40 protein-coding genes and 1 tRNA gene are annotated in these 41201 nt (G+C 65.2%); 18 read left to right on the top strand and 23 right to left on the bottom strand.

Features of this window, described 5'->3' with window-relative positions; genetic code table 11:
• Nucleotides 1-169: 169 nt before the first annotated feature.
• The 3 genes from rplS to VMI09_03545 all read right to left on the bottom strand — a co-directional run bounded on the left by rplS (nt 170) and on the right by VMI09_03545 (nt 2451).
• On the bottom strand, nt 170-511 hold the full coding sequence (gene rplS / locus VMI09_03555; protein ID HTQ23745.1) for a 50S ribosomal protein L19: 342 nt from the start codon (nt 509-511) through the stop codon (nt 170-172).
• A 631-nt stretch (nt 512-1142) separates the two neighbouring features.
• Nucleotides 1143-1511 (bottom strand): hypothetical protein, encoded by a 369-nt coding sequence (locus tag VMI09_03550; GenBank protein HTQ23744.1) that lies wholly within the window; start codon nt 1509-1511, stop codon nt 1143-1145.
• A gap of 364 nt (nt 1512-1875) precedes the next feature.
• A complete protein-coding gene (locus VMI09_03545) occupies nt 1876-2451 on the bottom strand; it encodes a hypothetical protein (GenBank protein HTQ23743.1) in 576 nt (191 codons plus the stop codon).
• 484 nt (nt 2452-2935) lie between these two features.
• Between VMI09_03545 and VMI09_03540 the strand changes: the two genes are divergently transcribed.
• The 3 genes from VMI09_03540 to VMI09_03530 are packed head-to-tail and all read left to right on the top strand — an operon-like array spanning nt 2936 to nt 3924.
• Complete coding sequence (locus VMI09_03540; protein HTQ23742.1) at nt 2936-3508, top strand: hypothetical protein; 573 nt, start codon at nt 2936-2938, stop codon at nt 3506-3508.
• A gap of 5 nt (nt 3509-3513) precedes the next feature.
• Entirely contained in the window at nt 3514-3735 is a 222-nt protein-coding gene (locus VMI09_03535) for a hypothetical protein (GenBank protein ID HTQ23741.1), read from the top strand.
• 21 nt (nt 3736-3756) lie between these two features.
• The gene (locus VMI09_03530; GenBank protein HTQ23740.1) at nt 3757-3924 is read left to right on the top strand and encodes a hypothetical protein; all 168 of its coding nucleotides are present in this window, start codon (nt 3757-3759) and stop codon (nt 3922-3924) included.
• A 93-nt stretch (nt 3925-4017) separates the two neighbouring features.
• Here VMI09_03530 and VMI09_03525 read toward each other — a convergent pair whose 3' ends face one another.
• The 14 genes from VMI09_03525 to VMI09_03460 all read right to left on the bottom strand — a co-directional run bounded on the left by VMI09_03525 (nt 4018) and on the right by VMI09_03460 (nt 18409).
• The gene (locus VMI09_03525) at nt 4018-4575 is read right to left on the bottom strand and encodes an RNA methyltransferase (GenBank protein ID HTQ23739.1); all 558 of its coding nucleotides are present in this window, start codon (nt 4573-4575) and stop codon (nt 4018-4020) included.
• A gap of 20 nt (nt 4576-4595) precedes the next feature.
• The gene (gene trmD, locus VMI09_03520; protein ID HTQ23738.1) at nt 4596-5282 is read right to left on the bottom strand and encodes a tRNA (guanosine(37)-N1)-methyltransferase TrmD; all 687 of its coding nucleotides are present in this window, start codon (nt 5280-5282) and stop codon (nt 4596-4598) included.
• Nucleotides 5283-5295: 13 nt separating this feature from the next.
• A complete protein-coding gene (gene rimM / locus VMI09_03515; protein HTQ23737.1) occupies nt 5296-5904 on the bottom strand; it encodes a ribosome maturation factor RimM in 609 nt (202 codons plus the stop codon).
• Between the two features lie 29 nt (nt 5905-5933).
• A complete protein-coding gene (locus VMI09_03510) occupies nt 5934-6170 on the bottom strand; it encodes a KH domain-containing protein (protein HTQ23736.1) in 237 nt (78 codons plus the stop codon).
• Between the two features lie 23 nt (nt 6171-6193).
• Complete coding sequence (gene rpsP, locus VMI09_03505) at nt 6194-6439, bottom strand: 30S ribosomal protein S16 (GenBank protein ID HTQ23735.1); 246 nt, start codon at nt 6437-6439, stop codon at nt 6194-6196.
• Between the two features lie 28 nt (nt 6440-6467).
• Nucleotides 6468-7805 (bottom strand): signal recognition particle protein, encoded by a 1338-nt coding sequence (gene ffh, locus VMI09_03500; protein ID HTQ23734.1) that lies wholly within the window; start codon nt 7803-7805, stop codon nt 6468-6470.
• A gap of 312 nt (nt 7806-8117) precedes the next feature.
• Nucleotides 8118-10652, bottom strand: a complete 2535-nt coding sequence (locus VMI09_03495) for a DUF2330 domain-containing protein (GenBank protein ID HTQ23733.1) — start codon at nt 10650-10652, stop codon at nt 8118-8120.
• Nucleotides 10653-10790: 138 nt separating this feature from the next.
• Complete coding sequence (locus VMI09_03490; GenBank protein ID HTQ23732.1) at nt 10791-12881, bottom strand: YCF48-related protein; 2091 nt, start codon at nt 12879-12881, stop codon at nt 10791-10793.
• 93 nt (nt 12882-12974) lie between these two features.
• Nucleotides 12975-13838 (bottom strand): sigma-70 family RNA polymerase sigma factor, encoded by an 864-nt coding sequence (locus VMI09_03485; GenBank protein HTQ23731.1) that lies wholly within the window; start codon nt 13836-13838, stop codon nt 12975-12977.
• Between the two features lie 119 nt (nt 13839-13957).
• Complete coding sequence (locus VMI09_03480; protein HTQ23730.1) at nt 13958-15190, bottom strand: YifB family Mg chelatase-like AAA ATPase; 1233 nt, start codon at nt 15188-15190, stop codon at nt 13958-13960.
• Nucleotides 15175-15489, bottom strand: coding sequence for a magnesium chelatase domain-containing protein (locus VMI09_03475; protein HTQ23729.1), 315 nt, complete (start codon nt 15487-15489; stop codon nt 15175-15177). The genes VMI09_03480 and VMI09_03475 overlap by 16 nt, the downstream gene beginning before the upstream one ends.
• 219 nt (nt 15490-15708) lie before the next feature.
• Entirely contained in the window at nt 15709-16917 is a 1209-nt protein-coding gene (locus tag VMI09_03470) for a CoA transferase (protein HTQ23728.1), read from the bottom strand.
• Between the two features lie 2 nt (nt 16918-16919).
• Nucleotides 16920-18137, bottom strand: coding sequence for a CoA transferase (locus VMI09_03465; protein HTQ23727.1), 1218 nt, complete (start codon nt 18135-18137; stop codon nt 16920-16922).
• Nucleotides 18134-18409: a hypothetical protein gene (locus VMI09_03460; protein HTQ23726.1), complete on the bottom strand. Its 276-nt coding sequence runs from the start codon at nt 18407-18409 to the stop codon at nt 18134-18136. The genes VMI09_03465 and VMI09_03460 overlap by 4 nt, the downstream gene beginning before the upstream one ends.
• A 276-nt stretch (nt 18410-18685) precedes the next feature.
• Between VMI09_03460 and VMI09_03455 the strand changes: the two genes are divergently transcribed.
• The 4 genes from VMI09_03455 to VMI09_03440 all read left to right on the top strand — a co-directional run bounded on the left by VMI09_03455 (nt 18686) and on the right by VMI09_03440 (nt 24410).
• The gene (locus VMI09_03455; GenBank protein ID HTQ23725.1) at nt 18686-19423 is read left to right on the top strand and encodes a Yip1 family protein; all 738 of its coding nucleotides are present in this window, start codon (nt 18686-18688) and stop codon (nt 19421-19423) included.
• A 444-nt stretch (nt 19424-19867) separates the two neighbouring features.
• Nucleotides 19868-22789: an isoleucine--tRNA ligase gene (gene ileS / locus VMI09_03450; protein ID HTQ23724.1), complete on the top strand. Its 2922-nt coding sequence runs from the start codon at nt 19868-19870 to the stop codon at nt 22787-22789.
• Nucleotides 22786-23331 carry a signal peptidase II gene (gene lspA / locus VMI09_03445; GenBank protein HTQ23723.1) on the top strand — a complete coding sequence of 182 codons (546 nt, stop codon included), beginning with the start codon at nt 22786-22788 and terminating at the stop codon, nt 23329-23331. The genes ileS and lspA overlap by 4 nt, the downstream gene beginning before the upstream one ends.
• A 125-nt stretch (nt 23332-23456) precedes the next feature.
• Nucleotides 23457-24410, top strand: coding sequence for a hypothetical protein (locus VMI09_03440; GenBank protein HTQ23722.1), 954 nt, complete (start codon nt 23457-23459; stop codon nt 24408-24410).
• A gap of 127 nt (nt 24411-24537) precedes the next feature.
• Here VMI09_03440 and VMI09_03435 read toward each other — a convergent pair whose 3' ends face one another.
• Complete coding sequence (locus tag VMI09_03435) at nt 24538-24780, bottom strand: helix-turn-helix domain-containing protein (protein HTQ23721.1); 243 nt, start codon at nt 24778-24780, stop codon at nt 24538-24540.
• Between the two features lie 388 nt (nt 24781-25168).
• Between VMI09_03435 and VMI09_03430 the strand changes: the two genes are divergently transcribed.
• Nucleotides 25169-27499 (top strand): MMPL family transporter, encoded by a 2331-nt coding sequence (locus VMI09_03430; protein HTQ23720.1) that lies wholly within the window; start codon nt 25169-25171, stop codon nt 27497-27499.
• Between the two features lie 47 nt (nt 27500-27546).
• Here the strand turns inward: VMI09_03430 and aroB are convergent, their stop codons facing one another.
• From aroB to VMI09_03410, 4 genes are all read right to left on the bottom strand, one after another.
• Entirely contained in the window at nt 27547-28623 is a 1077-nt protein-coding gene (gene aroB, locus VMI09_03425) for a 3-dehydroquinate synthase (protein HTQ23719.1), read from the bottom strand.
• A complete protein-coding gene (locus VMI09_03420) occupies nt 28605-29186 on the bottom strand; it encodes a shikimate kinase (GenBank protein HTQ23718.1) in 582 nt (193 codons plus the stop codon). Before VMI09_03420 ends, aroB begins: the two co-directional genes overlap by 19 nt.
• Nucleotides 29187-29209: 23 nt before the next feature.
• Nucleotides 29210-30376: a chorismate synthase gene (aroC, locus tag VMI09_03415; GenBank protein ID HTQ23717.1), complete on the bottom strand. Its 1167-nt coding sequence runs from the start codon at nt 30374-30376 to the stop codon at nt 29210-29212.
• A gap of 204 nt (nt 30377-30580) precedes the next feature.
• Nucleotides 30581-31186, bottom strand: a complete 606-nt coding sequence (locus VMI09_03410) for a DUF1326 domain-containing protein (protein ID HTQ23716.1) — start codon at nt 31184-31186, stop codon at nt 30581-30583.
• 239 nt (nt 31187-31425) lie between these two features.
• Here VMI09_03410 and VMI09_03405 point away from each other — a divergent pair, with 239 nt between their 5' ends.
• From VMI09_03405 to VMI09_03395, 3 genes are all read left to right on the top strand, one after another.
• The gene (locus VMI09_03405; GenBank protein HTQ23715.1) at nt 31426-31980 is read left to right on the top strand and encodes an HdeD family acid-resistance protein; all 555 of its coding nucleotides are present in this window, start codon (nt 31426-31428) and stop codon (nt 31978-31980) included.
• A 90-nt stretch (nt 31981-32070) separates the two neighbouring features.
• On the top strand, nt 32071-34596 hold the full coding sequence (gene priA, locus VMI09_03400) for a primosomal protein N' (protein HTQ23714.1): 2526 nt from the start codon (nt 32071-32073) through the stop codon (nt 34594-34596).
• Between the two features lie 87 nt (nt 34597-34683).
• Entirely contained in the window at nt 34684-35064 is a 381-nt protein-coding gene (locus tag VMI09_03395; protein ID HTQ23713.1) for a nuclear transport factor 2 family protein, read from the top strand.
• 49 nt (nt 35065-35113) lie between these two features.
• Here the strand turns inward: VMI09_03395 and VMI09_03390 are convergent, their stop codons facing one another.
• Complete coding sequence (locus tag VMI09_03390; protein ID HTQ23712.1) at nt 35114-35449, bottom strand: heavy metal-binding domain-containing protein; 336 nt, start codon at nt 35447-35449, stop codon at nt 35114-35116.
• A gap of 100 nt (nt 35450-35549) precedes the next feature.
• Here VMI09_03390 and VMI09_03385 point away from each other — a divergent pair, with 100 nt between their 5' ends.
• From VMI09_03385 to plsY, 7 genes are all read left to right on the top strand, one after another.
• Nucleotides 35550-36476, top strand: coding sequence for an alpha/beta hydrolase (locus tag VMI09_03385; GenBank protein ID HTQ23711.1), 927 nt, complete (start codon nt 35550-35552; stop codon nt 36474-36476).
• Between the two features lie 94 nt (nt 36477-36570).
• A complete protein-coding gene (gene def / locus VMI09_03380; protein HTQ23710.1) occupies nt 36571-37113 on the top strand; it encodes a peptide deformylase in 543 nt (180 codons plus the stop codon).
• Nucleotides 37082-38089 carry a methionyl-tRNA formyltransferase gene (fmt, locus tag VMI09_03375; GenBank protein HTQ23709.1) on the top strand — a complete coding sequence of 336 codons (1008 nt, stop codon included), beginning with the start codon at nt 37082-37084 and terminating at the stop codon, nt 38087-38089. The genes def and fmt overlap by 32 nt, the downstream gene beginning before the upstream one ends.
• Nucleotides 38086-39495, top strand: coding sequence for a 16S rRNA (cytosine(967)-C(5))-methyltransferase RsmB (gene rsmB, locus VMI09_03370; protein HTQ23708.1), 1410 nt, complete (start codon nt 38086-38088; stop codon nt 39493-39495). The genes fmt and rsmB overlap by 4 nt, the downstream gene beginning before the upstream one ends.
• A 44-nt stretch (nt 39496-39539) precedes the next feature.
• Nucleotides 39540-40208: a ribulose-phosphate 3-epimerase gene (gene rpe / locus VMI09_03365; protein HTQ23707.1), complete on the top strand. Its 669-nt coding sequence runs from the start codon at nt 39540-39542 to the stop codon at nt 40206-40208.
• A gap of 69 nt (nt 40209-40277) precedes the next feature.
• Nucleotides 40278-40355: transfer RNA gene (locus VMI09_03360), tRNA-Pro, on the top strand.
• A gap of 29 nt (nt 40356-40384) precedes the next feature.
• On the top strand, nt 40385-40996 hold the full coding sequence (plsY, locus tag VMI09_03355) for a glycerol-3-phosphate 1-O-acyltransferase PlsY (GenBank protein HTQ23706.1): 612 nt from the start codon (nt 40385-40387) through the stop codon (nt 40994-40996).
• The last annotated feature ends 205 nt before the right edge of the window (nt 40997-41201 follow it).

The following is a 41201-nucleotide window of genomic DNA, read 5'->3' as shown; positions in this document are numbered from 1 at the left end:
CTCACCACTCGCTACTACGACCGCCTCGGAGTGCCCAGACTTGCCCAGTAACCTCAACCTTCCGAACCGCCGGATGCGGACCCGCATGTCCGGTGGTGTGGCAGGGGAGTAGCGCTGCGGCGCTACCCCCTATGCCGATTGATTGCCAGGGTTGCGGCTTCCGCGTGGTTCAGGCCGAAGCGACGCGGGCGGCCTTGCCCGAGAGTTCGCGCAGGTAGTAGAGGCGCGCGCGGCGCACGCGGCCGCGGCTCAGGACCTGGATCTTTTCCAGCCGCGGCGAGTGCAGCGGGAAGATGCGCTCGACGCCGATCCCGTACGAAATCTTGCGCACGGTGAAGGCCGCCCGGTTACCTCCCCCGTTGATCTTGATGACGACGCCCTCGAAGGACTGGATGCGCTCCTTTTCGCCCTCGACCACCTTGACCTGGAGGCGCAGGGTGTCGCCGACGCGAAATTCGGGAAGGTCCTTGCGCAGTTCACGCTCTTCCAGCTTGCGGATGATTGCATTCATGACGGGATGATTCCTTGAGTAGAGCCGAAAAGCTTACCCTAAGCTCCGGCGTGACTCAATCTCCCCGACAGTCGGACGCGCGACGAAAGAAACGCCCTAAAGAATCCGCCGCCCGGCCGACAGTGCGACCGCGGCGGGATTCAAGCATCTAGAACGGGCAGTAGGCCCCCGTGCCGTTTACGGTGCAAGTCCCGATCACCCCGAACGAGAACTGGTCGCACCCGTCTCCACGACACGCGATGGCATTGGAGGCGGCGTCTACGTAATCGGCGCCAAAAAAGTTGGAGTTCAACAATGACTGATCGACGAGATTCGCTGGACCGTGATGATGCGCTGGGAAAAAGTCTTCGACATCGCTCTGAAAGAACCTCTGACCGGAACACGAGCTCAAATTGGTGCATTGCGGCATCAGGTTCAGAAAGTAGGTGCCAGGACCGAGCGTTATTGGCGCGGGCAGCGTCACGTGGACCGTGTATTCAGTCAGGCCGAAACCGGAGCGGCCCGTCTTCGATAATGTCGCGCCGTTCGCGCCTGCGAACGGGAGTGTTCCCGCGATTCCAGCGCTGGTCCCTCTCCATATCGACCACCCGGCTTTCTTTGGTAGATGGGTGCCGGTGGTGCCGCTAGCCGCTTACTGAGTGGTGAGAACGTTGGCCAGCAATCCGCTGACCTGCCAGGTATGGCCCGCAGGTACTGAGAAGGGTGTGAATATCTGCGACAGCGAAACGATGGTGTCGTTTTCATTGGTCAGACCGTTCGGATTCGAACCTGAGACATCGAAATCGCCGCTGTAGTAAAGACACGGGCTGCAATACACCGGCCCCGGTGCCAGAGGACCTTCTTCAATCCCGGAATCTGGCGCGGCAGCTGATTCGGGCGGCGGAGCGGAAGGTCCAACGTAGTCTCTGACGGTCGCTGGAACCGACTGCGCCCACCCCCGGCCAGCACCAAAACCCATCGTCAAAATAACCCCCACCAGCAAGGCGGCGAGGGCAAACATAGCCCGGCCCGCAGACGAGTGCACATGCTTAGCTTTACCATTTCCTTCCCACACTGTTTCACTTTGTTCTATCTCTCTCTTCTGTTGTCGAGAGTCTCAAGACTTTAACATCGTGTGGACATTCTAAGGCAAGGAATAAAGAATTTCATATCGTTCGGATGCTTTTCTTGGCGGCTTCAGACTCCAGAAAGAGTCGAAAAGCGGCGGGAGGCGAGCTGGCGCGAGTCAATCTCAGTCGGCGCCCGGGCCCGCGCGAAAGAACGTCGAAGAATCTGCTCGACCTCCGGATTGGCATCTTCTCAAAAACGAAAGCCGCGGCGCCCAGAGGCGTCGCGGCTTTCCGGTTGCGCTAAGCACGCCCGGATCAGTGCAGCTTTATCGTGCCGATAACGCTGCCGAGAATGGCAGCATTCGAGTCCCTGCTGCCGCTGACGTTTCCCGAGCCAGTGGCGTTGTGGAAGGTCCCCGTCGAGTTGTTCGGGTCGACAAAATAAACGCCGTTCACGACGTCGGCAGTAGCGGTGGTACCGGTGGGCGTGGGAGACGCGCACAGAGTTCCGGTGAAGTTGAGCACCACCGTGTCCGCCGGATTCGACGATGACACGAGCGTTGCCGTTCCATACGCGGCGGCGCAGCCGCCGCTGATTACCGACAAATCGGTCGCGACTATGGCGGTGTACGTGACAGCCCCTCCCATAGCGGCACAGGTGCCATGGCCAGAGATCGGTGTACAAGAGCAGCTATCGCTCCCGGGGCAGAGCATGTTGCCGGTGGCTACACTGCAGTCGGGCGTGCCCGTGACCCTGGTACCTTGGCCGAATGCGCGGAAGTTGGCGGCAGGAGCGGCGGAAACCGTCGTCGCCGACGCGGCGAATCCCAGAAATGCAATCGCGGCCACAACCAACCCGTAGCTGGCGTTGCGAACCAATGGCGATCCCATATTCCTTTCCCCCCGTGAATATTCGTTTTGTGAATCAAAGTCGGCGTACGCGCGAGACCCTAGCATCGTGTGAACGTTTTAAGCAAGGCATAAAGAATCCGTATCGTGCGGAGGCTTTTCTTGGCGGCATCGGACTCCCGAAAGAGTCGAAAGGAGATGGTATGAAAGTTTGATGCAGACAAGGCAGCGATCAAAATTGCCGCAGATAAGACAAGGTCAGCCAAGGGTTCGCGCTATCGAGATTATTCTGACGTGAATTTTCACGCGAATTCTTCGACCATGTTCGTCCTATCGTAGAACCGCGGATTAGTATCGTGCGTGACGGCTCCGACCAGGGCTGCCTCAGCCGGCGCGACTGGCCGGTGCGAGTCTGAAGTTGTTAACGAAACTCATTATATTGCGGGGCTGCGCACGTTCGCCTCATCGCTCACCGGGCGAAACGGTCCACGCGGTCCGTATGGCCCGTCGGAGTGTCGCAGCGCTTGTGACCACAATCGTCTGGATCGTGTCGTGCGGGCCCGCCTTCGCGCATGCGATGAGCGCGTGCACGAACCCGATCGTCGCCTGTCCGTGCGCAATAAAGTTCGCCGGCGACTACGCCATTTCCGGCCCCGGTCTGATCGCCACTCCGCCCGGCGATTGCATCCATGTCAACGTTCCCGGCGTCATCCTGGATCTCGGGAGCACTACGCTCTCCACGTCGCCGGCAGGTTCAGCGAGCGTCGGCGTGCTGGTGACGGCTGACGCGGCGGGCGCGGTTGTCCGCGGCACTCTCGACGCGCCCGCGACGGTCACGGGGTTCGGCACCGGAATCGAAGTCGACGCACCTGGGGTGACGCTCGAGAACCTGGCCGCGCAGACCAACACGGTGGGAATCCAGATGCAGGGAGGGGCGGGATATGGCACCGCCCTCGCCGCGAATAACAGCGCACGCACCGGCATCCTGATCAACGGTCCCGCGCCGGGGCCTTACCTCGACGGCGTCAGCGTCGATGGCACGCTGGGCTTTGCGGGAATCGAACTCAGCGGCGTGCAGGTGCGCTTCTCGTCAACCTGACGGTCATGGGCAGCGCGACCTACGGCGTCTGGCTGCGCGCCTCTTCACGCAACGTGATCGCCAATTTCAGCGTGTCGCGCAACACCAACGCCGGAATCTATCTCGGATGCTTTCGCAGCGGCGGGCTGCTTGGCAAGGCCTGCACGGCCGACCCGCCGGTACCGCCGAGCAACGGCAACATTCTGGCTTCGGTGAACGATCCGAGCAGCGCCGACGGACCGAGCTAGCCCGATCAGGCCTACGGCATTGTGATCGCGGCTGGCAACGTGAACAACCGGATCGTCGGCGTCGAAGCATCGGGCAATGGCAACGGGAGTTTCGGCGTCGACGCGCTCGACGGCAATCCGAACTGCGCGGGCAATCTATGGAGCGGCAATCAGTTCGCGACCACGAGCCCGCCGGGCTGTATTCATTAGCCGGCGCGGGCGGGCGCTTCGCGCCTGATCGTCCGGCGGCGGTTGAGCAGCAACCTGTTCATCGGTACCGCCGTTACGATCATCGAGAGCGGCTCAGCGGCCGCGCAGGCGGTCGAGAATGATGCTCGCGGCCGCGCGCACCGACAGATGATTGTAGTTGCCCACGCCCCGAATTGCTTCGAGCGCGAGGTCGGCGCGCTCGCGCGCCGCCGGCGCGAGTCCGAAGCCGGTGCCCAAGATTATCAAAACCGGCGCCGCGTCCTTTTCCGCCATCCGCTCGCGCATCGCGCTGAAGCTTACGCCGTGCGCTTCGCGTGCCGAGGTGTGAATGATCGCCGGCCGCCGGCCCGCGGCGCGCTCGGCCGCGGCCACCGCCGCGTCGAGGTCGGGCACGATCTCGATCAGGTCGAGCGCCTCTAACCGGCGCGAGTCGAAGGCGCGGCCGTAGCCGATGCGCCAGTGATCGATCACGATGCGCGCGAACTCGCGCTGCTCGGCAACCGGATGGACGACGTAAAAGGCGTGCACGCCGAAGGTGCGAGAGGAGCGCGCGATATCGTGGAGGTCGAGCGAAGTGATGGCCGAGGTGATAATGCGGCCGTTGCGGTCGACGACCGGATGATGGAGCAGCGCGAGGAAGATCTCAGCCAAGGTGTGGTGCCCGACGAGCGTCAGGGGCGGCGGCGTTTGAGCAGGTCGGGGCGCCGGCGTGCGGTGCGCTTGAGCGCTTCGGCCTCGCGCCACGCGCGAATCTTCTGATGGTCGCCGCTCAGCAGCACCTCGGGCACGCGCATCCCGCGAAACTCCTCGGGGCGCGTGTAGTGAGGATATTCGAGCAGGCCGTCGGCGAACGACTCTTCCTCGAGCGACTCGGGATTGCCGAGCACGCCCGGCACCAGGCGGGCAACCGCCTCGGTCAGCACCATCGCGGGCAATTCGCCGCCGCTCAGCACGTAGTCGCCAATCGAGATTTCCTGGTCGACCGCGCTGCGCACGCGTTCGTCGACGCCCTCGTAGCGTCCTGCGATCAGCAGCAGCCCCGGCCGGCGCGCGCCGAGCTCGCGCACTATCGATTGGTCGAGCGGCTCGCCCTGCGGCGTCAGCAGCACGCGCCATAGTCCCGGATGCGCATCGAGCACGCTTTCGATCGCGGCGAAAAGCGGCTCCGGCCGCAGCACCATTCCGCTCCCGCCGCCGTATGGCGTATCGTCGACCTGCCGATGATTGCCGAGCCCGTGATCGCGAAGCGCATGGGCCTCGATCGTAAGCAGGCCGGCCTTGAGCGCGCGTCCGACCATCCCGGGCCAGTTGGCGGCGGCGAACAGTTCCGGGAAGAGCGTGATGACGTGGAATTCCATCGATTGGCGGCCGCTAGTCCAGGAGTCCCGGTACCGCTTCGATCGTAACTCGCCGCGCCTCGAGATCCATCGCCTTGACCACGTCGCTGATGACCGGCACCAGCACTTCGCGCTCGCCGTCGCGGACCACCCATACGTCGTGCGCGCCGGTCGCGATGATGTCCTCGATCGTGCCGAGGCGCCGCCCGTCGGTCAGGATCACTTCCGCGCCGGCGAGCTGGAAGTAATAGAACTCGCCCTCGCCAGGCGGCGGCAGGTCGGCGACGGCGACCATCACGGCGCCCCCGCGGAGTGCCTCGGCCGCGTCCGCATCGACGATACCCTCGAGCATGACCCTATGATTGCCGGCGCTGAGCGCGCTCGTGCCCAGGATTTTGAATTCGCGCCGTGCGCCGCCCGCGGTTTCGACAAACAGCCGCGCGACCGCACCGAGCGTGGTCGAAGCAGGGTCGTCCGTGCGCACGCGGATCGCGCCGTGCAGGCCGTGGCTGCCGGCTGCATAGCCGACACGCAACATCCCGTCGGCGGTCGCGCGCGCGAGCGGACGCTCGCGCTTGGCGCCCGCGGCCCCGACCGGCGCGGAGCGCCGGTCGTCTAGCAGGCGCGCTCGGCGATTGGCCATTCGATCGTAGCTTGCTTTTTTCGGGCGGACTACTTGTCTTCTATGATTTCAAGGACGACCTTGCGATTGGTCCGCGAGGCCACGGCGTTCAATATCGTCCGGATCGATTTAGCCGTGCGCCCCTGCTTGCCGATCACACGGCCCAGGTCTTCCTTCGCCACTCGCAGCTCAAGCACCGAGGCAGTATCGCCCTGGGTCTCCTTGACCTCTACCGCATCGGGGTTGTTGACCAATTGCTGCGCCAGGAACTGTACAAGCTCCTTCATGGCTGGCTCCTAGAGCGGAAGATTTAGGCAGTGCTGGCTGCTTGCACCATGAGCTTCCTTACCGTCGGGGAAGGCGTTGCGCCGGAGCCCATCCATCGTTCGGCCTGGTCCTTCTTCAGTGAGACCTTGGGCGGATCGAAAGACGGGTCATAGGTGCCGATCTCGGCAACACAGCGGCCGTCACGCGGCGAGCGGCTGTCCGCAACCACGATACGGTAGAAGGGTCTCTTGCGGCTGCCATGACGGCGCAAGCGGATCACAAGTGCCATAGACGGTTAAACTCTCCTGACGGGTATTCTAGCTCCCAATGCCCAGGCCGCGCATCATGCCCAGGGCCGACCCCTTGGTGAACTTTTTCATCATTTTGCGGGTCTGTTCGAACTGTTTGACAAAGCGGTTGACGTCCTGGACCGAGGTTCCGCTGCCGGCGGCGATGCGCGCGCGGCGCCGCCCGTTCAGCACCAGGTGGTTGTTGCGCTCCTGCACGGTCATCGAGTCGATGATCGCCTGGATCCGCATCAGCTCGCGCCGGGCTTCCTCGGAATCGGCCTGGCCGGCGATTTTTTTCAGTCCCGGAATCATCCCCAGCAGATCGCCGAGCGAACCCATCTTGCGCAGCGTCCTCAGCTGCTCGGCAAAGTCGCTGATGGTGAATTCGTTCTTCTTGAACTTGCGCTCGAGTTCCTTCGCCTTGGTCTGGTCGTAGCTCTGCTGCGCCTTCTCGATCAGCGTGAGCACGTCGCCCATTCCAAGAATGCGCGAGGCGAGGCGGTCGGGATGGAAAACCTCGAGCGCCGCGAGCTTTTCGCCGGTGCCGGCGAACAGGATCGGCGCGCCGGTGACCGCGCGCACCGAGAGCGCGGCGCCGCCGCGCGCGTCGCTGTCGAGCTTGGTCAGGACCACGCCGGAAATCTTGAGCTGATCGTGAAAGCCCTGCGCGACGTTGACCGCGTCCTGCCCGGTCATCGCGTCGGCGACGAGCAGGATCTGATGCGGCTGGACGGCGGTGCGCAGGCGCGCGAGCTCGTCCATCAGCTCCTCGTCGATCTGCAGGCGGCCCGCGGTATCGAAGATGATGGCGTCGTAACCGGCGGTTTCGGCGCGGGCGAGCGCGCGGCTGCCGATTTCGATCGGGTCTTCAGTCTCGCGCGTCTCCAGTACCGCAACTCCAATCTGCGCGCCGAGCACACGCAACTGCTCCATCGCGGCCGGCCGCCTGACGTCGGTCGAGACCAGCAGCGGATGACGCTTGCGCTCGTCCTTGAGAAAGCGCGCGAGCTTCGCCGAGGAAGTGGTTTTGCCCGAGCCCTGCAGCCCGACCATCATGATTTTGACCGGCGGCTTGACCTTGAGGTCGAGCTCGCGGGTGCTGCCGCCCATCATCTCGCGCAGTTCGATCGCGACGAAGCGAATGAAGTGCTGCTCGGGCGTCAGCGACGCCATCACTTCCTGGCCGAGCGCCTTGTGCTTGACGTGATCGATGAAATCGCGGACGACGCGGATATTGACGTCGGCCTCGAGCAGCGCGAGCCGGACCTCGCGCAGCGCTTCTTCGATATTGCGCTCGGTGACCCGGCCCTGGCCTCTGAGTCTCTTGAAGACTCCTTCGAGGCGATCGCTTAACGTGTCAAACATGGAGCAGGGTGATGAGACGCCGTCGGCGGAGTTGGGTTTGCAGCGATGTACCGGCCCGGATGATCAAAGTTAGGCGAGCGTCCGGCCCAAGTCAACAAAAGCGCTAAAAACATGGCTTCGCAGGGGCGTTTTCCGCGTGGTCTCGGCGTGGCAGGTTTGGGCTCCAGGAAGCGCCTGTAATCGTATGCTGGGGGCAGCGCGAGCATCGCGGAGGCTAAACTCGCGCGGCCCCAGGTGCTCCGAGGTAGCGGGCCGAGGACCGCAGATTGGTCCCGCCTCCATCGGGGCGCCCGTCGATGGAGCGCGCGTGACTCAGTTCTGTCCGGCATTCCACAGATGCCGCCACCATGGCTGCGGGCGATCTTCGGGACTAAGTCCCGCCTCCCGCAGCACGCTCGCAAGGTCCCATCCGGTAAGATCGGCGAGCGTGGCGGCCTCGGCTTCATGCCGGCGCCGGAGCTCCGCGAAGTAGGCCGGCGCGGCCGAGCATGAGTCGGACGATCCGGTCCATGGATGCCGGATCACGTACCGGGCCTGGAAATTCTCCTGGTCCTGCGTCTGCTGGAAGGCGAGGTCTTCGGGGAAGGTATCGGCCGAATAGCGGACGTGCAGCCGGGTCAGGATCACTTGTGCCGGGCCCGGCGCGGGGATCGGGAAAATCCGCGACGTCCCCGGGTTGATCATCGGCATCCTCGGTTGCGGCACGGCTTGCGGTCCGTCGTCGAGCCAGAAGACGCCGAGCTGGCGCAGTTCGTCGCGGCTGAGCGGCGGCGCCGCGCACGGATCGCAAAACGACATGTTCCACACGTATTCGGTGAACACGGTGCGCATCTCGTCCCGTTTGACCTGCTGGTCGAACGCCGCCTGGTAGAACTTGTCGAACTTGTTCTGCACGAACTCCGGCACGTCCATCCCGCTCGCCATCTTGACCGTGCGATAGTTGGTGGTCTCGACGCGTCCCTCGCTCGAGAGCGCATACACGATCAGGTCCTGCGGGCCGTTCGCATTAATCATCCCCAGCCGAATCGGCAGCATGAACTTCGGCGACTCGAAGGCGAACTGGATCGGGCGCAGGTAGCTGAGCCCGGTGCGCTGATGCTCCTTGAGATTGACCCGCGCGACGAAAAACTTCATCCCCTGCCGGATGTAAGGCGCGAGCGCGGCATTGAGCCCCTGCGGAATGTTGTAACCGCTTTGGCGCAGCCAGGTCTCGAGGCCGTCCGATTGCGTCGCCGAGAGAATCACGATGTCGTACTCGCCGACCGTGTACTGCTCCTCGATCGTCACGCCGAGCGCCTTGGCGTCCTTGCGCGCGGCGGCCATGTCGAAGGCCATCCCGGCCACCGCCGCGGCGTGGTTTTGCAGGTTCATCTCCGACATCGGCAGCGCGCACGGGCTGGGGTCGTAGTATTCGACGAGGCGCGGCGCGCTGTAGCTGTCGATTCGCTGGAACAGCTCGCGGTTTCCGATATGGATCTGCCCCTGCTGCAGGACCACCGGCACCGGGATGACCAGCGCGAATTGCTCGGGTTCGCCCTGGTAGTCGTTCATGAGGCTCAGCACGGTGCGATCGCCGTCGCGCACCATCACGACCTGCGAAGCATGATTGTAAAGCTGCGCGTCGGCGCGGCCGACGTAAAAGCCGCAGAACGCCCTGGCCTCGGCCGGTGGCCATAGCGCCAGCGCCGCCGCGGCCGCGAGCAGGACCATCACCGCCCTACGCGGCGCCGGTCTCAGTCCGATAAACCTTGATGCGATAAGTCTTGATGCGATAAGTCTTGCGGCGATACGTCGAAGTCCCGTTTGAGACCGCGGCTGATTTGCGGATACGATCCGGCCCATTGATACCTCGTCTGTCGGTGATGTTTTCGTTTGCATGATGCCCTCGTTCGCCATGATGCCTTCTTTCGCCATGATGCTCTCGCCCGCATTGATCACTGCGTTTTCATTGATGCCCTCGTTTGCATTGAGGCGTCCGTGCAAGGACGTCCAATCGAATTTGGGCGCCGGCCAGATCGCGTCCCACACCGCGACCATCGGAGCCGCGACGAAGAGCGCCCACAGCACCGCATTGGTGCGAAAGAGCCCGAAGCCCCAGGCGTAGGCGATCGCCGCGACCAGCGCGGCGTGGGCGGCGCGGCCACGCGGATGGCTCGGCGTGGTGATCGGATCGGAAATCATGAAGAACGCGAATAGCAGCAGCGCGCCCGAGCCAAGCTGATGCGTCCAGACCGCCCATCGCTGGCCGAGCCAGGCGACGCGCGCGGCCAGCGCGCCGAGGTAGAAGCCGAGGAACATCCAGCTTATGTCCGCGCGACGCGCGCGGCTCGTAACCGTCGCGCCCAGCACCACCAGCCATCCCGCGAGTGCGACATCGCTGCCCCATTGGCCGGGCGAAACCCATGCGCCTGGCAAGGTCAACAGCGCGACCGCGACGCCGAAATTGGCCGGGTTGAACAGATGCCTTCCGCGTACGCGCAGGAGGAACTTCGACGCTATCGCAAGCGCGGCGGCCGCAGGCTGCGCCCACAGGTTGTCCGCGCGCAAAAGCAGCGTGAGGCTAAGCGCCGTGATCGTGGCGCTGAGCAGGGTCGGCGCGGCTTTGCGCGTGAGCCGGTCGAACAATCGCTGCGCGCCAAGCGCGGCGGCGAAAGTCAGCGCGATTTGCGCCGGACGGAGGCAGAAGTCGCGAAAGCAGGCGCCGGCCAGAAGGAGCGAGCCTAAAAACGCGATCTGCAAAACCCGCGGATCGCGCGTAACTATCGCCCGCGCGCGGGCGAAGAGCGCAAATCGCGGCGCTAGCCGGGGAACCGAATCATCGGCAATAGCGATCGCGTGTGGTCCCATGTCCTCCGTTTCTCGGTACTTGGAACGGAGGAGGACACGATCGTTTGCAGGATTTTTTTGGACGGGTTTTTACGGCGGCCGGATTCAGGCCCTGGCCCCGATAAAACCTTCAGCCCCGTCGGCGCCCCGGAGGGCGGGTCAGTTGACCTTCTGCCAGTTGCTGCCGCCGTCGAAGGTGCTGTAGGTCGCGCCGCTTGCGGTAAAGATAGTCGCGACGTCCTTGCCGGGGGCGGTGATTCCGATCACGTCCGAGGTGGTCGGCGAGCTGATCTGCGTCCAATGCGTGCCGTCGGTGGTTTGCAGGATCACGCCCTTGCGCCCGACCGCCCAGCATACCGTGTTCGAGGGCGCGACACCCGCGAGCAATTCCGCCTGCACGCCGGTGTATTGCGGAGCCCAGCTCTTGCGATCGTGGGTTCCATAAATAACCCCGTCGCTCTGCAACGACCAGAAAGCGGAATGATCCGCCGACGAAACCAGGACGGCGTGCGGTGCGACCGGGATGCCGGGAGCGATTCTTGCGGCCGCAGGTGCAATAACCGCAGGGCGCTCGGCCATCGCGATTTCATTACCCGCGCGGGTGTTGCCTACCGACGGTTGCGGCCGCGGCTGCGGGGGCAGGTTTTCAGCTCGCAGCATAGCCGTCGATTGCGGCGCCGCTTCGGTTGCGGGGGCCGAGGACGCGAGAGCCGATTTGGCCTGCGCCTCGCGCCGCGCCTCGTCCATCCGGCGCTTCAGATCGGCGTCGCGTTGCGCCTGCTCCGCCTTGCGCGCAACTTCCGCGCGCCGCGCCAGCTCAGCTTTCCTGGCGGCTTCGGCCTGACGGGCAGCCTGCGCCTCCTGTGCCGCTTTTGCTTTCCGAGCCGCATCGGCCTGCTGGGCGGCTTGCGCCTGCCGCTTGGCTTCCGCCTCTTGTGCCGCTTTCGCCTGTCGTGCAGTTTCCGCTTGCCGCGCCGCTTCGACCTGACGCGCCGCCTCTTCCTGCCGGGCCAGTTCTGCGGCGTGCTGCGCCTTGGCGAGTTGCGCCTTTGCCAGTTCCTGTTGCGCCAGCTGATCCTGCGTGAGCTGTTTCGGCGCTTGCTGCCCTGTCTTTAGCGCCGGGGCATTGGCGCCACTGGCCGGGAGTCCCGCCGCGGCGCTTTGAGCCGCGGCCTTTGCGGCAGACTCGGAAGCAGGCGTCGCCGATGCCTTGTCCGCAACTATTGCCGCCGTTCCGGCCGCGGCGATTGTGCTGGCGGCGACGGCCGCGGCGTCCTTGCCCGCCGATGGTTGCACCGCGGCCGATGTCGGGGGTGTCGCAGGCGGGACCGCAGCGGGCGCAGGCGCGGAGGTCCCAGACGTTGCCGCGGGCGGCAGGGGCGTTACGGCGAGCGCGCCGAGCGCGGCGGCCGCTTGCGCGGCCGCTTCGGAGCCGACTCCATTGCGGTTATTGTCCGTCGGCGGCGCTGCCGACAGAGTTTCCTGTTGCGGCGCTTCGCCGGCTGAGGACGCGTTGGAAGACTGCTGCGCCGTCGATTGCGGTGTTGTTCCGGCGATGCCGCCGACGACGCTGCCGGCCATCCGCCCATTCGTTTTATCTGCCGCGAGCGGGGGACTTAGTGCTGCCGCCGCGGGAGCGTGCCCCGTCTTTGGCGCGGCCGCCTGGGCGCGGGTCAGCGATTTTTTATCCAGCGTGTTGTCATTGAGCGCCAACTCGGCGTCGCTCGGCGGTGAAGACCCTGGATGCGCCTTGTGACGATGAGGCCGCGCGGGCGCCGGGCTCATGGCGGCTACCTGCTCGCTCTTGCGCCCGTAGGTCTTCTGGTAGACGCGCATCCCGGCGACCACGCCAACCGCGAGCATAGCGGTGACCGCCGCGGAGACTCCGGCGATCCGCCATGCGAGGCTGATTTGGAACCATCGCTGGCGGTCGCCTGGCGACTCGGCCGCCGCTCTGCGTGCTGCGGCGGCAGCGAAGGCGCCCGCCTCGGAAGTGCTATCGAGCGTCGGCGCCGCGCGCAGCAGCGCGGCGAGCGTGCCCTGGCATCTCGCGCACCCGGAGAAGTGGTCCTCCAGGCGCGCGCGTTCGACCCGGCTGAGCGCGTATTCGTAGTACGACGCGATCGCGTCGGCGGAGGGGCACTCGGCGCTTGAGGGGGCGCCGTCCTCCTCGTCGCCGGAGCCGCGCGAGGCGGCAAGGGCGACCCTTACCGCGGCCGCAAACCGATCGTCTAAATCTTCGAGAGCCAAGCCCCAACTCCCTCTTGCCGGAAAATCCCGCGAATCGCACCTACCCCGATAATTGGAACGGGCCGGCATCAAAAACGTGCAGCGTGCGCCGCATCATTTTGACTCCGAAAGCGCGCGTCCCAGGTCGAACGGCCACTGTTCCGATGCGTAATCATAACACAGGCGGATTTGTTCTTCGCTCAAATGCTGCTCGCGGCGCAACCATCTCTCCACACGCCGCTTGAGCTCGCTGCGGGTCTGCTGCAGCCTGCGCGACACGCTGGAGGGATGCTCGTTCAGGACCCGGGCGATCTCTCTCAGTGTGAGGCTTTCCAGGTAGTAGTAGCCTAGGCGCAGCCGGTCGCGCGGCTCGAGCGCGGCGAGCGCCTCGCTGAGCGCCATGCTGAGCGCGCTCACGTAGCGGGCGCGATCGGGGTCAGACGGATCTCCCTCCGTCGCAGGCTCGTTCGGACGGCTCTCCAGCGGCCTGGTCCGGGCTGCCAGGCGCGTCAAATCAACGAAGCGGCGCGCCAGCACCGCGTGCAGCCAGGTCGCGAGCGCGCTGCGCCCGCCATAGTAAGCCAGCAGCGAGCGGCGCTCCTCTGAGCGCGGGTTGGCGCCGTAGAGGTCCGCCCACAGCGAATCAGCAAGCTCACGCGCCGCGGCCTCGTCGCGGGTAAGCGTATGCGCCGCGGCATAGAGCACGGGTCGGTACTTTTCGATGAAGCCCTCCCACGCGCGCTCGTCGCCATTGGCGCAGGCGCACGCGAGCACCAGGTCGTCGGCGCGCAGCGCATCGAGGTATTCGTCGATCGCGGCCGGCTGGGCGTCGGCATTCCAGGAGTGCACGCTGCGGTAGAGCGCCGTGCCGAGGTCGGCCGGGCTGAGCCCGAAGGCATCGGCGCTGCCGCGCCGATGCAGGCGCAGGATCGCCTGGGCGTGCGAGATCAGGAATTCGGCTAGCGGATCAGTCGGCATCATGGACCGCCGCGGCGTGTTCGGGGCGCCGCACGCGGTTTAAGCAGGTATAGCGAAAAGCGGCGGGATGCCGAAGCTGTAACGAAGGGCGGAGCGCAGAAGCGAAGAAAGAAGCTCGCCTAGGCGGCGGGACGGTCGAGCGAACGGTACCGGATCGCCTCGCTTACGTGGCGCGCCTCGATCGGTTTGCCGCCGTCGAGGTCGGCGCAGGTCCGCGCGACCTTCAGGATGCGCGTGTTGGCGCGCGCGCTCAGCCCCAGCCGGTTGATCGCGAGCTCGAGCAACCGCTCGCCCGCGGCCTCGACCTGGCAATGCTGATGCAGCTCGCGCGCGCCCATCTGCGCATTGCAGAAGATCCGCGTGCCCGCGTAGCGCGCGAGCTGCACCCCGCGGGCGGCGTTGACCCGTTCGCGAATCGCCGCCGAGGTCTCGCCCGGAGTGCGCGCGGTCAACTCGCGATACTTGACCGCGGGAACCTCGACGTGGATGTCGATCCGGTCGAGCAGCGGGCCCGAGATGCGCGATCGGTAGCGCTGAATCATCAGCGGCGCGCAGGTGCATTCGCGCTGGCTGTCGGTGAAAAAGCCGCACGGGCAGGGATTCATCGCGGCGACCAGCATCACGCTCGCCGGAAACGTCATCGTGCCCATGACCCGCGCGATGGTGATGCGATGGTCCTCGAGCGGCTGGCGCAGGACCTCGATCACGTTCTTGCGAAACTCGGGCAGTTCGTCGAGGAAGAGCACGCCGTTGTGCGCGAGGCTGACTTCGCCCGGGCGCGGCACCGTGCCGCCGCCAATCAGACCGGCGTCGGAGATGGTGTGATGCGGGGCGCGGAAAGGCCGCGTCGCGATTAGCGCCCGACCGTCCATCAGGCCCGCCACGCTGTGCACCTTGGAGGTTTCGATCGCCTCGTCGAAGGTCGTGGCTGGCAGGATCGTCGGCAGCCGCTTGGCCAGCATCGTCTTGCCCGACCCCGGTGGCCCGACCATCAGGACGTTATGGCCGCCGGCGGCGGCGACCTCGAGGGCGCGCTTGGCCTGCTCCTGCCCGCGCACCTCGCTGAAGTCGACGTCGTAGCAGCTTGCCGCGACGAACAGGTCGTCGACGTTGGAGGAGTAGGGCTCGAGCTCGCGCAGTCCCTCGAGGAAATCGACCGCCTCGCGGAGCGTTTCGACTCCCAGCACCGCCGTGCCGTTGCTGGCGACCGAGGCCTCGGCGGCGTTTTCGCGCGGCAGGATGATGCCGGCGTAATGTTTTGCGCGCGCCAGCAGCGCGCTCGGCAATGCGCCGCGGATTCCCTTGATCCGGCCGTCGAGCGCAAGCTCGCCCTGGATCAGATGGCTGCGCATCCGTTCGGTGTTGAGCGCGCCGCGGCGGCGGCCAGAATCGCGAGCGCGATCGGGAGATCGAACCACGAGCCTTCCTTGCGGGTGTCGGCGGGCGCGAGATTGATCGACATCTTGCGGTTGGGAAACTCGTAACCGGAATTTCTGATCGCCGCCTTGACCCGTTCCTGCGACTCGCGCACCGCGCCCTCGGCGAGGCCGACGGTTTTGAGCTGCGGCATCCCGCCCGAGATGTCGACCTCGACTTCGACCGGGAACGCGTCCACCCCGGCAAGCGCGCTTGAGAGAACGCTGGCTGACACTGGCCGCTATACGCTCCGTCGCTGTTTCATCGCTTTTTTCAGCCGGAGCAACAGCGATACCTAATACATGCTGATGACGACGCGGGTGCAATAGCGCTTTCGGCCACTGCGCGAGCGAGTTGGTGCATTTGCACCGGCGCGCTATTTTTTTACGGGTTTCACGCCGACAGGTCCGCCGCTGCGAACCGCCTGGGCGGCCGCAGGAGGATGTCACCGAGATCAACCCCAGACCACGCCCTCTGCGATCAATTCCGCCCGCTCGGCGCGGCTTAGCCCCAAAAGCTCGCCCAGGATGTAGTCGTTATCCTCGCCGACCTCGGGCGCCACGCTGCGGATCGATCCCGGCGTCGCCGAAAGACGCATCGGCACGCCCGTCACGCGAGTCGATGAGCCGTCGGGAAGTTTGACCGGCGCATAGAAGCCGCGCTCGGTGAGGTGCGGATCGGCGGCGAGGTCGGCGCCGTTGAGCGCGACGCCGGCGGCGACGCCCGCCTCCTGCAGCAGGGCCATCGCGGCCTCGGCGTCAACCGTCGCAGCCCATCGCGCGATCTCGGCGTCGAGTTCTGCGTGACTGCGCATCCGGAGGAACAGCGTGCGGAACCTCGGCTCAGCGGTCCACGCCGGATTGCCGAGCGCGCGCGCGAAACGCTCCCACTCGCCTTGCGAGCGCACTGAGATCGCGATCCAGCGATCGTCGTCGCTGCGGCGAGGACGGCATCGATAGACCCCGTGCGGCGCGGCCGGCCCCTCCTGCGAACGCCACGCCGGCGTCTCCTGGGTGCGGCCGTTGACCGCGATATCGAGCAGCGCCGGTCCGGCAAGGCTCGCCAGCGCCTCGAATTGCGAAAGATCGACGAACTGGCCGCGCCCGGTGCGTCTGCGATGCCATAGCGCGATCAGCGCCGCGAGCGCGCCGCTGTAGCCGCCGGCCATGTCGGCGTACGAGTAGCCGTAACCGACGGGATCGCCGCGCGCGTCGGCCATCATCCGCGTGAATCCGGCCAGGGCCTGCAGCGTCGGCCCATAGCTTACGTAGTTGCTTCGCGGCCCCGTGTGTCCCAGCCCCGACATGCTGATGCTTATGATGTCGGGCTTGATCTTCGCGAGGCTCGCATAGTCCAGCCCCCACATCCGCATCACGCGCGCCGAAAAATTGTCCATCACCAGATCGCTCATCGCTGCGAGCCGGCGTGCGAGTTCGATACCGCGCGGCCTGGTCATGTTGATTGCCGCCGAGCGCTTGTTGCGATGCAGGTCGCCTTGCAGTCCGATCCGCCGCGGGCCGAGCACGCTCATCGTATTTTCGTCGCCGCGCTCGACCTTGATCACCTCGGCGCCCTGGTCGGCGAGAATCCGCGTGGCGACCGGACCCGCGACGACCCAGGTGAAGTCGAGGATGCGCACGCCCGCAAGCGCCATCGGAGCCATCGTCAGATCACTCCCTGCGCGGCCAGCGCGGCGAGCTCGTCGGCGCCAAGGCCAAGCTCACCGCCCAGGATTTCGCCGGTATGCTCGCCGGCGAGCGGCGGGCGGCGCGTCACACGCCACGGCGATCCGGTGAAGAGGTATGGCGCGCCGGGATAGCGGAAGGTGCGGCCGAGTTCGGGATGCTCGACCTCGTGGAAGTAGCCGCGCGCGAGAAGTTGCTCGTCCCCGAAGAGATCCTCGGGGTTGCGCACCGAGGCGTACGGCAGGCGCAGCAGCTGCGCGCGTTCCAGCAATTCATCGCGCGCGTAGTCCTTGACCCATTCGTCGAGAACGTCGAACAGACGCTCGGCGTCCTGGCGCCGCTTGCCCACCTCTTCCCACTCGGGAGCGGTGAGGTCGTCGCCGAAGTTGCGCGCCTTGCCGTCGCCGTTGACCCACTCGACCAGCGAGGTCCAGTCGCCGAGCGTGCAATGCATCACGTACCCGTCGCGGCATCGCCCGACCCGGAAGAAACGGCTCCAGTGCAGGGTGCCGCGGCGCCGTTCGATCTCGCCCGTTCCGAAGAAACTCGGTGCGACGTGCTCGACCGCCGCCGCCGTCGCTTCCTGCATGCTGAGGTCGATCCATTGGCCCTGGCCCGAAGAGTCGCGCGCGAGTAGCGCGCACATCGTGGCAATCGCAGCGTAGTACGACGCCGAGTGATACGCCTGCAGGCCGAACGGGCGCACCGGCGCGGCGTCCGGAAAGCCGTTGACATAAAGCATCCCCGATAGCGCGGTCAGCACGCTGTCGTCGGCCTCGTAAGAGCGGTACGGGCCGCCTTGACCGAAAGGCGCAATCGAACATAACCCCAGCGCCGGGTTGAGCGCGTGAAGCACCTCCCATCCAAGGCCCATCCGCGCCATCTCGCCCGGCCGGAAGCTTTCGATCACGACGTCGGCGCCCTCGGCCAGACGGCGCATCAGCGCTGCACCCTCGGGATGGTTAAGGTCGAGCGTAAGCGAGCGCTTGTTGAGGTTGTAGAACCAGAAGAAGAGGCTGCGGTCGCGATGCGGCCGGTCGTCGACGAAAGGTCCGATTCGGCGCGCTGCGTCGCCGCCGGGCGGTTCGACCTTGATGACGTCGGCGCCCATGTCGGCCAGCAGGCGGGCGCACAGATGGCCCTTGAGATCGGTCAGGTCGAGGACGCGCAGGCCGGCCAGCGCGCCGTTCTCGTTCATTTGTCCGCCTTGATTGGCGCTCGCGCGAGTCCTTCGATTTCGATCGGACCCTTGCCGAGTTCGAACGGACCAAGGTCGCGCGTCGGTCTGATTTCCTTGACTACCTCACCGCTCGGACCTGTACGCCGGCCGCCGCGTGCGCGGATCGTCTCGAACGTGTCCGGGTTGACCCATCGCACGCCGAACACGCAGGGCTTGGCCTGACCGTCCTCTTCCACGGGTTCTAGGGTCTGACCGGTATGGTCGAAAAAGGTGACTTTTCTAAGTGCCATGGTAACCCGCGCGAGGCCAAAAAGTAGCCGGGACTTTGGGAAAACCGATGATAGGGGAGCGGGATTTCGTTTTCAAACGGTGCTGTAGATTTAGCTTGATGCCTGCCGAATGCGCGATAATTAGCGAGAGACTGCCAGAGCGGGCTAAGAATATGACAGCAATCAACAGACGCCTAAAAGTTGCAAATATCTACAAGTTTCTATCGACCCCGCGCTGCGCCAGCTATAAGATTCGTTCTAGACAGTCACTGTCGTCATGACGGAGAGCGGGGGCCCATGGCAGACAATCCAGGTTTCAGAGTTGACAGGCTCGGTACTGTCGACGCCCGGCTTGGCGACAAGGGCGTCGATCGTATCTTCACGATTCTCGACTACCCGTGGATCGCTATCTGGATGAGCCCGCGCGAGACGATCAAAAAGATCGTCAGCCGCGATCCGACCAGCCAGGTGATCATGCTGGGTGCGCTGGCCGGTGGGTTGTCGCTGACCAATTTCTTTCTCGCGATGGCACTTTCCCCCGTCGCTCCCGCACATTCGCAGCTGAATGCGTACCTGCCGATCGTGACGCTGGCGAGCCCGTTTCTCGGCGCAGCGATCGGAGTGTTAACGCTCTATATAAACGCATTCCTGCTGGACTGGAGCGGGCGCACGCTCGGCGGCGCCGGTAACGCGGTTACGGTGCGGGCGGCGGTGGCGTGGTCCTCGGTCCCGATAATCTGTCTTTCCGCCGTGACGTTGCTGCTCCTGCTGGGCACCGGCACCTGGAATGCGCTAGGCCTCTCGATGCCCGACCCCAATGCCGCCGCCGAGGCGCTTGCAGCCGCGAAGAACCCTTTCACGGTGACGCGCGGCATCGAAGCGATCATCTCGATCTGGTCGTTCATCCTGATGCTCAACGGCGTGGCCGAGGTGCATCGTTTCTCGCTCTGGCGCGCGCTGGGAGCGGCCGTGCTGCCGTCGGTCATCCTTGGCGGGATTACGTTTGTGGCGTTCGTTACATTCGTGGTCGCCTGATGACCTGGGGATGACCTCTCCTCCGCTCGCCTCGCACTGCCGTTTGCGGTTGGCCAGCGCGATCCTGAGCTGCGGCTCTTCTGCTCGCGGCCGCGGGTAACGCGCGGGCCGCGATCAAAACCGCGTAGCGGCGCCGAGGTCAACGGCGTCGTCAGCTTTCATGGCCATTACGACACCAACGCGCTCGCCTATAAGGCCGAAGCGGACCATCGCTCATGGCAGGCGATGAAAGATTTCTTCCGGGTAATTTTCAGATAATTCGGCCGTGAGGCATCGCAACGGACCCGCTCGGCCCAGCCAACGCGCACTCGCACGCGCCCATCGGTTGCGTTAATCTCTGGCGCGGCTCCCGTCGCGGCGCGCGGCCGATGACGACGACCTGATAGAATATGCTGATACGTGGAGGGGCCGGCGCCCTGACTTTCGACGCCGGCCGTTTTGCCTGTGGCCGAGACCGAGCACAAAACAACCGACTACAAGAACACTCTGAAGCTTCCCAGGACGGACTTCCCGATGAAGGCGAATCTGCCCAAACGGGAGCCCGAGATGCTCAAGCGATGGGAGGAAATCCGGCTTTACGAAACCCTGCTCGCCGCGCGCAAGGACGCGACCGCCTGGGTTCTGCACGACGGGCCGCCATACGCCAATGGCCGCGTGCACATGGGCACCGCGCTCAACAAGGTGCTGAAGGACTTCGTCGTGCGCTCGCGCGCGATGATGGGGTTCCGGACGCCGTTCGTGCCCGGATGGGACTGCCACGGCATGCCGATCGAGTTCAAGGTCTCGCGCGACCTCGGCGAGAGAGCGCGCGCGCTGCCCAAGCTCGAGCTGAGAAGGCTTTGTCGGATCGAGGCCGAGAAGTGGATCGACCTCCAGCGCAAAGACTTCATGCGCCTGGGATGCATCGGCGACTGGTTCCATCCGTACATAACGATGGATCCTGCGTACGACGCCGCCGAGATCGGCGTGCTCCGCAACCTGGTCGAGCGCGGCTACGTCTATCGCGGACTGCGCCCGGTGCACTGGTGCTTTAACGACCGCACGGCCCTGGCCGAGGCCGAGGTCGAGTACCGCGAGCACGTGTCGCCGTCCATTTATGTCGCGTTCGCTTTTAACGCGAACCTGCCCGACGCGGCGCCGCTCGCCGCCGGCGCCTCGGATCGGGCGGAGCTCGCCGCCGCGCACAAGGCGGGGAAGCTCTTTGCGGTGGTCTGGACCACCACGCCGTGGACGCTCCCTGCCAACCTGGGAATCAGCCTCAATCCGACGTTCGAGTACGTCGCGATCAAGACCAGCGATCGTTACTACGTGGTCGAGGCGCGGCTGGCCGAGGCGGTCGCAAAAGAATGTTCGCTAACGATCGAAAGAACGGTCGCGCTCGATCGCGAGGCGCTCAAGGCGCTCGACGGACAGGATATTTTTCGCCATCCGTTTATCGACCGCGACGTAAAACTGATGTACGGCGACCATGTCACCGCCGATGCCGGCACTGGCCTCGTTCATACCGCGCCCGGACACGGCTACGAAGACTTCGTGGTCGGCTCGCAGTACGGGCTCAAGCCGTTTACGCCCGTCGATACGGCCGGCAACTTCACCGCGGAGGCCGGCGAGTGGGCGGGTCAGAATGTTTTCAAGGCCAACGATTCGATTGTCGCCAGACTCGGCGCAGCCGGCGCCTTGCTCCATTCGCACAAGTTCTCGCATAGCTATCCGCATTGCTGGCGCTGCAAGAATCCGCTGATTTTCCTCGCCGCCGAGCAATGGTTCATGCGGATCGATCACGACGGACTGCGCACGCGAGTGATCGAGGAAATCGACGCCGTCCAATGGATCCCCCTGTGGTCGCGCGACCGGATCCGCAACATGACCGAGACCCGGCCCGACTGGTGCCTCTCGCGCCAGCGCGCGTGGGGCGTGCCCATTCCGGCGCTCCGATGCGCCGCGTGTGGCCACGTCGGCCTGTACGACGAAGTGATGGCCGCGGCCGAGCGAATCTTCGAACGCGAGGGTTCGGACGCATGGTTCAATCGCCCGGCGCGTGACTTTCTCCCGCCGGGACTCAAGTGCGAGAAATGCGAGGGCGCGTCGTTCGAGAAAGAGGAGGACGTGCTCGACGTATGGTTCGATTCGGGCTCTTCGCAGGCCGCGGTGCTGGGCAAGCGCCCCGAGCTGACCTGGCCCGCCGACGCCTACCTCGAAGCGGTCGAGCAGGCGCGCGGATGGTTCGGATCGTCACTCGCCTGCGCGGTCGCCGAGCGCGGCCATGCGCCCTTTCGCACCGTTATCAGCCATGGGCTCACGGTCGACGAGCAGGGACGCAAGATGTCGAAGTCGCTCGGCAACTCCGAGGACGCGGCCGACGCGGTGAACCGGATTGGCGCCGACGTGCTGCGCCTGGTGTACGCCTCGCTCGACTACACCACCGAAATCGCGCTTGGCGACACGGTTTACACGGCGGTCGCGGAAGCGTACCGCAAGATTCGCAACACCTGCCGCTATATCCTCGGCAACCTTGCCGACTTCGATCCGGCCCGCGACGCGGTGGCGCTCGATCGGATGACCGGGTTCGACCGCTATATCCTGGCCCGCACCGAGCGGCTCAAAGCAGACGTGCGTAGCGCGTTTGAGGAGTACGATTTCCAGGCCGCCTACCACGCAGTAATCAATTTCGTCGTCGTCGATCTGAGCTCGCTCTATATCGACGTCTCGCGCGACCGGCTGTATTGCGCCGCCGGAGCTTCGCCCGAGCGCCGTTCGGTGCAAACCGCGCTCTATCATGTGCTCGACGCGCTGGTGCGGATGCTCGCAACGCTCGTCCCTTTCACCGCCGACGAAATTTATTCGCACATGCCAGGAGAGCGCGCGGCGAGCGTCCATCTGCTGACGCTTGCGCCGGCCAATCCCGAATGGCGCGACGAAGCGTTCGAGAAACGATGGAAATTTCTGCTGGAAGCTCGAGAACAGGCTCTGAAGCTCCTTGAGACAATGCGCCAGAACCAAGAAATAGGGGCACCGCTGGAAGCGGCATTGCAGGTCTTTAGTCAAGTAAAGGCAGACGCCACCACGGAAATGCCTTTAATACATTCGTTTCCTCGCGAAGACATGGAGCTGTTGAAAGAGCTTTTTATTGTCTCAAAGGTCGATCTTCTCGAAGAGAAGGAAGCTCGGCAATATTTGGAACACGCAGACGGACTTGAAGACTTTCATATCGATCACCGCTTCGTGCGCCATAAGCCTCCGCTGGTGCTGGTCGGGCGCCGCGCGCCGGGACGCAAGTGCCAGCGCTGCTGGATGTACTTTGACGACGATTCCGGCTCCGACCTGGACCCGCGCTGCCGCGCGGTAGTGCAGGCGCTCGGCGCGTGACGACCGCGCTGCCCGAAGGGCCGGCGCAAACCGCGCGGCGCGCCCGCGCGGCGACGGATTGGCGCCGGTTCGCTGCGATGCTCGGGCTTGTCGCGCTGCCGGTCTTCTTGCTCGACCAGTTGGTCAAAGTTTACATCGTCAGGCATCTGCAGCTTTTCGAGCAGATCGACGTCGTGCCGCACTGGCTTGCGATCACTTACACTCTGAATTCGGGCGCCGCATTCAGCCTGTTTGCGACCCTGGGACCGGCTGTCCGCGGGATTATCCTCGACGGGCTCGCCGCGGCGGCGGTGGTGGTGCTCGGTGTGCTGCTCGCGCGCGGCGCGCGCCCCCCGATTGTGTCAGCGGCCTTTGCGCTGATCTTGGGCGGCGCGGCCGGCAATCTGCTCGATCGCGTCGTGCGCGGGCGCGTCGTCGATTTCATCTACGTTCATTACTACTCGTGGAGCTACCCGGTCTTTAATCTCGCCGACAGCGCCATCACGATCGGAGTCGCGATCATCCTGCTCCACTCGATGTTCGCAGACGACGCCGACGCCTGAGTGCCGCCGCCGAATGCGCCCGCGCCGCGGCTTTGCCCGCGCATTTGACCAATACGCGACGCTGACGCTAGGTTTGCGATAATCCGTCCGGCGCCGCGCGCCGGCATGGAGCGGAGGGTGCGATCATGAAAACGATCAACACCGTTACCGGAACTACTACGCCGGACAAGCTCGGTACCACGCTGATGCACGAGCATCTGATGGTCGGATGGGGCGGATGGGAACTGGACTGCACTGCTCCGCGCTTCGAGCGCAAGCAGGCGCTCAAGTTCGCCACCGAGCGGCTCAAGGAATTGCGCGACCTCGGACTCGGTACCTTCCTCGATCCGTGCCCGATGGACATCGGACGCGACGTCAACTTCATGGCCGAGGCCGCCGGCGCCGCCGGTATCCAGCTCATCTGCGCGACCGGCCTGTACAAGGAGGATCTCGGCAACACCGCTTACTTCAAGCAGCGTCCGGTCAACGAGATCGCCGACGTTTACGTGGCCGAACTGACCGAAGGAATCGCGCGTACGGGCGTGAAGGCGGGGGTGATCAAATGCGCGACCTCCAAGGACAAAATCACCGACTACGAGGAAAAGTGCCTGCGTGCCGCGGCGCGCGCGCATCTCAAGACCGGTGCGCCGATCACTACCCATACCGACGACGGCACGATGGGACGCGAGCAGCTCGACATCTTTGCCGCCGAAGGCGTCGACCTCAAGCACGTGATCGTCGGGCATAGCTGCGGCGCGTCCGACCTGCGCTATCACACCGACATGCTCGACCGCGGATGTTACCTGGGATTCGATCGCTTCGGACTCGACTTCCTCCATCCCGACCGCCTGCGGCTGGCCGCGCTTATCGGGCTTCTGGGGATCGGCTTCGAGAAGCAGATCGTGCTTTCGCACGACTCGGTCGCGTGCTGGCTCGGACGCGGACTCGATCTCACGCCCGAGATCGAGCAGGGCATCCGCAACTGGGAGCCGACGCACATCTTCAAGAACATCCTGCCCGCGTTGCGCAAGGCAGGCGTCGGCGAGGAGAAAATCCAGACGCTGATGGTCGAGAATCCGCGCAGCTATTTCGCCAAGTAACGCGCGCTCGCGCGAAGCAAGCCGTCTCGCGCGCGAGCGCGAGCAGCTTCGGCGCCACGCGGCCGCGGCTATTCGTTCAAGCCGGAACCGGGATTTCCGAGCCGGAACTCTGGCGCTCTGGCCGGCGTTATTTGTCGAGCACTTGAGCGCCCGCTTCCATCTGCGATCGCCAGCGGTCGATGGCCTCGACGTTAAAGCGCCAGTCGCTGCCGACGCGGAACGCCGGCAATTCGTTGCGCTTGAGCAGACGGTAAACGGTTGACGGGTGAACGCGCAGGTAGGCCGAAACGTCCTGCACGGTCATGACGCGCTGCGTTACCGTGTCGAGATCCGGCATCGTCGTTCGATTGAATACGCGATTGTTCATCATCTCCACCCCCTCGCCAGAACTTCGGGCGCCTGAGTCAGCGATTCGGATGAAGAGAGTCCGCAGGCTGGTGCAGGTCCGCGTGAAAAGAAAGTTCTACTCTCCCAAATCCGCCGCTCCGCCTTTAGGCTGACGCGCGGTATTCTATGCGTCGGTCACCCAATGTAAATATTTCCACCGGTCACGAGTATCAACAATTATCCAAATCTTGTGCATAACTTTACGGTTCACATGCGCAGTCATGGTCATTGCTGACGTGCTGAGGTCCAGCTTGACTCGACCGCCTTCGGTCTGGTCGGATGACACGCTCGCCGCAAGGATATCGGTCTAAATCAAAATGCTATCGATGGGTCAGAGAACCGCCAATTTTTTAATTCGCTGGCGCTGGCAGGTGATCGTCGTATACGTGGCGCTGACGGGTTTTTTTGCCGTCGGCGTCGCGCGCATCGCGCACAGTTTCCAGGCCCAGACTTCGGTCGCCGACCTCGTCCCGGCGCACAATCCGGTCACCGACGTCTTCAAGCGCTACCAGAGTTTCAGCAAGCCGGCGACGGTCGAGATCCTGCTCAAGGTCAGGCACGGGACTATCTATACGCCGCAGACGCTCGCCCGCATCTGGCGCATCACGCGCGAGCTTGACCTGGTGCCCGGCATCGACCACGTCACCCTGACTTCGATCGCGAGCGAGAAAGTCCGCGTCATCCGGCCAACGCCGCCCGGACTCAGTTCCGAGCCCGTGATGACGGACAAAATCCCGACCACGCAGGCGGAGGCCGAGGCGGTGCAAGGGCGCGCCCGGCACGCCGCCGGCGTCACCGGAATCCTGGTTTCGCCCGACGAGAAGGCGACCCTGATCGATGCCGCGTTCTTCGAGCAAGGCCTCGACTATGCCGGCGTCTTCGAGCGCGTGCACAAGATGCTCGCGGCGGAGAGCGATCCGAACGTCGAGTTCTACACGGCCGGGCGCGTGATGCTGATCGCGTGGGTTTACCGCTATGGCCATCAGGCGCTGTGGATTTTCCTGCTTTCGCTCGCCCTGATCATTCTGGCCCACATCGACTACATGCGCAGCCTCGCCGGCGCGCTGACCCCGATTATCGCGGCCGCCGTATCGACCATCTGGGGGCTCGGCGCGGGCGGATGGATGGGGCTCAACCTCGAACCGCTGACCGTGGTGGTGCCGGTGCTGCTGATGGCGCGGGCGCTCAGCCACTCGCTGCAAATCACGCGGCGCTACTACGAGATTCTTTACGAGACCCATGAGCGCGTGTCCGGCGCGGCGGGCGCGCTGGCCTCGATGTTCGCGCCGGCTTTCCTCGGCATCATGTGCGACGTCGCGGGGCTCTACATGATTTGCCTCGCGCCGATTCCGATAATTCAGAAGCTCGGCGTGCTCTGCGGCACCTGGTCGCTCCTGATCATTCCCTCGGCGGTGCTGCTCACGCCGGTGCTGCTCGCCCTTCTACCGCCGCCCAAGGACGTAAGCGTCTTCATCACCCACGAAGTCCCCTCGCTCAGCACTCGGCTGATCGAGCCCGTGCAGCGGGTGCTGGCCGGATTGCTGACGCCGCGGATGCGGATTGTAGCGACGGCGATCGCGCTCCCGGCGGCGGCGCTGCTCGCGTTTGTGGCGATCAGCCGTCCGGTCGGCAACGTCTCGATCGGGAGCCCGCTGCTGTGGCCCGACAACGAATTCAACGTTGCCGAGCGCGAAATCAACGCCAATCTGGCCGGCACCGCGACCCTCAATGTGGTATGGGAGGGCAAGCTTCCGCGCGCGCTCTACTATTCCGAGGTGTACGACTCGATGCTTCGTTTCCAGAAGGCGATCGAGCGCAACCATGGCGCAATCGCAACGCTCTCGCTCGCGGACTACATCCCTTATACGGGTCTCATCCTGCGCGGCGGCAATCCCAAGTGGCTGCCGATCGATCTCACCGGCCATGACGTGGGCGCCTACCTGTTCTGGACCCGCACCGGACACTCGCTGGAAAACTTCGCCAACATAATCGAGCCCAACGGCACCAACGGCGACGTCATCCTGTGGTACAAGGACCTGCGCGCGAGCACGGTGGACCAGGCGATGGCGCAGGCCAAGCGCGCGATCGCCGAAGTGCAGCCCAAACCCTCGCCCATCTACCGCATCCGGCTTGCCACTGGCGCGGTGGCGCTGCAATACGCGCTCGACCACGTGGTGCGCGCGGCCGATCTGAAAATCCTTCTCTACCTGCTCGCGACCATCTTCGTGATGTGCGTGCTGACGTACCATTCGGCCGTCGCCGCTGCGATGCTGCTCGTGCCGCTGCTGTTCGCGCAGTTCGCCACTGATTCGGTGATGTATCTCCGCGGGGTCGGCCTCGACGTCAACACGCTGCCGGTCGTCGCGGTCGGGCTCGGCGTCGGCATCGACTACGGAATCTACCTGCTAAGCCGCATCTGCGAGGAGTTCCAGGGCGCGGCTGACGGCGACGTGCAGGCCGCAGTGACGCGCGCGGTTTTTACCACCGGCGAGGCGACCTTTTTCGTCGCCTTCACCATGGTGGTCGGCGTGCTGCCCTGGTATTTCCTCTCGGACCTGCGATTCCTCGCCGAGATGGGCCTGATGCTGGCGCTGGTGATGGCCTTCAACGGACTGCTCGCGATGAGCGTGCTGCCGCTTGAGACCGTGCTCATCCGGCCGAAGTTCCTCGGCCGCGTTAGGCTGATGGAACGCAAGGGATAAGCGGATAGCCTGCGCCAGCCGAAGAAAGATCCGGCCGGCGGATTCGCTCAGCCGAGGTTGGCGACAATCTCCTCGAAGCTCAGCTTGCAGGTCAGCGCGTCGCCGATGCGATCGAGCAGCACGAACTCGACCTCGTCGCCGGTGCGCTTCTTGTCGAGCCGCAGCGCGCGCACGAAATCCTCGCCGCGCCATCCCTCGGGCATCGCGGTCGGCAAGCCGGCCCGCGTGATCAGCCGCTCGAGCCGTTCGGCCTCGGCGGCGCTCAGTCCCGCGAACGCCTGCGAGAGCCGGCCCGCCGCCACCATCCCGATCGCGACCGCCTCGCCGTGCAGGTAATTGCCGTAGCCCGACGACGCTTCGAGCGCGTGCCCGGCCGTGTGTCCATAGTTCAGGATCTTGCGCAGGCCGCCCTCGCGCGCGTCGCTCGCGACGATAGTCGCCTTATGATGCAGCGAGCGCGCGACCATCCGCTCGAGCGCCGCAGGATCGCGATGCAAAATCGCGTCGAGCCCCTGCTCCAGTTCTTCGATCATCGGCGCATCCATGATCGCGCCGTACTTGATGACCTCGGCCAGGCCCTCGCGAAATTCGCGATCGGGGAGCGTCTCGAGCAGTTTTACGTCGGCGACGATCAGGCGCGGCTGGTAGAACGCGCCGATCAGGTTCTTGGCCCGTGGATGGTTGATCGCGGTCTTGCCGCCCAGGGACGAATCGACCTGCGCGATCATCGTGGTCGGGATTTGCACCAACGCCACGCCGCGCATGTAGGTCGCCGCGGCGAAGCCGGCGAGGTCGCCGACCACGCCGCCGCCGAGCGCAAACACGGTGCTGGCGCGATCGAGTTCCGCCTCGACCATCGCGTCGAAAACTTGCGCGAGCGCCGCGAAAGATTTGCTCTGCTCTCCCGGCGCAACCTCCAGGGTCCGCGCGGCAAAGCCCGCCTCGGCAAGCGAGGCGGCCACGGGTTCGCCGAAAAGACGCGCAACGTTTACGTCGGTGACGATCAGCGCTCGTCCGGCGGCAAGGCCCGCCTTGCGCGCGAGCCGTCCGGTCTGCTCGAGCGTCCCGGCGCCGACGTGAACTGGATGTGCGTCGCGGCCCAGTTTTACGCGGAAGGTGTGCATCGATGTCTCCTTCCGCCGTGCCGGCTGAAGATCTCGAGTACGCGTTCGGCCGACTCGGCAACCGAAAGATCGGATGTGTCCACGGTATAATCGGCGCGCGCGTAGGCCGCGCGCCGTTCTTCAAGGAGTTCGTTGATCCGCGCTTCCAGCGGCTGGCCACCCTCGAGCAGCTTGGGCCGCTTGTGCGGAGCGCGCCGCACGCGCTCCGCGATCACCTCGGGGCGCGCGCTCAGACACACGATCACGCCCGCGCGCTTGAGCGCGAGGTAGTTGCGTTCATCGACCAGCGCGCCGCCGCCGGTCGAGATAACCGCGGGCCGCGGCTCGCCGCATTGCGGACACAGCGCCGGTTCGTCAGCCAGCGCGGCGATTACCTCGCGCTCCAGCGCGCGAAAGTACGCCTCGCCGTGTTCGGCGAAGATTGCCGGAATCGGCTTGCCCGCCCGCGCCACCAGTTCGGCGTCGCTGTCGCGCAGCCTCCATCCCAGGCGCGCCGCGACCGCGCGGCCCACCGCGCTCTTGCCCGTCGCCATGAAGCCCGTAAGGATCAACTTCGGAGCCATCGCGCCCTTGGAGCCCGGCGGCGTCAAAAATTGCGCACCTGCTCGAGGTAGCCCTGGTAGTTGCGCGCGATCTCGGTCCGCGAATCGCCGCCGAACTTTTCCACGAAGGCGTTGGCCAGTTCGAACGCGACCACCGCCTCGGCGATAACCGCGGCGGCCGGAATCGCGCAAACGTCGGAGCGCTCGGTATTGCCGACCGACTCGGCCTTGGTGCGGATGTCGGCCGAGCGCAGCGGCCGCATCAGGGTGGACAGCGGTTTGAACGCGACGCGCACGCGCAGCGGTTCGCCGGTGGTCATCCCGCCTTCGGTGCCGCCCGAATTGTTGGAGTTGCGGATGAAGCGGCGCGCGCCGGCGTCGTACGCGATTTCGTCGTGCAGCGCCGAGCCGCGCATCGCAGCAGCGCGAAAGCCCAGCCCCAGCTCGACGCCCTTGACCGCCTGCAGGCTCAGCAGCACGTGCGCGAGGCGCCCGTCGAGCTTGCGATCCCATTGCACGTGGCTGCCCAGCCCGACCGGCAATCCGGTGGCAACCACCTCGACCACGCCGCCCAGCGTGTCGCCGGTTTTTTTGCACTCGTCGATCTCGGCGATTATCGCGCGCTCGGCGTCGGGATCGGCGACGCGCACCTGCGAGGCCTCGGTCACCCGCGCCAGATCCTCAATACTCATGTCGATGGGCGTTCGCGCCTCGGTCGAGCCGATACTTGCGACGTAGCCGAGCGTGGTGATGCCGAAAGGCTCGAGCAGCAGCTTGGCGAGCGCGCCCACCGCAACCCGCATCGTGGTCTCGCGGGCCGAGGCGCGTTCGAGCACGTCGCGTACATCGTCGAGGTTGTATTTGAGCACGCCTGCGAGGTCGGCATGGCCGGGGCGCGGCCGCGTGACCGGCTCGGCCGCCCCGCGGTCGGCGGGATCGACGGACATCCGCTTGACCCAGTTTTTGAAGTCGTGATTCTCGACGATGAGCGTGATCGGACTGCCCATCGAGCGCCCGAAGCGCACGCCCGAAACCACTCGCACCTCGTCGCGCTCGATCGCCATCCGTCCGCCCCGCCCGTAGCCTTTCTGGCGGCGCGCGAGGTCGTGGTTGACCTTCGCGAGGTCGATATCGAAACCGGCGGGGTAGCCTTCGACCACCGCGACCAGTTCGGGGCCGTGCGACTCGCCGGCCGTGAGGAAACGCAGCATCTTGAAATCGTCCGTCCGCCGAGCCGGCAGTAAGCCGCGCTCGTAGTCGATCGATTCAACCAGAGTTGGCGCGGCGGGGAAAGCCGATACGCCTGCGCGCGAAAATCGCGGCCCTCTTGGGCGATGAGCTTCGGGGGCTGCGGCCAATACTATGGGTCAGGATTATGGGCCCAGGACTATCGGAGAAAGACTATCGGGCAAAGACTACGCGTTCGACCAGCGGATATCTGCGAAGTGCCCATTGCGGCCTGTGTTGTCGAAGCTTAGCCCCTGGTCCTTGAAATGGCTCACGGTGCTCCTGGCTGCGGCCAGCCGCTTGGAGGCGAAATGCGCGACGTTATCGAACCAGACCTGTTCGCCGTTGGCGCCGGCTACGCCCTGAACGGTGACTTCCGTGACGTTCTCGATCGAAAGCTTGCGCGTGTTGCCCTCGCTCGCGAAACTGATCGCGGCGCGATGGGCGGGCAGCCGATGCGCGACGAGCGGAGCGAAGCGCGAGAGCGGGCCGCCGGCCTGCGCGGTGAAAATTCTCTCCAGCGCCGCGCGCTGCGCGTCGTTGGCCCGTTCGTCAACATACGAGCCCATCGTCCATTTGCCCTCGGTCATGATGCCGGGGGTGTAGATCACGGTGACCGCGTTGAGGCCCGAGAGGTCGGTGTTGCCGTACTTGCCCGACTTTATATGGAAGGCGACGACGACGTCGCAATGGCCCTCGGTCGGCTTCGAGCCTTTGGCCAGCAGGCAGGGGCATAGCAATTCGCAGTTGCAAGACTCGAAATATTCGCCGTCCAGTTGCCAGCTCTCGCTCATGACTCTTCCATCCTGTTTCGACGCAAGTTCGCCTTTAGCTCGTAGCACAATGCCGCGCCGCACGGCCATCTGCATAGTGGGCAGGGACGCCGCCACCTGCGGCAAAGCGCGCGGCCGCGCGTATCGGCAAGTACGCGACCTTGGTCGGATAGCGTTTCGCGCGACCGCCATGATAGCGGTTCTAAGCTACATCGCGAACAGACGCTCGCGCAGCCTACGCGTCACAGGAGGCCAAGGCCATGACTCCACTGGCGGTGAGTACTGGAATCGACGAAGTGCGCAAACATACGACGTGGTTCCTCGTGGTGGGAATCGCGCTCGTCATCCTCGGCATCGTCGCGATCGGCTCGGCGGTCGCGATGACCATCGTCTCGGTGCTGTTTCTCGGATGGTTGCTGATTATCGGCGGCATCTTCGAAGTGATTCACGGCTTCTCGCACCGGCCGTGGAGCGGCTTTTTCATCAACCTGCTCGGCGGAGTGCTGTACGCGGTGGCCGGCCTGGTGATGGTCTCGAATCCGGCCTTGGCGGCGGTTACGCTGACGCTCGTAATCGCCGTGATGCTGATCGTCGCGGGCCTGTTCCGCCTCTTCATCGCCTTCTCGACGCCGCTCCATCATCGCGGATGGCTCGTCCTCAACGGCGCGATCTCGATCCTGCTGGGCGTGATGATCTGGCGCTCGTGGCCGGTCTCGGGGCTCTGGGTCATCGGAATGTTCATCGGCATCGACATGATCGTGGACGGCTGGACTGAAATCATGCTGGCGTTAACTGTGCGCCGTCTGCCGGCCTGAGCCGGTCTTCCGGCAAGAGCGAAATCCCGCGTCAGCGTCTCGCGCCGCTTAAGGGCGGTTGCCTGCGCGTTCGTGCCATGTAAATTGCCAATGGCAATCGCGATGCAGGCGAAGGTGATTCTGATCGGCGCGGCGCGCGGCGTGGGACAGCTGACCTATGCGATTCCGCCCGCGCTCGAAGGGCGCGTGCAGTGCGGCCATCGGGTGCTGGTGCCGCTGCGCGCGCGCCGCCTGACCGGAATCGTGACCGAAGTTGGCGAGGGGCTGGATGCCGGCGCCGGAGCGCTCAAGCCGATCCTGGAACTTCCGGAATCCCGGCCGCTCTACGACCGCGCCCATCTCGCGCTCATCGAATTCATGGCCGCCTATTACATGGCGCCGCTCGGCGACGCGATGCAGAGCGTGGTGCCGGCGGCCGCGCGGATCGAATCGCGCAAACTGTATCGGCTGGCGGCGGCGCCCGACGCGCTCCGCGAGGCGACGCTCTCGCCGATCGAACGCGCGATCCTGAAGACGCTCGAACGCCGCGCGATGACCGTGCGGGAAGTCGCCCGTTTGGGCGAGGCGGGCGAAGTCACCTCGGCACTCGCCCGTCTCGTCGCGGAACGGATCGTCGAGATCGCGGAGTCGATTCGGGGACGCCATCGGAGCACGAGCGTCGTGCGCCTTACCCCCGGCGCGCCGCCATCGAGCGCGGTAAAGCTCCGCGGAGTCAACCAGCGCGAAATCGTGCGCCTGCTCGACGAGGCTGCGCCGCAAGCGCTTGGGCTCGAAGAATTGGAGGAGCAGGTGCCAGGCGCGCGTGCCGCAGTGCGCGCGCTGGCAAGGCGCGGAGTGGTCGAAGTCGAGTCGGCCCCGCGTACGGCAGCTGCGCCGTGGGCGAATGTCGGGGACGCGATCGGCGGCGCGGGAGCTCCCGATGCGCACGGCGGCGGCGATTACGAGTTGATGCCTGAGCAGGCGGCGGCGATCGAAACCGTGATGCCCGCCGTCACAGGAGGGCGCGAGGGCGCCTTTTTGCTGTGGGGCATCACCGCGAGCGGCAAGACCGAGGTTTACCTGAAACTCGCGGCGGCGGCTTTAGAAGCCGGCCGGCAAGTGCTGGTGCTGGTGCCGGAGATCGCGCTCGCCGACCAGATAGTCCGATCGTTTCGCGCCCGCTTCGGCCCGCTGGTGGCCATCGCGCATAGCGCGCAGAACGTGGCCGAGCGCTGGGCCAGTTGGATGGCGGCGCTAGACGGTCAGGCGCGTATCATGATCGGCCCCCGCTCGGCCATCTTCGCACCGCTTGCCGGGCTCGGGCTGATCGTGGTCGACGAGGAGCACGACCCCGCCTACAAACAGGAAGAGGGAATTCGCTACAACGCGCGCGACCTTGCGGTGATGCTCGGGCGGCTCGCGCCGTGCCCCGTCGTGCTGGGCTCCGCGACGCCGTCGTCAGAGTCGTTCTACAACGCCCGGCGCGGACGCTATCGGCTGTTGCGGATGGCGAGGCGGGTGATGGAGCGTCCGCTGGCGGAGGTCGAGGTCGTCGACCTGCGCGCGGAATTCAAGAAAGGTCCGTCGCGCGCGGATGGCGGCCCTGCCAAGCCCGAGGAGCCGCGGGCGGTGCCGCTGTCGGCGCCGCTGCTCAACGCGCTTCGCGCCAACCTGGCCGCGGGCGGCCAGAGCGTGGTCTTTCTAAACCGCCGCGGCTTTCACAACTTCCTGCAATGCCATCTCTGCGGCGTCGTGCTCTCATGCGGCAATTGCAGTGTCAGCATGACCTTTCATCTGCGCGACCGTTCGCTGCGATGCCATTGGTGCGGCGCGCGTCAGCCGGCGCCTGAGGCGTGTCCCGAATGCAAAGGGTTCGGGCTGGTGGGCCAGGGCTTCGGCACCGAGCGGCTGGCGGAGGCGCTTGCGGCCGCGCTGCCGCAGGCGCGGATCGAGCGGATGGACAGCGACACCAGCGGACGGCGCGGAATTCGCCTCGAACTGGTGGAACGCCTGCGGCGCGGCGAGATCGACGTCATGGTCGGCACGCAGATGATCACCAAGGGCTTCGATTTGCCGGGCGTGACGCTGGTCGGCGTGGTGCTCGCCGACCTCGGGCTCAACTTGCCCGATTTCCGCGCTGCGGAGCGCACCTTTCAACTGCTGACGCAGGTGGCGGGGCGCGCGGGGCGCGGCGAGCGTCCGGGGCGCGTGCTTATCCAGACCTACGCGCCGCATCATTACAGCATCCGCGCGGCGCGCGACCAGGACTACGATCGCTTCATCCGGCGCGAGCTGCGCCTGCGCCAGGAACTTGGATGGCCTCCGTACTCGCGGATGGCGCTGGTGCGAATCGAGGGGCCCGACGCTGCCGCGGTCGCCGCGACGGCTGAGCGGGCGGCCGGGATGCTGCGGAGCGAGAACCGGGACGCGAGGGGCGAGGGGATGCGCGTACTGGGGCCTGCGCCCGCGCCGATCGAACGGTTGCGCGGGCGCTATCGATGGCAGGTGATGCTCAGGTCAACCGAGGCAGCCGCGATGCGCGCGGCGCTGGTCTCGATGCAGGCGTCGCTGGGCGGCCGCGGCGCGCGCGGCGGCGTTTTCGTCGGCGTCGATCTTGACCCGGTCAACATGCTGTGAGGTTTTTTGCGATCGCGCGCCCGGCTGGTGAAGAGCGGCGCGCGTTTGCTAGACCATGACGGCAGTTCGCCAGCGCAGGAGAATCCCATGATCGACCACAACAGCATCGAGACCCTGACCGCCGCCGTGCAGCGCTATTTCGATCTCATGTATGACGGCGACACCTCGCGCTTCGATCGCGTGTTTCGCCCGACCGCCCAACTACACGGGCTTCGCGACGGCAAGATGACGATGTACACGGCCTCGGCTTACAAGGAGCTGACAGCCGGGCGGCCGTCGCCAAAGTCCCTGGGCGCGCCCCGCGAAGAAGAAATCTTACTGATGGACTTCGCGTCGCCGACCCAGGCGCTGGTGAAGGTTCGTGTAAGGATCAACAAGACCGTCTACGTCGATCATCTCACTTATCATCGAGTTGACGGCGAATGGCTGATCAGCTCGAAGGGCTTCCACACCGAGCGCACCGATTAGCCGCAGACGCCGACCGACGCAGAGATTGCTGTGTGCGAGTCGCGCAGCTTCAGGCTTTTTCGATTCGCACCGCCGTGCCATAGGCCGCGATCTCGCTCATGATGTTGCCGATCTCGTTGCAATCGAAACGCATCGCGACCACGGCGTTCGCGCCCTTTTCCACCGCGGCCAGGCGCAAGCGGTCGATCGCCTGCTGGCGGCTGTCGGAGAGCAATTGCGTATAACCCGCGACCTCGCCGCCGAAGATTGTGCGCAGACCGGCGCCCATGTTGGAAAAAGCATTGCGCGCCCGGCAGATAAGGCCGAAAACCTCGCCATAAACGGCGACGATCTTGAAGCCGGGGACATCGTTCATCGTGGTGACTAAAACCGTATCGTTGTCCATAGACAAACCATAATCACGATAAACGACGTTGACAATGTCAAAACATGAATCTGCGCAGATCGCGAAAATCGTCCGGCTTAGTTGCTAAACTGGCTATACGATGGCGAAAACCGGAGAGGTGAGCATCCCGCGGCCCCATGGGGTCTTCGATGCGGTAATGGAGGACGGCGCCGTCATACGCGTGCGCCGCCATGGTAAGCCCGGCGCTCCGCGCCTTGTGCTGAGTCACGGCAACGGGCTCGCGATAGACGGCTATTTTTCGTTCTGGGGACAGCTGCTCGATCGCTACGACGTCATCGTTTACGACTTTCGCAATCACGGCCAGAATCCGCCGCATCATCCCGCCCATCACAACTGGAAGAGTTTTATCCAGGACGACGAGCGCGTATGGCACGCGATCCGCGAGCGATGGGGCGCTAAGCCGGCGGCCGGCGTGTTTCATTCGCTTTCGGCCGTGGCCGCGGTGATGCATACGCTGAAGATGGGCCGGCGCTGGGACCCGCTGGTGCTGTTCGATCCGCCGATTCATCCGCGCGAGGGCCATCCGCTGCAGGAAGTCCAGATATTTCACGAGGGACAGATCGCGGCGCGCGCGCGCCGCCGCACCGAACGCTACAAGACGCCGGAGGATCTGGCTGAGCTCTTTACCCATGTGCAGCAGTTCAAGCTCTGGCGCCCCGAGGCTTACGAATTGATGGCGCGGGCGACGCTCAGGCGCGACGAGGCCGCGGGCGACTGGGTCCTCGCCTGTCCGCGCGAGCTCGAGGCGCACATCTTCGAGAGCAATCGCGACGCAACGATATGGCCGCGGATGAAAAACCTGCCGGTGCCGTGCAAGCTCATCTGCGGCGACCCCGCACACGAGCACAAGCAGACGCCGGCGCTCATCGGGCGCGCGATTGCCGAGGAAACGCCGGTCGAATACGAAGCTATCGCCGATACCACGCACTTTCTTCAGATCGAGCGCCCCGAGGAGTGTATCCGCGCGATGGAGTCGTACCTGCGCAAGCACGGATTTATCGGATAGCGCGCCGCACGCGCGCGGCATGCATGCTTTCGGCGTTCCGGAGCCTTTGATAGATTTTTTTTGGTGACCCGCCGGGTCTGACAAAGAACTGACGATGGCGCTGCTTAATATCCGCAAATTTCCCGACCCCGCGCTCAAAGATCCGGCAAAGCCGGTCGCCAACATCGACGGCGGCCTTAATGGTTTCATCGAGAGCATGGTGCAGACGATGTACGCGGCGCCCGGCGTGGGGCTGGCAGCGCCGCAGGTCGGCGATTCGCGCCGCGTGGTGGTGCTCGACACCGACCATCAGAACCCCGGCAAAAAGCTGCTGCGGCTCATCAATCCCAAAATCGTCGAGGCCGAGGGCTCGATTGTCTGGGAAGAGGGGTGCCTTTCGGTGCTCGATTATACCGCCGACGTCAAGCGCGCCGCCCGGGTGTTGGTGCGCGCATGGACGCCGGAGGAGAAGGAGCTCGAGATCGAGGCCGACGATCTGCTCGCGGTCGCGCTGCAGCACGAGATTGACCATCTCGACGGCAAGCTCTTCATCGACCGCATCAGCCGGATCAAGCGCGAACTGTACCGGCGCAAACTCGCCAAACTGATAAAGGAGGGCAAGGCTGATGGCCAGCGGCCCTCCAGCGTGCGGATCTGAAATCGACGACTCCGCGAAACCGTTGCGAATCGTGTTCATGGGCACGCCCGCGCTGGCGGCTCATGTCCTGGAGCGGCTGGCCGGCGCCGCCGATGCCGGCTTCCAAATCGTGGGCGTGGTCACGCGTCCCGACCAGCCGCGCGGACGCGGGCTCAGGCTCGAGCCGAGCGAGGTCGGAGCAGCGGCGCAACGGCGCGGGCTGCCACTGCTCAAGCCGGCGAAGATTCGCACAGCGGAATTCCTCTCCGAGCTCCGCGCCTGGAATCCCGATTTGTTGGTGATCGCGGCCTACGGCCGAATCCTGCCCGACCCGGTCCTCGCAGCCCCGCGAATCATGCCGATCAATCTTCACGCTTCGCTCCTGCCGCGCCATCGCGGCGCTTCGCCCATCGAGGGTGCGATCCTCGCCGGCGACCTGGAAACCGGCGTCACGATCATGCGCGTGACCAGCAGGATGGATGCGGGTCCGATGTTGCTCGCGCGAGCGATTCCAATCGCGCCAGGAGAGACCCAGGGAACGCTCAAAGAGAAGCTCGCGGAACTGGGCGCGGCGGCGCTGCTCGAAGCGCTGCAGAAACTCCGGCACGGAAGCCTGGCCGAGACGCCGCAGGACGAAAGCCTGGCTACCTATACCTCGCCCGTGAGCAAGGCCGACGCCGTTGTCGATTGGAGCGGCGATGCCGTACGGATCGAGCGGATGGTGCGCGCGTACGATCCGTGGCCGGTCGTGCGCACGCGTCTTGGCGGCGATGAATTGATGATATGGCGCGCCGCGGTGGACGATTGGGCAGCGCCGGGCGCTACTCTCTCGGTGTCTCCTCCCGGCACGATATTGCGCCTCAAGCCGAACGTCGTCGTGCAATGCGGGCGCGGCCGGCTCGTGCTTGACGAAGTGCAGGCCACGGGACGCAAGCGCATGAGCGCGGCGGAATTCCTGCGCGGACGGCGCGTTGTCGCGGGAGCGCGGCTGGGATGACCCGCCGTCCGCGCATCGGTTCGCGCACAGCGGCGGCCGGCGCTGATGCACCGGCCGCCGCTGCGCCCGGTCCCGCGACGGCGGCCGGCCTGCTGACGCGCCGCGCCGCGCTCGAAATCCTCGTGCGCGTCCACACTCACGCCGCCTTCGCCGACGTGATGCTCGGCCATCGCCTCGCGGCTTTCGCCCCGCCCGACCGCCGCCTGCTGACGCGCCTGGTGCTCGGCACGCTCGCCTGGCGCGGACGCCTCGATTACGAGCTCGCGCAACTATGCAAGCAGTCCCTCGACAAGCTTGAGCCTGCGGTGCTGAACACGCTGAGGCTCGGACTTTTTCAGCTGCGCCATCTCAGCCGCGTTCCTCCGCATGCCGCGGTCGACACCGCCGTGTCGCTCGCGCGCGAGGTGTCGGGACGCGGCGCCGGAGGCCTGGTTAACGCCGTGCTGCGGCGCGCCGCGCGCGAGGTCGTAGCGATGCCGGAACGGGCGCCGGACGAGGTCGGGTTCCTGGCGATCGCATATTCGCATCCACAATGGATGGTGGCGAGCTTCATCGAATGGTTCGGCTTGGCGCGGGCAGAGGCGCTAATGGCGGCCAACAACGAGGCGGCGCCCAATGTGATGCGCCTTAATCTCACGCGCGGGAGGCTCGAAGAGATCGTCGCGCGGTTGGCGGCCGATGGAATCGGAATACGCTCGGGCGGCAGTCTGCCCGAGACCGTGGTCCTCGAAAGCGCCGCGGATTTTGATTCCGAGTCGTATCGCGCCGGCCTGTTCCATCCGCAATCCGAGGCTTCGCAACTGGTCGCGCGGATGCTCGCGCCCTCACCCGGCGCCACGGTAATCGATTGCGCCGCGGCGCCGGGCGGCAAAACAAGCCATCTTGCGGAATTGGCGGACGCGCGCGGACGGGTGATCGCGCTCGATTTGAACCTTAGCGGGCTGAAGGCCGCGCGCGATCTCGCCCGTCGGCTGGTCCATCGCAACATCGTATTCGCCAATGCGGATGTCGCCGCCGCAACGCCTCTGCGCGCTGAATCTGCCGGTTTCGTCCTGCTCGACGCGCCGTGCAGCGGCATTGGCACGCTGCGGGAGCATCCGGAAATACGGTGGCGTCTTCGGGCGGACGATCTTCGCCGGATGGCGGAGCTGCAGAGCGCGATGCTCGATAATGCGGCTGCGCTGGTCCGCCCCGGCGGCGTGATCGTCTATGCGGTCTGCAGTCTCGCTCCGCAGGAAGGGCAGGGCGTGGTGCGAGGGTTTCTCGCTAAGCATCCGGAATTCGTGCTCGAACGGCCCGAAGAGCCGCTGCTCGCGCCCTGGCTCCAGAGGGACGGCACGATGGCGACCAGTCCCGAGCGGGGCGGCCTTGACGGGTTTTTTGCTGCCCGGATGCGCCGGCGATGAACGCGCGTTTTGCCGCGCTGCGGCCGAGCCGCTAATCTCTGGTCATGGGAATCGAGCACAAGATTGCGCCTTCGATTCTGTCCGCCGACTTCGCGCGCCTGGGCGAGGAAATTCGCCGGGTCGAGGATGCCGGCGCCGACCTGATTCATTTCGACGTGATGGACGGCCATTTCGTGCCGAACCTCTCGATCGGGCTGCCGGTGCTGAAATCGCTCCGCAAGATAACCCGGCTGCCGCTCGACGCGCACCTGATGATTTCCGAGCCCGCGCGCTATCTCAGGGCGTTCGTCGAGGCCGGCGCCAACTCGATCTCGGTGCACGCGGAGGTTTGCGACGACCTGCCCGGAATAGCCGCACACATCCACGAACTCGGCGCGCGCGCTTCGGTTGCAATCAATCCGGAGACGCCGGTCGAGCGAGTGCTCGCCGCCGCCGGGCACCTCGATATGATCCTCGTGATGAGCGTGCATCCGGGCTTTGGTGGCCAGGGCTTTATCGTCGAGAGCCTGGATAAGTTGCGCGCCGTTCGGCGCGAGATCGAACGTCGCGGCCTCAAGGTGGACGTCGAGGTTGACGGCGGCGTCAAGATCGACAATATCGGCGCGGTGGCCGAGGCGGGCGCGAACGTTTTTGTCTCGGGTTCGGGTATTTTCGGGCATGAAAATTACCGCGAGATGATCGCCGCGATGCGCGAGCGGGCGGCGCGCGCCTGACCGAGCGCTGCTCGCAATGACGCGCGCGGCGATGCTATAAGAAGGTTCCGGTTCAGAATCTCCGGCGCACGGGGTGTAGCTCAGCCTGGCTAGAGCGCTGCGTTCGGGACGCAGAAGTCGCTGGTTCAAATCCAGTCACCCCGACCATTTTCTTTCGCGCGAAAGGCCGCATCCGTTTGAGCATCGCGCTGCTTTTCATTGCCGCATACCTCTTCGGATCGATCCCGGTGGGCGTACTGGTCGGCCGCGCCCTTGGTTTCGATCCGCGCGCGGTCGGCTCCGGCAACATCGGAATGACCAACGTGGCGCGGGCCGGCGGCAGAGGGGCCGGCGCGATCACTTTCGCTGGCGACCTGGTGAAGGGGCTGATTCCGGTCGTGTTCGCACGGATTGAGGGTTTACCGCCCGCGGCCGTCGCGATCGTCGGCCTCGGCGCCTTCATCGGCGCTATAAGCTCTGTTTTCCTTCGCTTTGCCGGCGGCAAGGGAGTCTCGGCCTCGCTCGGGATCTGGCTCGGGATCTCGCTCTTGCCGATCCTGGTGGCGCTGGTAGCGTTCGCCATCGTGTTCGCGTTCTCGCGGATAGTGTCACTGGCCTCGATTTGCGCGGCGGTTGTCCTGCCGCCTGCCGCCGCGATCCTGGGCCTGCCACGCCCATACGTTGGATTGGCGATCGTGATGACGGCGCTCGTTTTGCTGCGCCATCGCGAGAATATAGCCCGCTTGATCCGCGGCGAAGAGCCGACGGTCGGGGGCAAGAGCGCAAGCGAAGGTGGGGCGGGCGCTTAAATGGCCCCTTCGTTGTTGATACCGCCGGCTGCGGCTTCACCCAGCCTCACAATAGACACGGGGCTGCCACATAAGGCAGCAGACATGCCGCCGCATACCACATCCATTGCTACGTCCCCCTTTCTTCAGTTGATGATTGCGGCCAACCCCGTGCATAACGCAAGGCGCGAAGATTGCTCATGGAGTCCCAGATGCCCACGGGGAA

Source organism: Candidatus Binataceae bacterium (genome assembly GCA_035500095.1).
Classification (GTDB): Bacteria; Desulfobacterota; Binatia; order Binatales; family Binataceae; genus JAKAVN01.
The sequence above is the reverse complement of the archived record's forward strand: the minus strand, read 5'-3'. Positions and strand labels throughout refer to the sequence as shown.

Excerpts from the sequence above, each read along its gene's own strand:
- VMI09_03395 (HTQ23713.1), top strand. The coding sequence starts at position 34,684 with ATGATCGACCACAACAGCATCGAGACCCTGACCGCCGCCGTGCAGCGC.
- VMI09_03550 (HTQ23744.1), bottom strand. The coding sequence starts at position 1,511 with ATGTTTGCCCTCGCCGCCTTGCTGGTGGGGGTTATTTTGACGATGGGT.
- aroB (HTQ23719.1), bottom strand. The coding sequence starts at position 28,623 with ATGCACACCTTCCGCGTAAAACTGGGCCGCGACGCACATCCAGTTCAC.
- VMI09_03410 (HTQ23716.1), bottom strand. The coding sequence starts at position 31,186 with ATGAGCGAGAGCTGGCAACTGGACGGCGAATATTTCGAGTCTTGCAAC.
- VMI09_03440 (HTQ23722.1), top strand. The coding sequence starts at position 23,457 with ATGAAAACGATCAACACCGTTACCGGAACTACTACGCCGGACAAGCTC.
- VMI09_03485 (HTQ23731.1), bottom strand. The coding sequence starts at position 13,838 with ATGCCGACTGATCCGCTAGCCGAATTCCTGATCTCGCACGCCCAGGCG.
- VMI09_03385 (HTQ23711.1), top strand. The coding sequence starts at position 35,550 with ATGGCGAAAACCGGAGAGGTGAGCATCCCGCGGCCCCATGGGGTCTTC.
- fmt (HTQ23709.1), top strand. The coding sequence starts at position 37,082 with ATGGCCAGCGGCCCTCCAGCGTGCGGATCTGAAATCGACGACTCCGCG.
- def (HTQ23710.1), top strand. The coding sequence starts at position 36,571 with ATGGCGCTGCTTAATATCCGCAAATTTCCCGACCCCGCGCTCAAAGAT.
- VMI09_03435 (HTQ23721.1), bottom strand. The coding sequence starts at position 24,780 with ATGATGAACAATCGCGTATTCAATCGAACGACGATGCCGGATCTCGAC.
- VMI09_03465 (HTQ23727.1), bottom strand. The coding sequence starts at position 18,137 with ATGAACGAGAACGGCGCGCTGGCCGGCCTGCGCGTCCTCGACCTGACC.
- aroC (HTQ23717.1), bottom strand. The coding sequence starts at position 30,376 with ATGCTGCGTTTCCTCACGGCCGGCGAGTCGCACGGCCCCGAACTGGTC.
- rimM (HTQ23737.1), bottom strand. The coding sequence starts at position 5,904 with ATGGCCAATCGCCGAGCGCGCCTGCTAGACGACCGGCGCTCCGCGCCG.
- VMI09_03405 (HTQ23715.1), top strand. The coding sequence starts at position 31,426 with ATGACTCCACTGGCGGTGAGTACTGGAATCGACGAAGTGCGCAAACAT.
- VMI09_03495 (HTQ23733.1), bottom strand. The coding sequence starts at position 10,652 with ATGGGACCACACGCGATCGCTATTGCCGATGATTCGGTTCCCCGGCTA.
- rpsP (HTQ23735.1), bottom strand. The coding sequence starts at position 6,439 with ATGGCACTTGTGATCCGCTTGCGCCGTCATGGCAGCCGCAAGAGACCC.
- priA (HTQ23714.1), top strand. The coding sequence starts at position 32,071 with ATGGCAATCGCGATGCAGGCGAAGGTGATTCTGATCGGCGCGGCGCGC.
- VMI09_03460 (HTQ23726.1), bottom strand. The coding sequence starts at position 18,409 with ATGGCACTTAGAAAAGTCACCTTTTTCGACCATACCGGTCAGACCCTA.
- rpe (HTQ23707.1), top strand. The coding sequence starts at position 39,540 with ATGGGAATCGAGCACAAGATTGCGCCTTCGATTCTGTCCGCCGACTTC.
- VMI09_03545 (HTQ23743.1), bottom strand. The coding sequence starts at position 2,451 with ATGGGATCGCCATTGGTTCGCAACGCCAGCTACGGGTTGGTTGTGGCC.
- VMI09_03455 (HTQ23725.1), top strand. The coding sequence starts at position 18,686 with ATGGCAGACAATCCAGGTTTCAGAGTTGACAGGCTCGGTACTGTCGAC.
- rsmB (HTQ23708.1), top strand. The coding sequence starts at position 38,086 with ATGACCCGCCGTCCGCGCATCGGTTCGCGCACAGCGGCGGCCGGCGCT.
- VMI09_03390 (HTQ23712.1), bottom strand. The coding sequence starts at position 35,449 with ATGGACAACGATACGGTTTTAGTCACCACGATGAACGATGTCCCCGGC.
- VMI09_03480 (HTQ23730.1), bottom strand. The coding sequence starts at position 15,190 with ATGCGCAGCCATCTGATCCAGGGCGAGCTTGCGCTCGACGGCCGGATC.
- trmD (HTQ23738.1), bottom strand. The coding sequence starts at position 5,282 with ATGGAATTCCACGTCATCACGCTCTTCCCGGAACTGTTCGCCGCCGCC.
- VMI09_03470 (HTQ23728.1), bottom strand. The coding sequence starts at position 16,917 with ATGGCTCCGATGGCGCTTGCGGGCGTGCGCATCCTCGACTTCACCTGG.
- rplS (HTQ23745.1), bottom strand. The coding sequence starts at position 511 with ATGAATGCAATCATCCGCAAGCTGGAAGAGCGTGAACTGCGCAAGGAC.
- VMI09_03535 (HTQ23741.1), top strand. The coding sequence starts at position 3,514 with ATGGGCAGCGCGACCTACGGCGTCTGGCTGCGCGCCTCTTCACGCAAC.
- ffh (HTQ23734.1), bottom strand. The coding sequence starts at position 7,805 with ATGTTTGACACGTTAAGCGATCGCCTCGAAGGAGTCTTCAAGAGACTC.
- VMI09_03420 (HTQ23718.1), bottom strand. The coding sequence starts at position 29,186 with ATGGCTCCGAAGTTGATCCTTACGGGCTTCATGGCGACGGGCAAGAGC.
- VMI09_03510 (HTQ23736.1), bottom strand. The coding sequence starts at position 6,170 with ATGAAGGAGCTTGTACAGTTCCTGGCGCAGCAATTGGTCAACAACCCC.